General features: G+C 72.1%; 49 protein-coding genes, 1 tRNA gene and 1 pseudogene (1 of these 51 running past the window's edge). 9 read left to right on the forward strand and 42 right to left on the reverse strand.

Features of this window, described 5'->3' with window-relative positions; all coding sequences use genetic code 11:
- Together AB0J08_RS26620 and AB0J08_RS26625 are read left to right on the forward strand one after the other, a co-directional pair.
- Positions 1-274, forward strand: a pseudogene (locus tag AB0J08_RS26620) (hypothetical protein); the annotation flags it as partial.
- Position 275: 1 nt separating this feature from the next.
- Entirely contained in the window at positions 276-1043 is a 768-nt protein-coding gene (locus AB0J08_RS26625) for an ABC transporter permease subunit (protein WP_360639330.1), read from the forward strand.
- A gap of 28 nt (positions 1044-1071) precedes the next feature.
- On the opposite strand, the gene AB0J08_RS26630 is transcribed toward AB0J08_RS26625, so the two are convergent.
- Positions 1072-1395: an ATP/GTP-binding protein gene (locus AB0J08_RS26630; protein ID WP_360639333.1), complete on the reverse strand. Its 324-nt coding sequence runs from the start codon at positions 1393-1395 to the stop codon at positions 1072-1074.
- Positions 1396-1622: 227 nt separating this feature from the next.
- Between AB0J08_RS26630 and AB0J08_RS26635 the strand changes: the two genes are divergently transcribed.
- Positions 1623-2930, forward strand: coding sequence for an LLM class flavin-dependent oxidoreductase (locus AB0J08_RS26635; RefSeq protein ID WP_360639336.1), 1308 nt, complete (start codon positions 1623-1625; stop codon positions 2928-2930).
- 143 nt (positions 2931-3073) lie between these two features.
- Here the strand turns inward: AB0J08_RS26635 and AB0J08_RS26640 are convergent, their stop codons facing one another.
- Positions 3074-3466 (reverse strand): SCO5389 family protein, encoded by a 393-nt coding sequence (locus AB0J08_RS26640; protein ID WP_329489629.1) that lies wholly within the window; start codon positions 3464-3466, stop codon positions 3074-3076.
- A gap of 485 nt (positions 3467-3951) precedes the next feature.
- Between AB0J08_RS26640 and nucS the strand changes: the two genes are divergently transcribed.
- Positions 3952-4611 (forward strand): endonuclease NucS, encoded by a 660-nt coding sequence (nucS, locus tag AB0J08_RS26645; RefSeq protein WP_360639339.1) that lies wholly within the window; start codon positions 3952-3954, stop codon positions 4609-4611.
- Between the two features lie 18 nt (positions 4612-4629).
- On the opposite strand, the gene AB0J08_RS26650 is transcribed toward nucS, so the two are convergent.
- The 5 genes from AB0J08_RS26650 to AB0J08_RS26670 all read right to left on the reverse strand — a co-directional run bounded on the left by AB0J08_RS26650 (position 4630) and on the right by AB0J08_RS26670 (position 10905).
- On the reverse strand, positions 4630-6945 hold the full coding sequence (locus tag AB0J08_RS26650) for an ATP-binding protein (protein WP_360639342.1): 2316 nt from the start codon (positions 6943-6945) through the stop codon (positions 4630-4632).
- Between the two features lie 284 nt (positions 6946-7229).
- Positions 7230-7574 (reverse strand): STAS domain-containing protein, encoded by a 345-nt coding sequence (locus tag AB0J08_RS26655; protein WP_360639345.1) that lies wholly within the window; start codon positions 7572-7574, stop codon positions 7230-7232.
- Between the two features lie 366 nt (positions 7575-7940).
- On the reverse strand, positions 7941-8810 hold the full coding sequence (locus tag AB0J08_RS26660) for a 3-hydroxyacyl-CoA dehydrogenase family protein (protein ID WP_360639348.1): 870 nt from the start codon (positions 8808-8810) through the stop codon (positions 7941-7943).
- A 236-nt stretch (positions 8811-9046) separates the two neighbouring features.
- Positions 9047-9697 carry a response regulator transcription factor gene (locus AB0J08_RS26665; RefSeq protein ID WP_360639351.1) on the reverse strand — a complete coding sequence of 217 codons (651 nt, stop codon included), beginning with the start codon at positions 9695-9697 and terminating at the stop codon, positions 9047-9049.
- Positions 9694-10905: a histidine kinase gene (locus tag AB0J08_RS26670; protein WP_360639354.1), complete on the reverse strand. Its 1212-nt coding sequence runs from the start codon at positions 10903-10905 to the stop codon at positions 9694-9696. The genes AB0J08_RS26665 and AB0J08_RS26670 overlap by 4 nt, the downstream gene beginning before the upstream one ends.
- A 158-nt stretch (positions 10906-11063) precedes the next feature.
- Here AB0J08_RS26670 and AB0J08_RS26675 point away from each other — a divergent pair, with 158 nt between their 5' ends.
- A complete protein-coding gene (locus AB0J08_RS26675; protein WP_360639358.1) occupies positions 11064-11654 on the forward strand; it encodes a hypothetical protein in 591 nt (196 codons plus the stop codon).
- Between the two features lie 47 nt (positions 11655-11701).
- Here the strand turns inward: AB0J08_RS26675 and AB0J08_RS26680 are convergent, their stop codons facing one another.
- The 26 genes from AB0J08_RS26680 to AB0J08_RS26805 form a co-directional block, all read right to left on the reverse strand.
- Entirely contained in the window at positions 11702-12274 is a 573-nt protein-coding gene (locus tag AB0J08_RS26680) for a cob(I)yrinic acid a,c-diamide adenosyltransferase (RefSeq protein ID WP_360639361.1), read from the reverse strand.
- A gap of 22 nt (positions 12275-12296) precedes the next feature.
- The gene (locus AB0J08_RS26685) at positions 12297-12797 is read right to left on the reverse strand and encodes a DUF2550 domain-containing protein (RefSeq protein ID WP_360639364.1); all 501 of its coding nucleotides are present in this window, start codon (positions 12795-12797) and stop codon (positions 12297-12299) included.
- A 148-nt stretch (positions 12798-12945) separates the two neighbouring features.
- Positions 12946-13329 carry a F0F1 ATP synthase subunit epsilon gene (locus AB0J08_RS26690; RefSeq protein WP_360639367.1) on the reverse strand — a complete coding sequence of 128 codons (384 nt, stop codon included), beginning with the start codon at positions 13327-13329 and terminating at the stop codon, positions 12946-12948.
- Between the two features lie 183 nt (positions 13330-13512).
- Positions 13513-14958 carry a F0F1 ATP synthase subunit beta gene (gene atpD, locus AB0J08_RS26695; protein ID WP_360639370.1) on the reverse strand — a complete coding sequence of 482 codons (1446 nt, stop codon included), beginning with the start codon at positions 14956-14958 and terminating at the stop codon, positions 13513-13515.
- A gap of 2 nt (positions 14959-14960) precedes the next feature.
- Positions 14961-15875, reverse strand: a complete 915-nt coding sequence (locus tag AB0J08_RS26700; protein ID WP_360639373.1) for a F0F1 ATP synthase subunit gamma — start codon at positions 15873-15875, stop codon at positions 14961-14963.
- 32 nt (positions 15876-15907) lie between these two features.
- The gene (gene atpA, locus AB0J08_RS26705; RefSeq protein ID WP_360639376.1) at positions 15908-17482 is read right to left on the reverse strand and encodes a F0F1 ATP synthase subunit alpha; all 1575 of its coding nucleotides are present in this window, start codon (positions 17480-17482) and stop codon (positions 15908-15910) included.
- A gap of 151 nt (positions 17483-17633) precedes the next feature.
- Positions 17634-18449, reverse strand: a complete 816-nt coding sequence (locus AB0J08_RS26710) for a F0F1 ATP synthase subunit delta (RefSeq protein ID WP_360639379.1) — start codon at positions 18447-18449, stop codon at positions 17634-17636.
- Positions 18446-19006 (reverse strand): F0F1 ATP synthase subunit B, encoded by a 561-nt coding sequence (locus AB0J08_RS26715; protein WP_360639382.1) that lies wholly within the window; start codon positions 19004-19006, stop codon positions 18446-18448. Before AB0J08_RS26715 ends, AB0J08_RS26710 begins: the two co-directional genes overlap by 4 nt.
- A 34-nt stretch (positions 19007-19040) precedes the next feature.
- Positions 19041-19283 carry an ATP synthase F0 subunit C gene (gene atpE / locus AB0J08_RS26720; protein WP_030302757.1) on the reverse strand — a complete coding sequence of 81 codons (243 nt, stop codon included), beginning with the start codon at positions 19281-19283 and terminating at the stop codon, positions 19041-19043.
- A gap of 89 nt (positions 19284-19372) precedes the next feature.
- Positions 19373-20188, reverse strand: coding sequence for a F0F1 ATP synthase subunit A (atpB, locus tag AB0J08_RS26725; protein ID WP_360639385.1), 816 nt, complete (start codon positions 20186-20188; stop codon positions 19373-19375).
- A 285-nt stretch (positions 20189-20473) separates the two neighbouring features.
- Positions 20474-20917 carry a hypothetical protein gene (locus tag AB0J08_RS26730; protein ID WP_360639388.1) on the reverse strand — a complete coding sequence of 148 codons (444 nt, stop codon included), beginning with the start codon at positions 20915-20917 and terminating at the stop codon, positions 20474-20476.
- Between the two features lie 322 nt (positions 20918-21239).
- On the reverse strand, positions 21240-22583 hold the full coding sequence (locus AB0J08_RS26735) for an MraY family glycosyltransferase (RefSeq protein ID WP_360639391.1): 1344 nt from the start codon (positions 22581-22583) through the stop codon (positions 21240-21242).
- 132 nt (positions 22584-22715) lie between these two features.
- A complete protein-coding gene (locus AB0J08_RS26740) occupies positions 22716-24020 on the reverse strand; it encodes a serine hydroxymethyltransferase (RefSeq protein WP_360639394.1) in 1305 nt (434 codons plus the stop codon).
- 371 nt (positions 24021-24391) lie between these two features.
- Positions 24392-25030, reverse strand: coding sequence for a protein-tyrosine-phosphatase (locus AB0J08_RS26745; RefSeq protein ID WP_360639491.1), 639 nt, complete (start codon positions 25028-25030; stop codon positions 24392-24394).
- 29 nt (positions 25031-25059) lie between these two features.
- Positions 25060-25707, reverse strand: a complete 648-nt coding sequence (locus AB0J08_RS26750) for an L-threonylcarbamoyladenylate synthase (RefSeq protein ID WP_360639397.1) — start codon at positions 25705-25707, stop codon at positions 25060-25062.
- A 119-nt stretch (positions 25708-25826) separates the two neighbouring features.
- Positions 25827-26693, reverse strand: a complete 867-nt coding sequence (gene prmC, locus AB0J08_RS26755) for a peptide chain release factor N(5)-glutamine methyltransferase (RefSeq protein ID WP_329489609.1) — start codon at positions 26691-26693, stop codon at positions 25827-25829.
- Between the two features lie 60 nt (positions 26694-26753).
- Positions 26754-27830 (reverse strand): peptide chain release factor 1, encoded by a 1077-nt coding sequence (prfA, locus tag AB0J08_RS26760; RefSeq protein WP_360639400.1) that lies wholly within the window; start codon positions 27828-27830, stop codon positions 26754-26756.
- A gap of 127 nt (positions 27831-27957) precedes the next feature.
- On the reverse strand, positions 27958-28179 hold the full coding sequence (gene rpmE / locus AB0J08_RS26765; RefSeq protein ID WP_360639403.1) for a 50S ribosomal protein L31: 222 nt from the start codon (positions 28177-28179) through the stop codon (positions 27958-27960).
- A 196-nt stretch (positions 28180-28375) separates the two neighbouring features.
- A complete protein-coding gene (locus AB0J08_RS26770; protein ID WP_360639406.1) occupies positions 28376-29497 on the reverse strand; it encodes an LCP family protein in 1122 nt (373 codons plus the stop codon).
- A 126-nt stretch (positions 29498-29623) separates the two neighbouring features.
- Complete coding sequence (gene rho / locus AB0J08_RS26775; RefSeq protein ID WP_360639409.1) at positions 29624-31741, reverse strand: transcription termination factor Rho; 2118 nt, start codon at positions 31739-31741, stop codon at positions 29624-29626.
- Positions 31742-32346: 605 nt separating this feature from the next.
- On the reverse strand, positions 32347-33282 hold the full coding sequence (gene thrB, locus AB0J08_RS26780) for a homoserine kinase (RefSeq protein WP_360639412.1): 936 nt from the start codon (positions 33280-33282) through the stop codon (positions 32347-32349).
- Between the two features lie 338 nt (positions 33283-33620).
- Complete coding sequence (thrC, locus tag AB0J08_RS26785) at positions 33621-34742, reverse strand: threonine synthase (RefSeq protein ID WP_360639415.1); 1122 nt, start codon at positions 34740-34742, stop codon at positions 33621-33623.
- A gap of 8 nt (positions 34743-34750) precedes the next feature.
- The gene (locus AB0J08_RS26790) at positions 34751-36043 is read right to left on the reverse strand and encodes a homoserine dehydrogenase (protein WP_360639418.1); all 1293 of its coding nucleotides are present in this window, start codon (positions 36041-36043) and stop codon (positions 34751-34753) included.
- A 136-nt stretch (positions 36044-36179) separates the two neighbouring features.
- Positions 36180-37574 (reverse strand): diaminopimelate decarboxylase, encoded by a 1395-nt coding sequence (gene lysA, locus AB0J08_RS26795; protein ID WP_360639421.1) that lies wholly within the window; start codon positions 37572-37574, stop codon positions 36180-36182.
- Positions 37575-37661: 87 nt separating this feature from the next.
- A complete protein-coding gene (gene argS, locus AB0J08_RS26800; protein ID WP_360639424.1) occupies positions 37662-39317 on the reverse strand; it encodes an arginine--tRNA ligase in 1656 nt (551 codons plus the stop codon).
- A gap of 73 nt (positions 39318-39390) precedes the next feature.
- Positions 39391-39810 carry a response regulator gene (locus AB0J08_RS26805; RefSeq protein ID WP_360639494.1) on the reverse strand — a complete coding sequence of 140 codons (420 nt, stop codon included), beginning with the start codon at positions 39808-39810 and terminating at the stop codon, positions 39391-39393.
- A gap of 177 nt (positions 39811-39987) precedes the next feature.
- Between AB0J08_RS26805 and AB0J08_RS26810 the strand changes: the two genes are divergently transcribed.
- Positions 39988-40059, forward strand: a tRNA-Arg gene (locus tag AB0J08_RS26810).
- 156 nt (positions 40060-40215) lie between these two features.
- Here AB0J08_RS26810 and AB0J08_RS26815 read toward each other — a convergent pair.
- The 6 genes from AB0J08_RS26815 to AB0J08_RS26840 all read right to left on the reverse strand — a co-directional run bounded on the left by AB0J08_RS26815 (position 40216) and on the right by AB0J08_RS26840 (position 47689).
- The gene (locus AB0J08_RS26815; protein WP_360639427.1) at positions 40216-41085 is read right to left on the reverse strand and encodes a hypothetical protein; all 870 of its coding nucleotides are present in this window, start codon (positions 41083-41085) and stop codon (positions 40216-40218) included.
- Positions 41086-41169: 84 nt separating this feature from the next.
- Positions 41170-42192 carry a trypsin-like serine protease gene (locus AB0J08_RS26820; protein ID WP_360639431.1) on the reverse strand — a complete coding sequence of 341 codons (1023 nt, stop codon included), beginning with the start codon at positions 42190-42192 and terminating at the stop codon, positions 41170-41172.
- 159 nt (positions 42193-42351) lie between these two features.
- Positions 42352-43269: a carbohydrate kinase family protein gene (locus tag AB0J08_RS26825; protein ID WP_360639434.1), complete on the reverse strand. Its 918-nt coding sequence runs from the start codon at positions 43267-43269 to the stop codon at positions 42352-42354.
- A gap of 109 nt (positions 43270-43378) precedes the next feature.
- Entirely contained in the window at positions 43379-44929 is a 1551-nt protein-coding gene (locus AB0J08_RS26830) for an MFS transporter (RefSeq protein ID WP_360639437.1), read from the reverse strand.
- A 302-nt stretch (positions 44930-45231) separates the two neighbouring features.
- Positions 45232-46935, reverse strand: coding sequence for a DUF885 domain-containing protein (locus AB0J08_RS26835; RefSeq protein WP_360639440.1), 1704 nt, complete (start codon positions 46933-46935; stop codon positions 45232-45234).
- A 64-nt stretch (positions 46936-46999) separates the two neighbouring features.
- The gene (locus AB0J08_RS26840) at positions 47000-47689 is read right to left on the reverse strand and encodes a rhomboid-like protein (RefSeq protein WP_360639443.1); all 690 of its coding nucleotides are present in this window, start codon (positions 47687-47689) and stop codon (positions 47000-47002) included.
- Between the two features lie 188 nt (positions 47690-47877).
- On the opposite strand from AB0J08_RS26840, the gene AB0J08_RS26845 reads away from it, so the two are divergent.
- Positions 47878-48612: a helix-turn-helix domain-containing protein gene (locus AB0J08_RS26845; protein ID WP_360639446.1), complete on the forward strand. Its 735-nt coding sequence runs from the start codon at positions 47878-47880 to the stop codon at positions 48610-48612.
- Between the two features lie 93 nt (positions 48613-48705).
- Here AB0J08_RS26845 and AB0J08_RS26850 read toward each other — a convergent pair whose 3' ends face one another.
- On the reverse strand, positions 48706-49557 hold the full coding sequence (locus AB0J08_RS26850; protein ID WP_360639449.1) for a fumarylacetoacetate hydrolase family protein: 852 nt from the start codon (positions 49555-49557) through the stop codon (positions 48706-48708).
- A 406-nt stretch (positions 49558-49963) separates the two neighbouring features.
- Here AB0J08_RS26850 and AB0J08_RS26855 point away from each other — a divergent pair, with 406 nt between their 5' ends.
- Both AB0J08_RS26855 and AB0J08_RS26860 read left to right on the forward strand, forming a co-directional pair.
- Positions 49964-52639: a PKD domain-containing protein gene (locus AB0J08_RS26855; RefSeq protein WP_360639452.1), complete on the forward strand. Its 2676-nt coding sequence runs from the start codon at positions 49964-49966 to the stop codon at positions 52637-52639.
- Positions 52640-52731: 92 nt separating this feature from the next.
- Positions 52732-55374 (forward strand): PKD domain-containing protein, encoded by a 2643-nt coding sequence (locus AB0J08_RS26860; protein ID WP_360639455.1) that lies wholly within the window; start codon positions 52732-52734, stop codon positions 55372-55374.
- 100 nt (positions 55375-55474) lie between these two features.
- Here AB0J08_RS26860 and AB0J08_RS26865 read toward each other — a convergent pair whose 3' ends face one another.
- On the reverse strand, positions 55475-56692 hold the full coding sequence (locus AB0J08_RS26865; protein ID WP_360639458.1) for a serine/threonine-protein kinase: 1218 nt from the start codon (positions 56690-56692) through the stop codon (positions 55475-55477).
- A 93-nt stretch (positions 56693-56785) separates the two neighbouring features.
- Positions 56786-57671 carry the 3' portion of an ABC transporter substrate-binding protein gene (locus AB0J08_RS26870; protein ID WP_360639461.1) on the reverse strand. It continues 101 nt past the right edge of the window, so only the last 886 of its 987 coding nucleotides appear in the window; the start codon falls outside the window, past its right edge — the gene reads right to left on this strand; its stop codon occupies positions 56786-56788.

Below are 57671 nucleotides of genomic sequence, written 5' to 3' on the forward strand. Positions count from 1 at the left end.
AGCCCCAGGACCGGCCGGGCGTCGTCGAGCATGTATCCGATCCGCGCGGCCGGGTACTCCGGTGGCCGCCGCCCACGGGGTGGTGCTGCACGAGCTCAGCCCCCAGCAGGCCTCGCTGGAGGAGGCGTTCATGCAGATGACGGCCGACTCGGTGGAGTACCACGCCGGGAGCGGCGAGGGCCGCGACGCGGCCGGCGCACCCGGCACCTGGGGCGCGACCTGGCAGGGCGCCGCGGCGCAGCAGCCGGCGGCCGTACAGCAGAAGGAGAACTGAGATGGCGTCCTTCCCGGCGGTGCTGCGCTCCGAGTGGACGAAGATCCGAAGCGTCCGGTCGACGGTCTGGACACTCGCGCTGGCCTTCGTCGTCACCCTCGGCCTCGGCGCGCTGCTGTCCCTGCTCACCAACAACAACTTCGAGGAGTTCCGGGGGGACGCGGACAGCCCGTTCGACGCCACCGGGACGGCCTTCTCCGGCATCATCCTCGGCGAACTGGCCATCATCGTCTTCGGCGTGCTGGCGGTCGGCAACGAGTACAGCAGCGGGATGATCAGGGTCACCCTGGCGGCCGTCCCGCAGCGCGGGACCCTGCTCGCCGGCAAGGCGCTGGTGCTCGGCGCCCTGGCCTTCGCGGTCTCCCTGGTCACCGCGTTCATCACGTTCTTCGTCGGCCAGGCGCTGCTCGGCGACCACTCCACCAGCCTCGGCGAACCGCACGTGCTGCGCGCGGTGTTCGGCGCGGCGATGTACCTGACGCTGCTCTGCCTGTTCTCGGCCGGCGTCACCGCGATGCTGCACAACCAGACGCTGGCGCTGGGCGTGCTGGTGCCGTTCTTCTTCCTGCTCTCGCCGATCCTCTCGGCGGTGCCGAAGGTCAAGACGCTGGCGCACTACTTCCCCGACTACGCGGGCTCGCGGATGATGCTGGTCTACGAGCAGCACAACCAGCCGTACGGCCCGTGGGCCGGCTTCGCGATCTGTGTGGCCTGGACGGCGGCCGCGCTGGTCGGCGGCGCGCTGGTGCTGAAGAAGCGCGACGCCTGACCGGCTCGCCGACGCGGTCGCGGCGCCCTCAGTACCGGGGTGCGCCGCGGCCGCGCTGGACGTTGGAGGCCCGCCGGTCGCGGGCGCCCCAGCAGGCCCGGTGCCAGTGCCGGCGGTCGTCCACCCCGGCGCCGTGCATCGGCCAGGCCACCACGTGGCCGACACCCGGCGGGATCTCCTGGTCGCAGCCCGGGCAGCGGTAGTGGCGGCCGGCGGTGCCGGCCACCGTCTGCACCACCCAGTCGTCGCCCTGGTAGCTCTCGGTGCGGCGCAGGGCGCCGCCGAGCGGGGCGGCCGGCGCCGAGGCCTCGTGATCGGCTGCACTCTTGATCCGGTTGCGGCGGGGCGACACGTCTGGCTACCTCTCTACGGGGGCTCGGAGCCGTTCCAGATTACGGCCGGCACATACCCCCCGAAGCCACTATCACGGCACCGCCCGGCGCTTCGGTGTTTCCCGTGATATCCACCCGTTCTTCTGTGAAATTCGTGGTTCGGCGTGCCATTGGCACATGACATCGGTTACTCACAAGGGGACAGGCGGGGCCCGCAGACCCTGCGCGCACCCGAGGAGGCCCAAGGATGACCAAGACCAGCGCCCGCGCCGAGACCCGCCGACCCGTCGGAGTCCGGCCACCCTCAGTCGGCCCGGCACCGACGACCGCCGGCCCGGCCGGCGCCACCGGCACCCCCCTGCCGGCGCCCCAGCGTTCCGGCGCGCGCACCACGGACACCGCACCGGTCCGGGTCGGCGCCTTCCTGCTCTCGGCGCAGTTCCCCGGCCAGACCCACGGCGAGGCCCTGGACCGGACGGTCCGGGCCACCGTCGAGGCCGAGCGGGCGGGCCTGGACAGCGTCTGGCTGGCCGAGCACCACTTCGTCCCGTACGGGGTCTGCCCGAACGCCGCCACGCTCGCCGCGATGCTGCTCGGCCGCACCCGTCGGATCGGCGTCGGCACGGCGGTCAGCGTGCTCTCCACCGCCCACCCGGTGGCGCTCGGCGAACAGGCCGCGATGCTGCACCTCGTCTCCGGCGGACGGTTCACGCTCGGGGTGGGGCGCGGCGGCCCGTGGATCGACCTGGACGTCTTCGGCGGCGGCGTGGAGGCCTTCGAGCAGGGCTTCCCGGAGCGGCTCGACCTGCTGCTGCGCTGGCTGCGCGGCACCCGGGTGGGCGCGGACGGGCCGCAGTTCAGCTTCCCGGAGGTGGCCGTGGTGCCGCGCGCCACCGAACAACCCCGGCGGCCCGACCTCGGTACCTGGCTCGGCCTCGGCGACCAGTCCGGGCCGCTGCGTTTCCCCCGCCAACGGGTGGAGACGGACGGGCCCGGCGAGGAACTCACCGCCTCGGGACGCCCGGTGGCGGGCCCGCCGATGGTGGTGGCCTGCACCTCGCCCGGCGGGGTCCGGCTCGCCGCCGAACGCGGCCTGCCGATGCTGCTCGGCATGCACTCCGGCGACGACGACAAGCTGCGGATGCTGGAGCTCTACCGCACCGCGTGGCTGGCCGCCGGCCGGAGCGAGGAGCAGCTGCGCCGGATCGGCCGTCAGCACGTCGCGGCCGGGGTGGCGCAGGTCGACGACCGCACCTCGGCGGCCCGGGCCACGCTGCTGCGCGCGATGCCCGGCTGGTTCGAGTACGGGCTCGGCGCGCACCGCACCGTGGACGGCCGCGAGCGCAAGATGCGCGACCCGCACGCGTACACCGAACTCCTCTGCGACCTGCACGCGGTGGGCACGCCGAAGCAGTGCGCCGACCGACTGCTGGCCACCGCCGAGCGCACCGGCATCAGGCGCTTCGCGCTGCTCGCCGAGGGCAGCGGCGATCATGAGGCGACCCTGGAGAACATCGCCCGCCTCGGCTCCGAGGTGCTGCCGCAACTGGGCTGACGCCGACGGACCGGTCCGGACGGCGGACGCCACCGGGCCGCCCCACCCCGCCGAGGGGAGGGGCGGCCCGGTCGCGTGCCGGTGCCGCCGCGGCCGCACCGGTGCTCGCCGCGCCGTCGTGCCGACGCAGCCGGCCCGACCGATCAGCAGTCCCGGAGTTCCTCGGACTGGTTGAGCAACTGCTCCCGGACGGACGTGAAGCGATCGAACCGCGCCTCGTTGGAGTCCGACGGCAGGAACACCGCCACCCGGTGACAGTTCTGGAAGGCCAGCCGGACACCGAAGTGGCGCTGCAGAGCGCCCCGGATGGCATCGCTGGCCAGTGCCCGCAGAAGCTGGCCGCGGGCCTGCTCGCTGGGCGGCGGTACGTGGTTGTCTGCGAAGTCGGTGCCGTCGACCTTCGCCTGGGCGACCAGCGAGCTGATCAGCTCCCAGGCGTACGGCAGGGAGACGCGGACGCAGTCGACGAATTCCCGCTCGTCGACCTCGCCCCGCTCGGCCTTTTCCAGCAGGGCCGGTGAGACGTCGAGCGACATGGATTCTCCTCTCGCGGTCCACCCGCGCGGCGCCCGGGTGGTGATGCGTAGTCCAAGCTGAGGGTGAGGGTGGGCGAATCGCGTGTGATGTCCGGAACGCCGTCGGACGGCTGTTTCCGGCACCGTGCGAAGGCGTCGGCGCCTAGGCCGCGTCGAGGACGCGTCGGGGGCTCCGGCCGCTCACAACAGCGTGGCAGCCAATGGGGGGCGAGGCCGGGGATTCCTGTGGATTGCTCCGTGAATACGCGTCGCTGCACCAGATTGGCCGGATCCTGCTGGATCGTTCATCTGAAGTCTCCGTCCCCGTTGACAGCTCCGCTGCAAGCAAGCCGTCACACACCGTAGCTGCCCGTGGGAATGGGCGCCAGAGGGCCGTCAGGCATTCGCGGGATCGCCGAACCTCCATGTTCGCGGGGTTCGCGGATTCTTCACCCGGCCGTCGCGGAATCGCATCAACTGGCCCCGGTGGGCTAGCGTGGTCGACCGTGCGTCTCGTAATTGCCCGCTGCTCAGTCGACTATGCCGGTCGGCTCTCCGCCCATCTGCCCTCCGCCACCAGGCTCATCCTGGTCAAGGCCGACGGCAGCGTCAGCATCCACGCCGACGACCGTGCCTACAAGCCGCTCAACTGGATGTCCCCGCCGTGCACCCTCAAGGAGGCCGACGGGGCCTGGACAGTGATCAACAAGGCCGGCGAGAAGCTCATCATCACGCTGGAGGAGGTGCTGCACGACTCCTCCCACGAACTCGGGGTGGACCCCGGCCTGATCAAGGACGGCGTCGAAGCACACCTCCAGGAGCTGCTGGCCGACCGGATGGAGGTGCTCGGCGCCGGCTGGTCGCTCATCCGCCGCGAGTACCCGACGGCGATCGGCCCGGTCGACATCCTCTGCCGCGACTCCGACGGCACGACCGTCGCCGTCGAGATCAAGCGCCGCGGCGAGATCGACGGCGTCGAACAGCTCACCCGCTACCTGGAGCTGCTCAACCGGGACCCGCTGCTCGCCCCGGTGAAGGGCGTCTTCGCCGCGCAGGAGATCAAGCCCCAGGCCCGCGTCCTCGCCACGGACCGCGGCATCGGCTGCGTGGTGCTGGACTACGACGGGCTGCGCGGCATCGACGACGACAAGCTCAAGCTGTTCTGACCGCCGCGTCCTGATCCGTCAGGACGGCGTCACGGGCGCCGTCGGGCTCGGTGAGCCCGGCGTCGCGCTGCCCGAGGGGCTGACGCCGGGTTCCGACGGCGAGGCCGAGGTGGTGGTCGGCGCCGGGGCCGTCGGGGTGCTCCCGCCGGACTGGCCGCCGGCACTGCCACCGCCGCCCGGCGGCGGCTGCACGGGCGGCAGCACCGGGGACTCCGGCCGACCCGGGGAGGGCGGCTGCGAGGTCGTCGCCGTCGCGGTCGGCGACTTGCCGGCCTTCTTCGACGCCGACCCGGAGGCCGACGGCGAGCGTGACGGCCCGCTGCTGCTCTCCGACGCCTCCGGCTCCGCCGTGTCCTGCGCCGGCGGGGCCTCCGGGCTCTGCGTCCCGTCGGAGGGCGTGGCGGTGGGGCTCGGGCTCGGCCGGGGCGTCGGCAGACTCGCCGGCAGACCGGTGCCGTCGTCCGTGCTGCTGCGCGGGTCGCTGCCGCGGTGCTCGTCCGGGCCCGCGACGCTCAGCCCGACCGCCGTACCGAGCACGCCGAGCGCGAGGACGGCCGCCGAGGCGGCGATCACGGTGCGCCGGGTGCCGCCCGCCGTGCCGGGGGTGGTCTTGAACCGCCACGGCACCTGCGCGATCGCCCGGATGACAGGGCGCCGGACGGGCGGCGGAGCGGTCGACTCGGTGGCGGGCAGCTGTCGACCGTCGGCGCGCAGCAGATCGAGCATCCGGCGGGCACCGGCGGCCCCGCGCGGCTCGCCGAGGGCGGCCCGCAGGGTGAGCGCGGACTCCAGTTCGGCGACGGCGCGCCCGGGCTCGCGGACGCAGATCGCGTAGACGCCCAACTCGTGGTGGAACCAGGCCTCGTCGGCCCGGGAGCCGGTGTTGCGGGCGGCCTCCAGGCCGAGCAGCAGGGCGCGCTCCCAGGCGCCCCAGCGCAGCGCCAGGGCCAGCGCCGGCCCGGCCGCCCGGGCCAGCCGCAGGACGGCGGCGTGCCGGCCGGCGGTCCGGTCGGCCAGCAGCACCCCGATCACCACCTCCGCCTCGGCCGCGATCTGCTCCGTGGAGACCGAGCTGTGCCCGACCCACCAGGCGAAGTGCTGGGCGGCGCCGTCGATGCTGCCGCGGGCCGGCCAGTGCGGGGCGAGCAGGTCGAGCGCGCCCGCGGTGAGCCGGTGGTGACCGCCGATGGACACCGCCAGCCCGGCGTCGGCGAGTTCGTGCAGTGCGCTCTCACCCTGGCCGACGTCGATCAGCGCCGGCAGGTGCGGGGCGGTCGGGCACTCGCCGCCGAGCGCCACCGCGAGCCTCAGTACGGCCTGGGCGGGCTCGCTGAGGCCCTCGGCGAGCCGGACGGCGGGCGAGGCGCTCTCGGCCACGGACGGCAGCGGGACGGTCCCGCGCAGCTCGCTCTCGCGGACCGCCGGGTCGGGGTGCCGGTCAGGTTCCTCGACCGCGCCGAAGACGCCCAGCCGGTCCTCCTCGGCGGCGACCAGCGCGTCCACCGCGACGTCCCGCTGGCGCAGCAGCGCGGCGGCCTGGACGAAGCGCAGCGGCAGCCCCTCGGACTCGAACCAGAGGTCGACCGCCCAGGCCTTCTCGGCCGCGTCGAGGGGCCGGCCGGCCAGCCGGGCGGTGAGCGCGAGGCAGGCGGAGCGGGAGAGGCCGGCGACGAGGTGATCCCGCAGCCGGGAGTCGGCGGGCAGCGGCGGGCTGTCCGGGGCCACGGAGATCAGGAAGGCGCAGTCGGGGGCGGCGGCGAGCAGGTGCTCCAGCTTCGCGCCGACCGGTTCTACCTCGTCGACGACCACGATCGCGCCGACCCGGGCGAGGTGCTCGGCGAGTTGGCCCGGATCGGGGCGGAAGCCGGGGGCCTGGTGGGTGGCGGCGAAGAGGTCCTGGAGCAGGTCGTCGCCGGTGCGGCGGTGGCCGCAGAGCTGGACGACACCGCCGGGCGCGAGGTCGCCGGCCGCCTCGGCGACGGCGGACAGCAGCGCGCTGCGGCCCGAGCCGGCCTGGCCGACCAGGCGTATCGAACGCCCCTCGGCGAGCAGGCCGAGCAGGTGCGCGATGTCGGCCTCGCGGTCGAGCAGCGGCAGGTCGGCGGGGCCGGCGCCGAGGGCGAGCGGTCCGACCGCGCGGCCGGGGCCGCCGACCGGGCCGCGGGCGGGTTCGGTGCGCCCGATCCGGCGCGGGCGGGGCCGCCACTCGTCGGGGCAGGGCCGGACCTCGGAACCGTCCGGGGTGCCGACGGTCACCAGCAGGGCGCCGGAGACCAGCTCACCGCCCCGGGTGCGTACGGCTTCCTGCCGGAACTCACCGGATGGCTGTCCCACGATCTGCTCCGCCCCTGGTCGGCCGACGACTCGGTACGGCCGCTCCGGGTGGGGATACGCCCCTGCCTCCGGCCGGGGGGACCCCGCCCGGCCCGGAGGCAGGGAGGAGCCGGTCCTGTCCCCGGCGGCCGTCTTTCTGACGCCAGACTCTCGCACATCCGGCCCGTCGCGCGCAGGGCGGTCCCTTCCCGAAGGGGCACGGGGGGCCGACGCAGGGCGTACGGGGGCCGACGCAGGGCACGCGGGAGCCCGGCGAAAGGGGTGCGGGAGCCCGGCGGGAGGGCCTACAGCGCCGGGCCCAGCGCGGGCAGCGTCGCGCCGCGGGGCTCCGAGACAACGCCCTCGACGGCGAGGATCCGGTGCAGCCGGGTGGCCACCAGCAGCCGCTGGAGCTGCGCCGGGACGGACCGCAGCACCAGCCGGCGGCCGATCCGGCCGGCCCGGCGGTGGGTTCCCATGATCACGCCGAGGCCGGTGGCGTCCCAGAACTCCAGCCGGGCGAGGTCCAGCACGAGGTCGCCGCGGCCGCCGTCGATGGCCTGGTGCAGCCGGACCCGGGCGTCGGCGGCGGTGCGCACGTCGAGGCGGCCCTCGATGGCCAGCGCCGCGTGGTCGCCCGTGATGCGCATGGTCTCCTCCTCCGCCTGGCGGTCACTGGTACGGGTCGTTCCGCCCCGGCCGCGCGGGCCCGGGAGCGGGTGTCCATCCGGGCGGGCCTGAAGCCCCGCGCCCGGGTCCGGCCGCAGCGTCGTCGGCGTGGACCGGGTCCCCCTCATCTGACGGTGAACCAGGTCCGCAGGTTGCTGGTTCCGGCCAGATCTGAAGCAACTTCACTCGTCCGAGGGAATATACGCAGGAACTCCCCACACCTACGCTCGATTACCGCCCAAATCACCCGTCTGCGGTACCCGGCGTGAGGAAACTCACCTACCCCGGCACGGTGGGCCGTACGGTGCTGCGACCGCACGGCCCGGCCGGTCACCGGCCCCGGTGCGTCACTTGCCCGGGTGCGGGTAGAAGCCCTGGCCGCTCTTGCGGCCCAGGTCACCGGCGGTGACCATGCGCGCCATGATCTCCGGCGGGGCGAACTTCTCGTCCTGGGTCTCGGCGTAGATGTTCCGGGCGGCGTGCAGCAGGATGTCGACGCCGGTCATGTCGGCGGTCTCCAGCGGGCCCATCGGGTGGCCGAAACCGAGCCGACAGGCAGTGTCGATGTCCTCCGCGGTGGCGACACCCGACTCGTAGAGCTTGGCGGCCTCGACGACCAGCGCGCTGATCAGGCGGGTGGTGATGAAGCCGGCCACGTCGCGGTTGACCACCACGACCTCCTTGCCGACGCCCTCGGCGAAGGCGCGCGCGGTGGCGAGCGTCTCGTCGCTGGTCTTGTAGCCGCGCACCAGCTCGACCAGGCGCATCAGCGGCACCGGCGAGAAGAAGTGCATGCCGACGACCGACTCGGGGCGGCGGGTGACGGCCGCGATCCGGGTGATCGGAATGGCCGAGGTGTTGGAGGCCAGCACCGCACCGTCCTTGGCGATCTTGTCGAGCTCCTTGAAGACGCCTTCCTTGACGTCCAGCTGCTCGAAGACCGCCTCGACCACGATGTCGGCCTCGGCGACCGCGCCCAGGTCCGTCGTGGTGGTGATCCGGCCGAGCGCCGCCTCGGCGTCCTCGGCGGTCAGCCTGCCCTTGGCGACGAACTTCTCGTACGAGGCGCGAATTCCCGCGAGACCGCGCTGCAGCGCCTCCTCGGTGACGTCCCGCAGCACCACCGGGTGACCTGCCTGGGCGGAGACCTGGGCGATCCCGGCCCCCATCAGGCCGGCCCCGATCACGGCGATCTGCTTGCTGGACGCGTTGCTCATGGCTGGGTCTCCCGGATGCCGTCGCCGCCCTGTGGGCGGGCCCTGAAGGCGGCTCAGCGCAGGGGTCACCCGCTCATGAGCCGCGCCGCTCATGCGCCGGACTCTAATGCCCTTCCGCCCGCCGTGGTGTCATCCGGGAGTGTGATCTGCGACCGAGAGCCGCCGGCACCCGGGAGGCGGCGCCCACCCCCGAGGTGCCGCAGGCTCGGCACGGCCCGGGACCGGAGGGCCGCTGTTCAGATCGTCAGCCCGAGGTCCTGGGCCAGGATCGCCGCCTGCACCCGGCTGCGCAGCCGCAGCTTGGCGAGGATCCGGCTGACGTGCGTCTTGGTGGTCGCCTCGGCCATCTCCAGCCGCCCGGCGATCTCGCCGTTCGACAGCCCGGCCCCGATGCAGGCCAGCACCTCCCGCTCACGCGGGGTGAGCCCCGACACCGACTCCCGCGCCTCGGGCCCGACCGCGCGCCCGGGGCGGGCGAAGGTGTCGATCAGCCGCCGGGTCACCGAGGGCGCCAGCATGCCGTCCCCGCGCGCCACCGTGCGGATGCCCTGGACCAGGGTGTCCGCCTCCAGGTCCTTGAGCAGGAAGCCGGCCGCGCCGGCCCGCAGCGCGCCGTACACGTACTCGTCCAGGTCGAAGGTGGTCAGCACCAGGACCTGCGCCGCTCCGGCGGCCACCACCCGGGCGGTCGCCGAGACGCCGTCCAGCCGGGGCATCTGCACGTCCATCAGGACGACGTCGGGCCGCAGTTCCAGGGCCAGCCGCACCGCCTCCTCGCCGTCCGCGGCCTGCCCGACCACCTCCAGGTCCGGCTCGGCCCGCAGGATCATCACCAACGCCGCCCGGACGGCCGCCTGGTCCTCGGCCACCAGCACCCGAATCGTCATGCCTGCCGCTCCCCTTCCTCCGTCACCAGCTCCCGCGGCAGCACCGCGCGCACGCTCCAGCAGTCACCCTCCGGGCCGGCCTCGAAGCTGCCGCCGAGCAGCCCGGCCCGCTCCCCCATGCCCACCAGCCCGGCCCGGGCGCCGGGCAGTCCCCGGCCGGCGTCGGCGCGGTAGGGGCTGTCCACGGCGATGCTCAGTTCCCGCGGCCCGTAGTCCACCACCACCCGGACCCGGCCCGGGCCGGCGTGCTTCAGCGCGTTGGTGAGCGACTCCTGCACGATCCGGTACGCCGCCAGCTCGACCGGCACCGCCAGCTTCCCGCGCTCGCCGCGCTCCGCGAGGTCGAAGTCCAGCCCCACGTCCCGCCCGGCCGCCCGGGCCTTGGCCAGCAGCGCGTCCACCGCCCCCAGATCGGGCGCGGCGTAGGACTCGTCGGCCTCGCCGCCGCCGCTGTCGCGCAGCAGCCCGATCATGCGGCGCATTTCGGCCAATCCCTGCACACTGTTCTCCCGGATCACCCCCATCGCCGACACCAACGGGTCCTCCTCGGAGCGTCGCTGACGCCGGGCCACCGACTGGGCGCCGGTGGCGTGGATCGCGATGGCGGACAGGTGGTTGGCCACCACGTCGTGCAACTCCCGGGCCATTCGGGACCGTTCGGCGACCACTGCCTGGCGCCGGTCCATCTCGGAGAGCAGCGCGGTCTGCTCGGCACGCAGCCGCTGGGTCTCCGCCTCCTCCCGGTGCCTGCGCACCAGGTCCCCCGTCCAGACCGGCCCGAGGAAGATCAGTGAGGTGATCACCACCACGGCCAGCGCCGTGGGGGCGTCGCTGTACAGGAAGGACAGGCTGCTCAGGACGATCACCGAGCCGGCGCCGGTCAGGTGCAGGACGCGGGACATCCGCGGGCTGCCGTAGAGCACCGACGCGTAGAGCAGGTCGGTGTACATGATGGTGGTCGCGATCAGCGCACCGGTGAAGATGCTCACGGCGAAGACCACCCCGCCGATCGCCACCGTCAGGATCGGACGGGTGCGCCGGAACAGCTCCAGCCCGGCGGTGAGCAGCAGCGGTGGCAGCACCACCCAGCGCGGGACGCCCTCTGAGTGGTCGTAGACCTTGAAGGCGATCAGCACCAGCCCGCCGACCGACCCGGCGAGGGCGATCGCCCGGTCCTCCTGCCGCGGGGTGAGTGTGGGTCTGCGCACTCCCCCATCAGATCATCCCCGGCCGGGCCTCCGGCTCCGGTACGGGGAGGAGGAGCCGTACATCGAAAGGTGCAGAGCCGGCTCGGCTCCGGTGACGACGACCGGTGCGCCCCGACGGGCGAGGCTGGAGGCGCCGCCGATCGACCTGGGAGCACTCCATGATCGTCACTCTGATCGTCGCGGCCGAGGTCGCGTTCTGGATCCTCCTCGCGCTCGGCCTCGCCACCCGCTACCTGCTGCGGCTGCGCGCGGTGAGCACCGTCCTGCTGGTCGGCCTGCCGGTGGTGGACCTGACCCTGTTCGCCCTGATCGTGCTCGACCTGCGCGGCGGCGCCACCGCCGGGTGGACGCACGCGCTGGCGGCCGGTTACGCGGGCTTCTCCATCGGCTACGGGCCGTCCCTGGTCCGCTGGGCCGACCGGCACTTCCAGTACCGCTTCGCCGGCGGCCCCAAGCCCAAGGGCGCCCCCAAGTACGGCGCCGAGCGGACCGCCCACGAGTGGCGGATCTGCCGGCGCACCGTGGCCTCGGCCGCGATCACGCTGGGGCTGATCACCGCCCTCGTCCCGCTCTCCGACGGCGCCGCCCACGTCGCCACCTTCACCGGCTGGTACCTGCGGCTGGGCCTGACGGCCGGGATCAACGTGATCGTGGCCGGCTGCTACTCGCTCTGGCCCAAGGAGGCCCCGGCCGGCGCGATCGTCGAGGAGGGCCACGTGGTCGGCTGGAAGATCCCCCAGCAGCGGTAGCGGTCAGCCCACCGCCGGTCGCCCCGCCGACCGGCGGGGCGACCGGTTCAGCGGTTCTCGCCCGGCACCCAGAGCACGTCGCCGCGCTCCTTGTTGGCCGCCCGGGCCAGGATGAACAGCAGGTCGGAGAGCCGGTTGAGGTACTTGGCGGTCAGCGGGTTCACGGTGTCCCCGTGCTCCTCGATCGCCGCCCAGGTGGCCCGCTCGGCCCGCCGCACCACCGTGCAGGCGAGGTGCAGGTGCGCCGCCCCCACCGTGCCGCCGGGGAGGATGAAGCTGCGCAGCTTCTCCAGCGACTCCAGGTAGTGGTCGCAGTCCGCCTCCAGCTTGTCGATGTAGGACTGCAGCACCCGCAGCGGCGGGTACTTCGGGTCCTCCACCACCGGGGTGGCCAGGTCCGCACCGACGTCGAAGAGATCGTTCTGCACCCGGACGAGCACCGCGGCGACGTCCTCGGACAGGCCCCCGGCGGCGATCGCCACGCCGATCGCGGCGTTGGCCTCGTTGGTGTCGGCGTACGCGATCAGGCGCGGGTCGGTCTTGGTCGTGCGGCTCATGTCACCGAGCGCGGTGGTGCCGTCGTCGCCGGTACGGGTGTAGATGCGCGTCAGATTGACCATGCCGCCAGACTAGCGAGCCCGGTTAGGCGACGTTAACCCTCTGGCCGGGTGGGGCGGCTTCCAGCCAGGCGAGGAAGCCGGTCAGGGCGTCGTCGCTCATCGCCAGCTCCAGCGGGGCGCCGTTGTGCAGGCACCGGAGCACGACCGAGCCGGAGAGCAGCGCCAGCTCCTCCTGGCCCTCGGGGTAGCGCCGGCCCAGCACCTCGATCTCCCGGCGCGGAAGCACCTTGCGCGGGCGCGGGGCGTACGAGAAGACCCGGAACCACTCGATCGAGTCACCGCTGTAGCGGCCGATACCAAAAACCCACCCCTTGCCGTCGGTCTGCGGGACCGGGGCGGAGGTGGGTTTGCCGTTCTCGTCGAGGTCGGGCTCTGTCGAGGCGTCGGCGGGCATTTTGAGCCGGTAGCTGCAGTCGAACGTGCCGCCGACCCGCTGGATCACACGGCGCCGTACCGCGAACACCACCAGGCCGATCACACCCAGCGCAACGACCGCCGCGCACACCACAAGGGCGAGGACCATGCTCACCTACCTCCTCGCTACCCGCGTTCCCCGTATCGGTCGTATCAGGCGACCGCGTTGACCTACCAACTGAGACGACAGTCCCGGGGTCACGCTCACGCGTCCCCGGGACCGTCGGTCGACCCCGCTAAGCCAGGGTCCGGCGCACTCAGGCGTGGGCCTTGAGACCGCGCGCCGCGAACAGACGCACCTCGGCGCGTCGCTCGGCGTGCTCGTCCAGGTCCGACTTCGCCTGCTCCAGCGCACGCTCGGCGCGCGCGACATCGATCTCGTCCGCCAGCTCGGCGATCTCCGCGAGCAGAGACAGCTTGTTGTCGGCGAAGGAGATGAAGCCGCCGTGCACCGCGGCGATCACGGTGCCGCCGTCCACGGTGCGGATGGTGACCGGACCGGTCTCCAGCACGCTCAGCACCGGGGTGTGACCCGGCATGATGCCGGTGTCACCGGAGGCCGTACGGGCGACGACGATGGTGGCCGCACCGGACCACACCTTGCGGTCGGCTGCGACCAGCTCGACGTGCAGCTCAGCCAACGTGGGCTCCTAGGCTCATGCAACGCCCGATTACTCGGGAGTTTCGGTAAGAATAACGGGCCCGCGCCCCCGGCATGAAACCGGCGGCACGGATTTGACCGGAATCACAGCCGATGCGACGCGAGGGGTGGGTCCCAGGGCTGGGGCCCACCCCTCACAGTCACTCGCTGCTACCGGACGCGACTACTTCTTCGCGAGCTCGGCGGCGTTCTTCTCGAGGTCCTCGATGCCACCGCACATGAAGAAGGCCTGCTCGGGAACGGCGTCGTACTTGCCGTCCGCGATCGCGTTGAAGGCCTCGATGGTCTCCGACAGCGGCACGGTCGAACCCTCGACACCGGTGAACTGCTTCGCCACGTAGGTGTTCTGCGAGAGGAAGCGCTCGATGCGACGGGCCCGGTGGACCGTGATCTTGTCGTCCTCGGACAGCTCGTCGATACCGAGGATCGCGATGATGTCCTGCAGGTCCTTGTACTTCTGCAGGATCCCCTTGATACGGATGGCCGTGTCGTAGTGGGTCTGCGCGATGTACCGCGGGTCGAGGATGCGGGACGTGGAGTCCAGCGGGTCGACGGCCGGGTAGATGCCCTTCTCCGAGATCGGGCGCGACAGAACGGTCGTCGCGTCCAGGTGGGCGAAGGTGGTGGCCGGGGCCGGGTCGGTCAGGTCGTCCGCGGGGACGTAGATCGCCTGCATCGAGGTGATCGAGTGACCGCGGGTCGAGGTGATGCGCTCCTGGAGGAGGCCCATCTCGTCGGCCAGGTTCGGCTGGTAACCCACCGCGGAGGGCATCCGGCCGAGCAGGGTCGACACCTCGGAACCGGCCTGGGTGAACCGGAAGATGTTGTCGATGAAGAGGAGCACGTCCTGCTTCTCGACGTCACGGAAGTACTCCGCCATGGTCAGCGCGGAGAGCGCGACGCGCAGACGGGTGCCCGGCGGCTCGTCCATCTGGCCGAAGACCAGCGCGGTCTTGTCCAGAACGCCCGAGTCGACCATCTCGTGGATGAGGTCGTTGCCCTCACGGGTGCGCTCGCCGACGCCGGCGAAGACCGACACACCACCGAAGTTCTCGGCGACGCGGTAGATCATCTCCTGGATCAGAACGGTCTTGCCGACACCGGCACCACCGAACAGACCGATCTTGCCACCGGTGACGTACGGGGTGAGCAGGTCGATGACCTTGATGCCGGTCTCGAACATCTCGGTCTTGGACTCGAGGTCCTTGAACTCCGGCGCCTTGCGGTGGATCGGCCAGCGAACCTTGACCTCGGCCTCGAACTCGGCCTTGTCGACGTTCAGCACCTCACCGAGGGCGTTGAACACCTTGCCCTTGGTGATCTGGCCGACCGGCACCGAGATGGCGGAACCGGTGTCGGACACCTGCGCGCCACGGACCAGGCCGTCGGTCGGCTGCATCGAGATGCCGCGGACCATGCCGTCGCCGAGGTGCTGGGCGACCTCAAGGGTGAGGATCTTCTTGCCCGTGCCGTCGGGGTTCTCCACCTCGACGTGCAGGGCGTTGAACATGTTGGGAATCGCGTCGACGGGGAACTCCACGTCGACGACCGGGCCGATGACCCGCGCGACGCGGCCCGTCGCCGTGGTCGGCTCAACAGTGGTGGTCATTCTCATTCGCTCCCGCGGCTCGCGTCGGCGAGGGCGTTGGCACCGCCGACGATCTCGCTGATTTCCTGGGTGATCTCGGCCTGACGGGCCGAGTTGGCAAGCCGCGTGAGCGACTTGATGAGCTCTCCGGCGTTGTCCGTCGCGCTCTTCATCGCGCGCCGACGTGCGGCGTGCTCCGAAGCGGCGGACTGCAGCAACGCGTTGTAGATCCGGCTCTCGACGTACCGCGGCAGCAGCGCGTCGAGGACGCCCTCGGCCGACGGCTCGAAGTCGTACAGCGGGAAGATCTCGTGCGTGGCCTTCGACTCGTCGCTGAGCTCGACCTCGTCGAGCTTCAGCGGCAGCAGCCGGGCGTCCACCGCGGTCTGAGTCAGCATGGACTCGAACTTGGTCGACACCAGGTGCAGCTCGTCCACGCCACCGGTCTCGGCCGTGAAGGCCTCGATCAGATCGGCCGCGACGGCCTTGGCGTCACCGTAGGTCGGCTTGTCCGAGAAGCCCGTCCACGACTCCGCGACCGCGAGGTCACGGAAGTTGTAGTACGAGACGCCCTTACGGCCGACGATGTACGTCACCACGTCCTTGCCCTCGTTGCGCAGCTTCGCGCTGAGCGCGATCGCCTGCTTGATGGCGTTGGTCGAGTAGCCGCCCGCCAGGCCGCGGTCCGCCGTGATCATCAGGACGGCGGCACGCGAGGCGTTCGGGTTCTCGGTGGTGAGCGGGTGCTTGGCGTTGGACCGGGTGGCCACCGCCGTCACCGCCCGGGTGAGCTCATCGGCGTACGGAGTGGAGGCGGCCACCGCGCGCTGCGCCTTGACGATGCGCGACGCGGAGATCATCTCCATCGCCTTGGTGATCTTCTTCGTCGCGGTGACAGAGCGGATCCGGCGCTTGTAGACCCGAAGCTGTGCTCCCATGGGTCGTTACGTCCTTTCCCTCGTTACCGGACTCAGGCCTGCTCGGAGAGCAGCTTGCCGTCAGCCGTGGTGAAGCCCTGCTTGAAGGCGTCGATCGCCGTGGTCAGCGCGTCGATGGTGCCGTCCTCCAGCTTGGAGGTCTCGACGATGCCGGCCAGCAGGTTCTTGTGCTGAAGGCGCAGGTGGTCCAGGAACTCGCGCTCGAAGCGGCGGATCTCCGCGACCGGGACGTCGTCCAGCTTGCCGGTGGTGCCGGCCCAGATGGAGACGACCTGCTCCTCGACCGGGAACGGCTGGTACTGGCCCTGCTTGAGCAGCTCGACCATGCGCGCACCGCGCTCCAGCTGGGCCTTGGAGGCCGAGTCCAGGTCGGAACCGAAGGCGGCGAACGCCTCCAGCTCACGGTACTGGGCCAGGTCCAGGCGCAGGCGGCCGGCGACCGACTTCATGGCCTTGATCTGGGCCGAGCCACCGACGCGGGAGACCGAGATACCGACGTTCACGGCCGGGCGGATGCCGGCGTTGAACAGGTCGGACTCCAGGAAGCACTGGCCGTCGGTGATCGAGATGACGTTGGTCGGGATGTACGCCGAGACGTCGTTGGCCTTGGTCTCGATGATCGGCAGACCGGTCATCGAGCCGGCACCCAGCTCGTCGGAGAGCTTCGCGCAGCGCTCCAGCAGGCGGGAGTGCAGGTAGAAGACGTCACCCGGGTAGGCCTCGCGGCCCGGCGGACGACGGAGCAGCAGCGACACGGAGCGGTACGCCTCGGCCTGCTTCGACAGGTCGTCGAAGATGATGAGGACGTGCTTGCCGTCGTACATCCACTCCTGGCCGATGGCCGAACCGGTGTACGGGGCGAGGTACTTGAAGCCGGCCGGGTCGGAGGCGGGAGCAGCCACGATGGTGGTGTACTCCAGCGCGCCGGCCTCCTCCAGGGCACCGCGCACGGACGCGATGGTGGAGCCCTTCTGGCCCACGGCGACGTAGATGCAGCGGACCTGCTTCTTCGGGTCGCCCGAGCGCCAGTTGTCGCGCTGGTTGATGATCGTGTCGATCGCCACCGCGGTCTTGCCGGTCTGGCGGTCGCCGATGATCAGCTGACGCTGGCCGCGGCCGATCGGGGTCATCGCGTCGATGGCCTTGATACCGGTCTGCATCGGCTCGTGGACCGACTTGCGGACCATGACGCCGGGGGCCTGCAGCTCCAGGGCGCGACGCCCGGTGGAGGCGATGTCGCCCAGACCGTCGATCGCGTTGCCCAGCGGGTCCACGACGCGGCCGAGGTAGCCGTCGCCGACCGGCACGGAGAGGACCTCGCCGGTGCGACGCACCGTCTGGCCCTCCTCGATGCCGCCGAACTCACCGAGGATGACGACACCGATCTCACGGGTGTCGAGGTTCAGCGCGAGGCCGAGCGTGCCGTCCTCGAACTTCAGCAGCTCGTTCGCCATGACCGAGGGCAGACCCTCGACATGGGCGATGCCGTCCGCCGCGTCAGTGACCGTGCCGACCTCTTCACGCGAGGCGGCGTCCGGCTGGTACGACTGGACAAAGTCGGCCAGCGCGTCCCGGATTTCCTCCGGACGGATCGTAAGCTCCGCCATCAGGCTTCCCTGCTCTCCTAGTTTGCGATCCTCGGCCCGCCATTGAGGGCCGCAAGTATTCGACTCTCGGCCGGGTCTCTCGAACCGGCCGTACGATTTGCCGGCTCCGGTGGAGCCGGTTCCCGACCGAGGGTCGGATGTGCTTCGGTGCTCAGCCTTCGAGCGACTGGCGAGCGCCTTCGAGGCGGCTCGACACGGTGCCGTCGATGATCTCGTCGCCGATCTGGACCCGGACACCGCCGACGACCTCGGGGTCGACGTCGATGTTCAGGTGGACCCGGCGGCTGTACAGCCGGCCCAGAGCACCCTCCAGGCGCTCCTTCTGGCCGTCCGACAGCGGCACCGCGGTGGTGACCAGGGCCACCACGCGCCCGCGCCGTGCGGCGGCGAGCTTCGAGTAGGACTCCAGGCCCTGCTCAAGGCTACGGCCACGCGGGTTGTTCACCAGGGCGGTGACCAGCCGGACGGTGCCCGCGTTGGCGCGGCCGCCGAGCAGCTTCTTGATCAGCGCAGCCTTGGCGACGGCACCGGCCTTGGGCTCGGTCAGGCCGGCGCGCAGCTCCTGAGAGCCGCTCACCACCCGGCCGAACCGGAACAGCTCGTCCTCGACGTCGTCCAGGACACCGGCCTTGTCGGCGGCGATGACCTCGGCGTACGCGGCCAGCTCCTCGACCCCGTCGACCAGGTCACGCGAGCCCGACCAGCGGGAGCGGACCAGGCCGGAGACCAGGTCGAGGGTCTCGCCGGAGACCTGTCCGGTCAGCAGCGAGGAGACCAGCTGGGCCTTGTCCTGGCCCGACCGGGACGGGTCGGTCAGAACGCGGCGCAGCGACACCTCACGGTCCAGGAGGACCGTGACGGCGGTGAGCTCCTCGGCCACCTTGACCGCGTCCACCGAGGTGGAGTCGGTCAGGGCTTCGAGGTTCTGCCGCCCGGCGGCGAGGGCCTCGCGGCTTGCGCCGATCACTTGGCCGCACCCTGAGCAACGGTGGCCTTGGCCTCCAGCTCGTCCAGGAAGCGGTCAATCACGCCGCTCTGCCGGGCGTGGTCCTCAAGGGACTCACCCACGATGCGGGAGGCCAGCTGCGAAGCGAGCGACCCGACGTCCTGGCGCAGGGCGGCAGTCGCCTGCTTCTTGTCGGCTTCGATCTGGGCGTGACCGGCGGCGACGATGGCCTCGCGCTGACGCTGGCCCTCCTCGCGCATCTCGGCGAGCTGGGCAGCGCCCTGCTCACGGGACTGCTCGACGATGCGGGCAGCCTCGTGACGCGCCTCGGCGAGCTCGGCGCGGTACTGCTCAAGCAGGGCCTGGGCCTCAGCCTGAGCGGCCTCGGCGCGCTCCATACCGCCCTCGATCGCATCCCGGCGCTCCGACAGCACCTTCTCGATGCTGGGGAGGAGCTTCTTGCCGAGGATCCCGAAGACGATGAAGAAGCAGAGCAGGCCGATGATGATCTCGGGCCATGCGGGGAGGAGAGGATTCATGATCTCCTCCTCCTCCGCGAGGTGAGCCACGATGCTCATATCTGGACCTTCCTCGAAGGGTCTACAGCCGGGATTACTTGGGGCCCTGGCCGAAGACGAACGGCATGACGATGCCGATGAGGGCGAGCGCCTCGGTCAGCGCGAAGCCGATGAACATGTTGGAGCGGATCAGGCCGGCGGCCTCGGGCTGGCGGGCCATGGCCTGCACGCCGTTACCGAAGATCAGACCGACGCCGATGCCGGGGCCGATCGCGGCGAGGCCGTAACCGATGGAAGCGACGGAACCGTAGACGCCGACCTCAGCGAGCATGCTCATTGCAGTGTGTCCTTTGCGGGGATGGTGTACCGGTGGTGATTGGCCACCGGGCGTTCCGGGAGTGGTTCAGGAGGGCCGTGGCCCCTGGCTCAGTGCGCCTCTTCGAGGGCACCGGCGATGTAGCTGCTGGCCAGCATCACGAAGATGTAGGCCTGCAGGAACTGGACCAGCAGCTCGAAGGCGGTCAGGCCGACGGCGACGATGAACGAGGCCGAGCCGTAGAGCGCGCCCAGGGTCGGGCTGAGCAGGTACCAGGAGGCGATGGAGAACATCACGATCAGCAGGTGGCCGGCGAACATGTTCGCGAAGGCTCGGACCGCGAGCGTGAACGGACGCACGAAGATGTTCGAGAAGAACTCGATCGGCACCAGGATGAACATGACCCAGCCGGGAATGCCCGAGGGCCAGCAGAGGTTCTTCAGACCGCCGACGAAGCCGTGCTTCTTGAAGGTCAGCGTCATGTAGGTGACCCAGACGACGGCCGCGAGGCCGGCCGGGAACGCGATCGCCGCCGTCACCGGGAACTGGGCGAACGGGATGACCGACATGATGTTCATCAACCAGACGAAGAAGAACATCGAGACCAGCATCGGGACGTACTTCTCGCCCTTCTTGCCGATCGTCTCCAGCACGATGGACCGCTTGACGAAGTCGTAGCCGATCTCACCGACCAGCTGCAGCTTGCCGGGCACGAGGCGCGGCTTGGCGAAGGCGGCCCAGAAGAAGGCGACGACGAGCAGCGAGACGATGATCGACAGCAGCATCGGCTTGTTGAACTCGACGCTGCCGATCGAGAAGATCGGCTCGAACTGGAACTCGTTCAGGCCCGGGGCCGGGAAGCCGCAGCCAGCGTCCCCGAAGTGGCAACTGCCTGAGGCGAGCGAAGACGTGAGTTCAGCACTCACCACGGACTCCTTCGTCGTGACGCATGGTTACGGCAACCTCGGTGTGTCGGCGTGGCCTGCGGCCACGGTGCGGCACTGGAACTTGATGGGTTTCTCGCCGACCCCGCGCGGAAGTGCTCTGCACCACAGCGGGATCATCGAAGACTGCAAGGATCCGGGGGGCGATCCGTCCATCGTGCGGACAGACCTGGCCTCTTCCCGTACTCCGTTGTTGCGACGGACGATAGCAGCCCGTCAGGACGGTATAAACACCGCCCCCCTCGCTGGGGGGACAGTCAGGCCTCGTCACTGTTGACGTCCCGAGTCGGAAGGCTTGTCGCCCTTGTTTTCGGAGGCGTCGGTGTCGACGTAGAAGGTCTTGGCCTTGAGTGCGCCGCGGACCTGGAAGCCCGTCCAGATCAGGGCGCAACCGAGCAGCGTGAAGGCGAAGGCCTGTCGGTTGAAGAGTTCGGTGTTCTTGAAGACCGCGAGGACGATACCGACCAGCAGGATCTGAGTGGTGTAGACCAGGAGCCCGGCAGCCATCATGATCTGCGGGTTCGACCTGGTCAGCCGGTCGAGTGCGACCTGGCCGAAGCTGAAGAAGGCCATCACCAGCAGCGTTCCGAAGAGGGCACCGAGCGCTCCCTTGCCACCCGCGACGGCAAAGGAGATCGCCATGGCGATGATCCCGGCGACCGCAGTGGGGATCGCGGCGCCGCGGAGGATCCGCGCGTCGTTGGACGGCATGTCGGCAGCTCCGGCGGCATGTCGATGTGGCGGGGGGACGGGCACAGAACGTGGTGGGTGACACCGGACCAAGAGACCGCCGCGGACCGGCCGCTCTGCGGCGAGCCCGTCGAGGGAGACCGACCGGGGACGGAAGTCCTCCACCTGTCAGGTCTTTCGGCGTGTTCTCGGTACTCGTGAACGGTATCACAAACTATTTGATGAGAGCTTTACCATGATTGTGTGGCACCTGTCACACCGGCGGCCCAACAGTGCCCCCGTACGGGTGAACCACCTTGACGACGCGTCAGGCGCTTCCACCCGCCGCCGCCACCTGCCGGTACTACCGGCCGCGACCGCTGCCGTGACCCCGACCGCCGGCCGCCGACGAACCCCCCTTGGGCCCCAGACCGCCGAGCAGTTCCTTGTCCTTCGCGGACAGCTCGGCCATCGGCTCCGTGCTCGCGGCGGCCGCCGGGGCATCGCCCTCGGCGACCCGCGCGACGGCCCGGCCCGGGTTGCGGCGCCGGTAGCGCGGCGGCACGAAGGCCTGCACGGCCCGCGGCGCGCGGGGGCGGAAGCGCGGGGTGAGCAGCACCACCAGGCCGACCAGGCAGAGCCCGGCCAGCGTCAGCGCGACCGTACGGCCGGTGTTGGTGACCGAGAAGGCGACGGTGCCGAAGGCGATCAGCGCCGCCCAGAAGTACATGATCAGGACGGCCCGGCTGTGCGAGTGGCCGACCTGGAGCAGCCGGTGGTGCAGGTGCCGCTTGTCGGCGGCGAACGGCGACTGGCCGGCCCAGGTGCGGCGGACCACGGCGAGCAGCAGGTCGGCCAGCGGCAGCGCGATGACGGTCAGCGGCAGCAGCAGCGGGATGTAGATCGGCACCAGGGCGTGCACGGTGGCGGTCTGCGAACCGGTCTCGCTGGTGATGAGGTCCGGGTCGACGCGGCCGGTGATGGAGATCGCGGCGACGGCCAGCATCAGGCCGAGCATCATCGAGCCGGAGTCGCCCATGAAGATCCGGGCCGGGTGCACGTTGTGCACCAGGAAGCCCAGGCACATCCCGATCAGCAGCACGCTGAAGAGCACGGCGGGAGCCGCGTCGGTGATCGTGTAGCCGTACCAGAGCCGGTAGGAGTACAGGAAGAAGGCCATCGCGGCGATGCAGACCATGCCGCCGGCCAGGCCGTCCAGACCGTCGATGAAGTTCACCGCGTTGACCATGACGACGACCATGGTGACCGAGATGACCATGCCCTGGGTGGGGCTCACCGCGACCGCGCCGACGCCGGGCACCGGCAGGGTGATGACGGTGACGCCCTGCCAGACCATCACACCGGCGGCGATCATCTGGCCGCCGAGCTTGACCAGCGCGTCCACGCCCCACTTGTCGTCGAGCACGCCGAGCAGCCACATGATCCCGGCGCCGGAGAGCAGTGCGCGGATGTCGGTGCCCTGGGAGAACACCTTGCTGAGGTTGTCCAGCTGGGAGGCGACCAGGATGCCCGCGCAGAGGCCGCCGAACATGGCGATGCCGCCCAGCCGCGGCGTGGGCTCGCGGTGCACGTCACGGGCGCGGACCGGCGGCATCGCGCCGGCCGCGATCGCGAACTTCCGCACCGGGCCGGTCAGCAGGTAGGTGACGGCCGCCGTGCAGAACAGCACCAGCAGATACTCACGCACTACCGGCCTCCTGCGTCACTGTCCGACGGGTGGGTACCGAAGGTACTCCCGTGCCTGTCCGGGGTTCGAGGTGCGTCGCCACGGCACACACCTTATTGAGTCGGACGCCCGGCGCGTGCATCGCGGTTCGCCCTACCGGGTAGGAGAGTGCGATACCCCCCGGTCGGGGGCGGCGAAGGCCCGCGCCAGCTCGCGGACCCGGGCTCCGATCCGGACGTCCGTACCCTCGGCGAGCAGCCGTCCGATCAGCGCGGCGATCTCGGCCAGCTCGGCCTCCCCCATGCCCTGCGTGGTGACGGTACCGGTACCGAGCCGGATCCCGGAGGCCTCGGACGGCGGCGCGGGGTCGAACGGCAGTGCGCACTTGCCGAGCAGCAGCCCGGCGGCGGCGCAGCGGCGTTCGGCCTCGGCACCGCTCACGCCGAGCGGTCCGACGTCGGCCGTCACCAGATGGGTGTCGGTACCGCCGGTCAACGGGCGCATCCCGGCCTCGGCGAGCCCCGCCGCCAGCACGCGCGCCCCCGCCACCGTGCGGTGGGCGTAGGCGCGGTACTCGGGAGTGGCCGCCTCGGCGAAGGCGACGGCCTTGCCGGCCACCTCGTTCATCGCGGCGCCGCCCTGGCTGAACGGGAAGACCGCCCGGTCGATCCGCTCGGCCAGCTCGGCGGTGGAGAGCAGCAGGCCGCCGCGCGGGCCCCGGAGCAGCTTGTGGGTGGCGGCCACGGTGACGTCCGCGTACGGCACCGGGGAGGGCGCCACCCCCGCCGCGACCAGGCCGGTGGTCTGGGCGACGGAGGCGATCAGATAGGCGTCCACGTCCTCGGCGATCTCCCGGAAGGCCGCCCAGTCCGGGTGCCGGGGATGGGAGATCGAACCGGCCACGATGGCCTTCGGCCGGTGCTCGCGGGCGAGCTCGCGGACCTGGTCGAGATCGATCAGGCCGTCGTCCTGACGCACCCCGTAGCCGATGAAGTCGAACCAGCGCCCGGAGAAGTTGGCGCGTGAGCCGCAACTGAGATGGCCGCCGTGCTCCAGCGACATCGCCAGCACCACGTCACCGGGGCGCAGCAGCGCGGCGTACGTCGCCAGCATGGCCGAAGTGGCCGACCGGGGCTGGACGTTGGCGTGCGGGGCGGCGAACAGCTGGCGGGCCCGGTCAATCGCCAGCAGCTCGGCGGCGTCCGCCAGCGCGCAGCCGGTGTGGTGGCGCCGGCCGGGGTAGCCCTCGGCGTACTTGTCGATCAGCGGGCCGCCCAGCGCGGCCAGCACGGCCGGACTGGTGAGGTTCTCCCCCGCCAGCAGCTGGATCGTCTCGGCACGCCGCTCGGCCTCGGCGGCGAGCAGGTCGGCCAGCTGCGGGTCGGCCCGGCGCAGCGCTTCGGACGCCCACCGCCCCGTCGTCTCGGAGGAACCGGTCGCGGCATCGGTGACGGTCATGGCGGAACTCCCGGGCAGCGTCGGGCAGGTGCCTCCAGCGTAGGACCGGGCCCCGCGACCGGCCTGTCGACGCGGGCCCGATGCACCCGGCCGGACGCCGCAGGGCCCGACCGGTACCGCCGAGCGGGGCCCGCCGGCGAGCAGAGCCCGCACGAGGCCACCCCGGTGCCGAGAGGGACAAACAAGGACGCCACGCCCCACCCCGCCCGTAGTGACCCCCGCCCCGCACCGAACCCGCCCCGAGCCGAAGGGCCGCGCCGGTGCCGAAAGAGAGAAGCGAGGACGCCCCGAGGGACGAGGGGCGTTGGAGCGCCGACCGTCGGCACCGGATCAAGCGGCCCGGAGGCGAGCGGGCGACAGAGCAGCCAGCCTCAGCGCGCGGGTACTCCGGTGAGCGCGGTGACCACCGGGTCGACCGCGTGGAATATCTCCTCGCCGCAGTTGCGGAACATGCCGATCGGCGCGCCGTACGGGTCGTGGACCTCGTCCGACTCCGGGCTGGCGGCGAGCAGCCAGCCGCGCAGCGCGGCCGCGGCCCGGACCAGGGCGCGGGCCCGCTCTGTGACGTCCGCGCCGCGGCGCGGGTCGGGCAGGGTGCCCGGGTCTATCGTCCGGACCAGGCGGGTGAACTCCTTCAGGGTGAAGGTGCGCAGCCCCGCCTCGTGGCCCATCGAGATCACCTGGGCGCGGTGGTCCAGGGTCGCGGTGAGCACCAGGTCCGCCTCGACCACGTGCTCGTCGAGCAGCTCGCGGCCGGCGAAGCCGCCGCTGTCGGCGCCGTACTCGTCCAGCACCGTGGCGGCGTGGTCCTCCATCGGCGCGCCCTCGTGGCCCCAGGTGCCGGCGCTCTCCACCAGGATCCGCCCGGCCACCCGGGGGCTGAGCCGGGTGTCCAGCTCACGCCGGGTGAGCCGCTCGGCGATCGGCGAGCGGCAGATGTTCCCGGTACAGACGAACAGGATCCGGAAGTGGTCCAGCGGCCTGGGGCCCACGCTCAGGTAGGGCGATATGCCGGGCCCGGCATGGAGGGAGGCGGTCGTCAACTGCCGGCCTCCAGGTCGGGGACGACCTCCCTCAGCTGCTCGGCGCTGATCGCGCCGGCCCTCAGCAGGACCGGGACCTTGCCCGTGACGTCGACGATGGAGGAGGCGGTGGCGTGGTCGGCCCGGCCGCCGTCCAGGTAGACGGAGATGGCGTCGCCGAGCTGCTGCTGGGCCTCGTCGCAGGTGGCCGGGGACGGGCCGCCGGTCAGGTTCGCGCTGGAGACGGCGAGCGGGCCGGTGGCGTTCAGCAGCTCGATCGCGACCGGGTGCAGCGGCATCCGGACGGCGACCGTGCCGCGGGTCTCACCGAGGTCCCAGCGCAGCGAGGGCTGGTGCTTGGCGACCAGGGTGAGCCCGCCGGGCCAGAAGGCGTCGACGAGCTCCCAGGCCTGCTCGGAGAAGTCCGTGACGAGGCCGTGCAGGGTGGTCGGCGAGCCGACCAGGACGGGCGAGGGCATGTTGCGGCCCCGGCCCTTGGCGGCCAGCAGCGCGGCGACGGCCTGCGGCGAGAAGGCGTCGGCACCGACCCCGTACAGGGTGTCGGTGGGCAGCACGACGATTTCGCCGCGGCGGATGGCCGAGGCGGCCTCGCGCAGACCGGTGGCGCGGTCCCCGGCATCGGCACAGTCGTAGCGGCGGCTCATCGGTGCGGTCCCCTTCCGAGATGACTCATGTCGGCGTTCACAGCGCGGCCTCGCGCCCGGTGCGGCCGCACCGGGAGTTCACGACGAGACCCTTCGGGCTGTTGTGCGGCGCTCGATGCTCACAACGAGACCCTCCGGGCCGTCGTGAAGCGAGGCCTGTTGTTGAGGTCGCGGTGGTCGGCGGTGTCCGTCCAGCCGCCTTCCTCGTTGAAGATCCACGGCACCTGGCCGCCCTGCGTGTCGGCGTGCTCGATCACCACGGCACCGCCCGGGCGCAGCAGGCGGGCGGCGACCCGCTCGATGCCGCGGATGGTGTCCAGCCCGTCCTCGCCGGAGAACAGCGACATCTGCGGGTCGTGGTCGCGGGCCTCGGGGGCGACGTACTCCCACTCGGTGAGCGGGATGTACGGCGGGTTGGAGATCACCAGGTCGAAGCGGCCGTCCCAGGAGCGGTCGTCCTCGAAGGCCTTGGTGGCGTCGCCGGCGTGCAGGGTGACGCGGGCGCGGTCGGAGCTGGCCTCGATGTTGCGCCGGGTGTACCGCAGCGCGCCCTCGTCCAGCTCGAAGGCGTGCACGGTGGAGCGCGGCAGTTCCTGGGCGAGGGCGAGCGCGATGGCGCCCGAGCCGGAGCAGAGGTCGACCACCAGGGGCTCGGCGACGTCCATGTCGCGGACGGCGTCTATGGCCCACTCCACGACCGACTCGGTCTCCGGGCGGGGCACGAAGACCCCGGGGCCGACCGCCAGCTCCAGGTAGCGGAAGAACGCCCGGCCGGTGATGTGCTGCAGCGGCTCGCGCGCCTCGCGGCGGGAGACCGCCTCCCAGTAGCGGGCGTCGAAGTCCGCGTCCTTGACCGTGTGCAGCTGGCTGCGCTTCACGCTGTGGACGTGTGCGGCGAGCTCCTCCGCGTCGAAGCGCGGCGACGGCACGCCGGCCGCGGCCAACCGCTGGGTGGCCTGGGCCACCTCGGCAAGCAGCAGGTTCACGAACGACCTCTTGTTTCTGCGCTGCGGCTTCTCTGGTGCATTCGGACCCGGACGCCGGTCTCAGTTCTGCTGGGCCGCGGCGAGCTTGGCCGCGGCGTCCGTGTCCACGCAGGACTGGATCACCGCGTTCAGCTCGCCGTCCAGGACCTGGTCCAGGTTGTAGGACTTGAAGCCCGTGCGGTGGTCCGAGATGCGGTTCTCGGGGTAGTTGTACGTGCGGATCCGCTCGGAGCGGTCCACGGTGCGGACCTGGCTGCGACGCGCGTCCGAGGCCTCCCGCTCGGCCTCCTCCTGCGCGGCGGCCAGCAGCCGCGAACGCAGGATGCGCATCGCCTGCTCCTTGTTCTGCAGCTGGCTCTTCTCGTTCTGGCAGGACGCCACGATACCGGTCGGGAGGTGGGTGATCCGGACCGCGGAGTCGGTGGTGTTGACCGACTGGCCGCCGGGGCCGGACGAGCGGTAGACGTCGATCCGCAGGTCGTTGGCGACGATCTCGACCTCGACCTCCTCCGCCTCGGGGGTGACCAGCACGCCCGCCGCGGAGGTGTGGATGCGGCCCTGCGACTCGGTGGCCGGGACGCGCTGCACCCGGTGGACGCCGCCCTCGTACTTCAGCTTGGCCCAGACGCCCTGGCCGGGCTCGGTGCCGCCCCTGGTCTTCACGGCCACCGAGACGTCCTTGTAGCCGCCGAGGTCGGACTCGTTGGCGTCGATGATCTCGGTCTTCCAGCCGATCCGCTCGGCGAAGCGCAGGTACATCCGGAGCAGGTCGCCGGCGAACAGCGCCGACTCCTCGCCGCCCTCACCCGCCTTGATCTCCAGGATGACGTCCTTGTCGTCGTTGGGGTCGCGCGGGACGAGCAGCAGGCGCAGCTCCTCGGTCAGCTCCTCGCGGCGGGCCTCGGAGTCCTTCACCTCGGCGATGAACTCCGGCTCTTCGGCGGCGAGTTCGCGCGCGGCCTCGATGTCCTCGCCGGCCTGCCGCCAGGCGCGGTAGACCCGGGTGATCGGGGTCAGCTCGGCGTACCGCTTGGCGAGCTTGCGCGCGTTGGCCTGGTCGGCGTGGACGGACGGGTCGGCCAGCCTCGTTTCGAGGGCGGCGTGCTCGACGAGGAGCTCTTCGACTGCCTCGAACATGAAGGGGCCTTCTTCCCTGAGATCCGGTGGAGAGATGGCGCGGATGCGCCGTGGGACGCGAACGGCGCCGGTCTCCAGCGCCCCCGGAACGAGTACGGGGGCACCGAAAACCGGCGCCGAGGGAGCGCTAGGCCTTCGCGCTGTGCTGCTTGCCGAAGCGGGCCTCGAAGCGGGCCACGCGGCCACCGGTGTCGAGGATCTTCTGCTTGCCGGTGTAGAACGGGTGGCACTGCGAGCAGACCTCGGCGCGGATCTCGCCACTGGTCTCGGTCGAGCGGGTCGTGAACTCGCTGCCGCAGGTGCAGGTCACACGGGTGACCACGTACTCGGGGTGAACGTTGGGCTTCAAGGGGTTCTCCTAGTGTTCGGGAGGGCACCGGGTCGGCGGCTTGAATGCCGCACGTGAACCGGGACCGACGTACCAGTCTGCCAGGACCGGCCGCTTCTTCCCAAACCGGGTCGCGTTCCAGGATATTCCGGGCCTCCGGGGCAGACCCGCCGGGCCGGGCCGGGACGGTTCCCAGCGCCTCGGGGAGGGGCTCGCCTCAGCCGCCGGCCGTGGCCTTCGCCGAGGCCTTGGCGGTGGCCTTCGGAGGGGCCGTGGGGGCCGCCGGGGTCGTCTGGGCGGGGTTCTGCGGCTGCTCGGCCAGCACGGCCTGCGGGAGCGGCCGGTCGGCCTTCAGGGCCGCCCAGAGCTGGTCGGCCTGCGGCTGCCGGGCGACCACGCGGTTGGCGTCGCCGGGCGCCGTCACGACCGGCAGGGTGACCATCGTGAGCTGGTCCGGGCCGATTCCCTTGAGTTCCTCGGCCAGCCCCACCAGGGAGTTCACCGAGGCCAGTGCGGAGTCGGTGGTGATGCTGCGGGTCAGGGTGTCGCCGACCGACCAGAGCTTGACGGGGTTGGCGAACAGCCCGATCCCGCCGGCCTGTCCGAGCAGCGACCTGACCATCTGCTTCTGCAGCTCGATCCGGCCGAGGTCGCTGCCGTCGCCGACGCCGTGCCTGGTCCGGACGAAGGCCAGCGCCTGCTTCCCGTCGAGGTGGTGCTCACCGGCCGGGAGGTCCAGCCCGCTGTCCTTGTCCTGGATGGGGACGGTGGTGGTCACGGTGGCCCCGCCGATCGCGTCCACGACCCGGGCGAAGCCGGCGAAGTCGATCTCGATGTAGTGGTCCATCCGCAGGCCGGTGAGCTGCTCGGTGGTCTTGACCGCACACGCGGCGCCACCGGCCTCGTACGCGCTGTTGAACATCGCGCGCTTGGCTCCCGGGGCGGCCTTGCCGCTCCCGTCGGTGCAGTCGGGGCGGGTGACCAGGGTGTCCCGGGGTATGGAGACCACCTCGGCCCGTGTGTGGCCCTGGTCGACGTGCACCACCATCGCGGTGTCCGAGCGGGCGGTGTCAGCGGTGTCGCCGCCGGCCAGCGCGCCGTTCCCGCCGGCCCGCGAATCCGAGCCCAGCACCAGGATGTTGAACGAGCCGTCGGTGGCGGCCGGCGGCCGGGCCGTGCCCAGCCGGGCGTCGATGTCGACGCTCTTGATGTTGCCGTTGAGCTTGACGTAGGCGTAACCGGCCGCACCGGCGCCGAGGACGACGAGCGCGGCGAACGCGCACGCGGCCGCGCGCAGGGCCTTGCGGCGGCGGGTGAGAACCCTCTTGTGGTCGGCCATACGGTCCAGAGTAAATCGGACAACATGATCCAAAGGCCGCCAAATGTCCCAACTCTGGAACAAGCAGAGAACCCTGGCCCGCTCGCGCGGACCAGGGTTCTGTGCTCACGAGCCGCTCGGATGCGGTCAGTCGCCGGACCCGGGGGTCGTCTTGGCGATCTGCATCAGGAACTCGGCGTTGCTCTTGGTCTGCTTCATCTTGTCCAGCAGCAGCTCGATCGCCTGCTGCGAGTCGAGCGCGTGCAGCACCCGGCGGAGCTTCCAGACGATGGCCAACTCCTCGCTGCCCAGCAGGATCTCCTCCTTGCGGGTGCTGGAGGCGTCGACGTCGACGGCCGGGAAGATGCGCTTGTCCGAGAGCTTGCGGTCGAGCTTGAGCTCCATGTTGCCGGTGCCCTTGAACTCCTCGAAGATGACCTCGTCCATCCGCGAGCCGGTCTCGACCAGCGCGGTGGCCAGGATCGTCAGCGAGCCGCCGTTCTCGATGTTGCGCGCGGCACCGAAGAACTTCTTCGGCGGGTACAGCGCGGTCGAGTCGACACCACCGGACAGGATGCGGCCGGAGGCCGGCGCCGCCAGGTTGTAGGCGCGGCCCAGGCGGGTGATCGAGTCCAGCAGGATCACCACGTCGTGGCCCAGCTCCACCAGGCGCTTGGCGCGCTCGATGGCCAGCTCCGCGACAGTGGTGTGGTCCTCGGCCGGGCGGTCGAAGGTCGAGGAGATGACCTCGCCCTTCACCGACCGCTGCATGTCGGTGACCTCCTCCGGACGCTCGTCGACCAGGACGACCATCAGGTGGCACTCGGGGTTGTTGTGGGTGATCGCGTTGGCGACCGCCTGCAGCACCATCGTCTTACCGGTCTTCGGCGGCGCGACGATCAGACCGCGCTGGCCCTTGCCGATCGGCGACACCAGGTCGATGATCCGGGTGGTCAGCACGCCCGGGTCGGTCTCCAGGCGGAGCCGGTCCTGCGGGTAGAGCGGGGTCAGCTTGTTGAACTCCGGGCGGCCGCGGCCGCTCTCCGGGTCCATGCCGTTGACCGAGTCCAGCCGCACCATGGCGTTGAACTTCTCGCGGCGCTCGCCGTCGCGCGGCTGGCGCACCGCACCGGTGATGGCGTCACCCTTGCGCAGGCCGTTCTTGCGGACCTGGGCGAGCGAGACGTAGACGTCGTTCTGGCCCGGCAGGTAGCCGGAGGTGCGCACGAACGCGTAGTTGTCGAGGATGTCGAGGATGCCCGCGACCGGGATCAGCACATCGTCGTCGCCGACCTGCGGCTCGGCGGGGCCGACCTCGAAGCCCTCGCGGCGGCTGCCACGGCCCCGGCGGTCGCGGTAGCGGCCGCGGCGGCCGCGCCGGCCGTCGCCGAACTCGTCGTCGTCGTAGCCGCCCTGCTGCACCTGCGGCTGGGCCTGCTGGCCGCCGCCGCTCTGGCGGCTCGGCTGGCTGTCGCTCTGGCCGCCCTGCTGCTGCTGGCTCTGGCCGCCCTGGCCCTGGCCGCCCTGGCGGTCGGCACGGTCCCGGCGGTTGCGGCGGTCACGGCGCGACTCGCGGGAGTCGGCGTCCTGGCCGGCCTGGGCGTCGCCGCCCTCCGGGCGGCCCTCGCGCTCGCCGCCCTCGCGGCGGTCACGACGGTCCCGGCGGTCGCGGCGGGTCTCGGTGCGACCCTCCTCGCGGCCCTCGAAGCCACGGGTCTCGGCCGGGCGGGCCTCGGCCTGCTTGGCCTCGGTGGCGACCGCGGCGGGCGCCTCGGCGGCGACGGCGTCGGCGGTCGGCGCGCCGGCGGCCGAGGTGGCCCGGCGGCGGGTGCGCTCGGTACGGGCGGGCGCGGCGGTCTCGGCGGCGGCCTGGACCGGAATCTCGATCTGGGCCTGCTCGTCGGCGGCCGGGGCCTCGGCCGGGGCGGCCTTGGTCCGGCGGGCGGGCTTCTCCGCCGGCTCGGCGGTGCCGGCCTTGGCGGTGGAGCGCTTGGCGGCCGGAGCGGCGGCGGGGGCCGCACCGGCGGCGAGCAGCGGGTCCCCGCCGCTCTTCTCCTTGATGGCCTCGATCAGCTGGCTCTTGCGCAGGCGTCCCGTGCCGCTGATACCGAGCGTCGAGGCGAGCTTCTGCAGCTCGGCCAGGACGAGGCCGTCCAGGCCCGCGGCAGCGGTGCGACGGCGCCGGGCCGGGGCCGCGGGGGCGGCGGCTGCGTCCGACGCCTCGGCGTCCGGGCGCGCGCCCATCAGATCGGTGGTGTCGCTCACTAAGGGTCCTTCCCTGGAGCGGACGTCGGCCTGTCTGGCTCGGCGACCGGTTGTGCTGTCCTGACCAACGCTCGACTGCGTCGGTCCGAGGCGGTGATCCTCCGGATGGCGGGTAGCCAGTCGGAGGAGAGCTGCGAGGTGCGGTGCGTGAAGCACGGTGGTGCTGAGTGGCGCGGTGGGACGGTCGTGTGCCGACCCTCCCCCAGCCGGCCTTGGCCGGGTGGTACCCCCACGCTGCCTGCGAATCCCGGGCCCCCGTCGCGTGACGGTGGCCCGTGCTCCGCCCGTCCTCGCCTCAAGGTGGGAGGCTGCGGGGTGGGAGTCAGGTGCCGTCACGGCTTCGGGATGCGGCCGCAAGTCGCGCAGGCAGGCTGCGTACGCGCTGCGGTGGGCTCCCGGAGAATCGTCGCCCCGTATATCGCCGGGACTCCGCGTGAGCGGAGTGCTGGGATCGGGACGCGGCGCACCGAGCCCCGGAGGGCACCTGGTGCAGCAATGAGGTTAACACTACCGACCCCCTCAGACATTCCCCAGCCTTGCGCTTGCCAATCGTGTCCGGACGGTCCGGCCCCGGCACGGCCGGATCCGGGCCGCCGGACCGGCGCTCAGCCGTCGAGCGGGAGCACCGACGCCCCGGCCCGGTCGAGCTCCAGGCGGTGCGCGGCGAACACCGGACCGCCCTGACCTGCGTCGTCGGCGAAGGCCAGCACCTTGTCGGCGCCCGCCTCGTCGGTGAGCGCGAGCACGGTCGGGCCGGCCCCGGAGATCACCGCGGGGATGCCCTCCGCACGCAGCGCGCCCACCAGGGCGGCGCTGTCCGGCATCGCGGAGGCCCGGTAGTCCTGGTGCAGCCGGTCCTCGGTGGCGGCGAGCAGCAGCTCGGGGCGGCGGGTCAGGGCCTCGACCAGCAGGGCGGCGCGGCCCGCGTTGACGGCGGCGTCGGCCAGCGGGACGGTCCGGGGCAGCAGCCCGCGGGCGGTCTCGGTGAGCACCTCGGTCGCCGGGACGAAGACCACCGGGACGACCCGCTCGGACGGCTCCAGGGTGACGGCCTTGGCCGACTCCTCGTCCGTCCAGGCCACCGTGAAGTTGCCGCGCAGGCAGGCCGCGACGTTGTCGGGGTGGCCCTCCAGCTCGGAGGCGAGGGCCAGCAGCGCGTCGTCGTCCAGCGCGGACGGGCCGCCGATGGTGACGGCCCGGGCGGCCACGATGCCGGCCACGATCGCGGCGGACGAGGAGCCCAGGCCACGGCCGTGCGGTATCCGGTTGGCACAGACCACTTCGAGGCCGCGCGGCTGGCCGCCGAGCCGGTCGAAGGCGGCGCGCATCGCGCGTACCACCAGGTGGCGCTCGTCCCGGGCGAGCGTCTCGGCGCCCTCGCCGGCGATGTCGACGGAGAGCCCGGAGTCGGCGACCCGGACGACCACGTCGTCGTACAGACCCAGCGCGAGTCCGAAGGCGTCGAAGCCCGGGCCGAGGTTGGCGCTGGTCGCGGGAACCCGGACCCGGACGGCGGCGGCACGGAACGCAGGACCGGCCATGCGGTGGACTCTCCTGGGGAAATCGGGCGGCGCGAAGCGCGTCGGTGCGAGGGTGGGAGGGGGCCGCGGGCCCCGATCGGGGCGGGCGGTCACAGTCGTCGGCGCGACCCGTGGACGGGCCGGACCCGGGGCATGTGCCACACGGCCGAACCCAGAGTATCGAAGAGAGGTTCCACAGTGGTACACCCCGTGGGCCTTCGATCTGGTGTGTTGCCGGTTCTGGCCGGAATTCATGCCGGAATGGCACCGGAATGAGTGCCGGAATTGACACAAAAGAGTCAGCCGAGAACGAGTCCGGGCCGACCCCCGAAAGGGTCGGCCCGGGGGGCGGAATCCGGTCAGTCGAGCAGACCGAGGCGGTGGGCCGCGGCCTCGGCGTCGATCGGGACGACCTGCGGCTGAGGTGCGCCGGCCACCGCCCAGTCCGGGTCCTTGAGGCCGTTGCCGGTCACCGTGCAGACGATCCGCTGGCCCGGGTCGACCAGGCCGGCCTCCGCCTTGGCCAGCAGACCGGCCACCGAGGCGGCCGAGGCGGGCTCCACGAAGACACCCTCCTGCGCGGCCAACAGCCGGTAGGCGGAGAGGATCTGACGGTCCGTCACCTTGTCGATGAGACCGCCCGACTCGTCCCGCGCGGCGAGCGCGTAGTCCCAGGAGGCGGGGTTGCCGATCCGGATCGCGGTGGCGATGGTCTGCGGCTTGAGCACCGGCGCGCCGTCCACGATCGGGGCCGAGCCGGCGGCCTGGAAGCCCCACATCCGCGGCGTCCGGGTGGCCAACCCGTCGGTGGCGTACTCGCGGTAGCCCTTCCAGTACGCGGTGATGTTGCCCGCGTTGCCGACCGGGAGGACGTGGATGTCCGGCGCGTCGCCGAGCATGTCCACGATCTCGAAGGCGGCGGTCTTCTGACCCTCGATCCGCACCGGGTTCACCGAGTTGACCAGCGCCACCGGGTACTTCTCGGACAGTTCACGCGCAAGAGTGAGGCAGTCGTCGAAGTTCCCGTCCACCTGAAGGATCTTGGCGCCGTGGACCAGTGCCTGGCCCATCTTGCCGAGCGCGATCTTGCCCTGCGGCACCAGCACCGCCGACACCATCCCGGCGCGCACCGCGTAGGCGGCGGCGGAGGCCGAGGTGTTGCCGGTGGAGGCGCAGATGACGGCCTGGGCGCCGTCCTCCTTCGCCTTGGAGATGGCCATCGTCATGCCGCGGTCCTTGAAGGACCCGGTGGGGTTGGCGCCCTCGACCTTGAGGTAGACCTCACAGCCGGTGCGCTCGGAGAGCACCTGGGCGGGGACCAGCGGCGTGCCACCCTCAAGCAGGGTGACCACCGGCGTGGTGTCGCTGACCGGCAGGCGGTCGCGGTACTCCTCGATCAGCCCGCGCCACTGGTGGGTGTGCGCCGCCGCTCGCCCGCTCGCCGGCTGGCTCTCGGGGCGGCCCGCGATCACGTCGTTCATGGCTCTTCCTACTCCCCTTCGACCCGCATGATGCTGGCCACGTCCCGCACGCTGTCCAGCGCGCGGAGCTTGTCGACCGTCGCCGACAGCGCGGCGTCGGTGGCACGGTGGGTGACCACAACGAGCGAGGCGTCGCCGTCGCGGCCCTGCTGGCGCACGGTGTCGATGGAGACCCCGTGCTCGGCGAAGGTGGACGCCACCTGGGCGAGCACGCCCGCGCGGTCGTCCACGTCCAGGCTGACGTGGTACCGGGTGACGACCTCGTCCATCGGCTTGGCCGGCAGCCGGGTGTACACCGAGTCGCCGGGGCCGGTGGAGCCGGCGAGCTTGTTGCGGCAGACCGCGACGAGGTCGCCGAGGACCGCCGAGGCGGTCGGCGCGCCGCCCGCGCCCGGGCCGTAGAACATCAGCCGACCGGCCGCCTCGGCCTCCACGAACACCGCGTTGTACGCCTCGCGGACGGAGGCCAGCGGGTGCGAGAGCGGGATCATCGCCGGGTGGACCCGCGCGGTGACGGACGCGCCGTCCGCCGCCCGCTCGCAGATCGCGAGGAGCTTGACGACGCAGCCCATCTGCTTGGCGGAGGCGATGTCGGCGGCGGTCACCTCGGTCAGGCCCTCGCGGTAGACGTCCGCCGCGGTGACCTTGGTGTGGAAGGCGATGCCGGCCAGGATCGCGGCCTTGGCGGCTGCGTCGAAGCCCTCCACGTCGGCCGTCGGGTCCGCCTCGGCGTAGCCGAGCGCGGTGGCCTCCTCCAGAGCCTCCGAGTAGCCGGCGCCGGTGCTGTCCATCTTGTCGAGGATGAAGTTGGTGGTGCCGTTGACGATCCCGAGCACCCGGTTGACCTTGTCGCCGGCGAGGGACTCGCGCAGCGGGCGGATCAGCGGGATCGCGCCGGCCACCGCGGCCTCGTAGTAGAGGTCCACCCCGGCCTCGGCGGCCGCGGCGTGCAGCTCGGTGCCGTCCTTGGCGAGCAGCGCCTTGTTGGCGCTGACCACCGAGGCGCCGCCCCGGAACGCCGACAGGATGAGGTGTTTGGAGGGCTCGATACCGCCCACCACCTCGATGACCACATCGATGTCGCCCCGACTGACCAGGGCCTCGGCATCGGTGGTGATCAGGTGCTCGGGCACGCCCGGGCGCACCCGGCCGGCCCGCCGGACCGCGATGCCGGCGAGCTCGACCGGCGCGCCGATGCGCGCGGCGAGGTCGGCGGCGTCCGTCGTCATGATGCGCGCCACCTCGGAGCCCACCACACCACAGCCCAGCAACGCCACCTTCAGCGGCCGCGTACGCATCATCCGACTCCGCTCTGCATTCTTCGTGCTTCGGTTTCCGGCGGTATTTCGGGGATCCGCCGGATCTTCGGTCAGTACCAGTCTCCGGGACTTTCCGTACGGATCTACGGTCGTTCCATGATCTGAGACAAGAATTTCGTCATCCGATATCGAGACGCAGGAGATCCTCTTCCGTCTCGCGCCGGACGATCACCCGGGCCGAGCCGTCCTTGACCGCCAGCACGGGCGGCTTCAGGGCGTGGTTGTAGTTGCTCGCCATCGAACGGCAGTAGGCGCCGGTGGCGGGCACCGCGATCAGGTCACCGGCGGTCAGGTCGGCCGGCAGGAAGGCGTCCCGGACGACGATGTCGCCGGACTCGCAGTGCTTGCCGACCACCCGGACCAGCATCGGCTCGGCGTCGCTGTCGCGCGACACCAGGGCCACCGAGTACTCCGCGTCGTAGAGCGCGGTGCGGATGTTGTCGGACATGCCGCCGTCCACGCTGACATAGGTGCGCAGGCCCTCCAGCGGCTTGACGGTGCCCACCTCGTACAGCGTGAAGGCCGTCGGGCCGACGATCGCACGGCCGGGCTCGACCGAGAGCCGGGGGGCGCTCAGGTTCGCGGCGGCGCACTCGCGGCGGACGATGTCGGCCAGCGCGGCGGCGATCTCGGCCGGCTCGCGCGGGTCGTCCTCGCTGGTGTAGGCGATGCCGAGGCCGCCGCCGAGGTCGATCTCGGGCAGCTCGACGCCGTGTTCGTCGCGGATCTCGGCGAGCAGGCCGACCACCCGGCGGGCGGCGACCTCGAAGCCGGCCGTGTCGAAGATCTGCGAGCCGATGTGCGAGTGGATGCCGCGCAGCTCCAGGCTCGCGCCGTGGGCGAGGACCCGGCGGACCGCCTCGGCGGCCGCGCCGCCTCCCAGCGAGAGGCCGAACTTCTGGTCCTCGTGCGCGGTCGCGATGAACTCGTGGGTGTGCGCCTCGACGCCGACCGTGATCCGGATCAGCACCGGCTGGCGCACGCCCTGGCGGCCGGCGATCGCGGCCAGCCGCTCGATCTCCTCGTAGGAGTCCAGCACGATGTGCCCGACGCCGCTCTTCACCGCGTGTTCGAGCTCGTCCACGGTCTTGTTGTTGCCGTGCAGCGCGATCCGCTCCGGCGGCATCCCGGCGGCCAGCGCCACCGCCAGCTCGCCGACGCTGCACACGTCGAGGTTGAGGCCCTCCTCGTGCAGCCAGCGCACGATCGCCTTGGAGAGGAAGGCCTTGCCCGCGTAGTAGACGTCCGCGTCGGTGCCGAAGGCCTCGCGCCAGGCGCGGGCCCGGGTACGGAAGTCGTCCTCGTCCATGACGTACGCCGGAGTGCCGAACTCGGCGGCGAGCCGCTTGACGTCGAGGCCGCCGACGGTGACCACGCCGTCGGCGCCGCGGGCGACGTTCCTCGACCAGACCTTGGGGTCGAGCGCGTTCAGGTCGCTCGGCGGCGCCTGGTAGTGCCCCTCGGGCAGCACGTCGCCGTGACGGGGGCCTGCGGGGTGTGCGGAGCGACTCATCTCTGCTGACTTCCTAGACCTATGGCGAGGGGCGGCGACGGTCCTCGTTGACCGTCCGCCGCCCCCGCTGTGCGCTTGGGGGTGGTACTACATCCGCTCGGGCGCCGTCACGCCCAGGAGCGTGAGGCCGTTGGCGATCACCGTGCGCGTCGCGTCGGCGAGCCAGAGCCGGGCGTGCGTGAGGTCCGTGACCTCCTCGTCGCCCTTGGGCAGGATCTGGCAGTTGTCGTAGAACCGGTGGTAGTCGCGCGCGACGTCCTCCAGGTAGCGCGCGACGTGGTGCGGCTCGCGCAGCTCCCCGGCCTTGGCCAGCACCCGGGGGAACTCCCCGAGCTGGCCGAGCAGGTCGGACTCCCACTCGGTGGAGAGCAGCTCCGGTTTGAAGTCCGGCGCCTTGGTGATGCCGAGCTCGGCGGCCTTGCGCTGCACGGAGCTCATCCGGGCGTGCGCGTACTGGACGTAGAAGACCGGGTTCTCGTTGGTCTGGCTGGTCAGCACGTTGATGTCGAGCGTGATGGTGGAGTCGGTGGAGGAGCGCGCCAGGGTGTAGCGGGCGGCGTCCACGCCGATCCAGTCGACCACGTCGTCGATCGTGATGATGTTGCCGGCCCGCTTGGACATGCGGACCTCTTCGCCGTCGCGAAGCATCTTCACGAACTGGCCGATCTTGATCTCGATGTTGCGGTCCATGTCGTCGCCCGCGCAGGCCGCGATGGCCTTGAGGCGGTTGACGTAGCCGTGGTGGTCCGCGCCCAGCATGTACAGCGAGACCTCGGAGCCGCGGTCGCGCTTGGAGAGGTAGTAGGCGGCGTCGGCGGCGAAGTAGGTGGTCTCGCCGTCCGCCTTGATCAGGACGCGGTCCTTGTCGTCACCGAACTCGGTGGTGCGCAGCCAGATCGCGCCGTCCTGGTCGAAGACGTGGCCCTGCTCGCGCAGCCGCTCGATGGCCTTCTCGACGGCGCCGGAGTCGTGCAGCGACTTCTCCGAGAACCAGACGTCGAAGTGGGTGCCGAACTCCTCCATCGAGCGCTGGATCTCCGCCACCATGAGCTTGAGGCCCTCGGCGCGGAAGGCCTGCAGCTGCTCGTCCGCGGGCAGGTCGAGCACGCCCGGGACGCCGTCCACGATCGCCTTGGCGATGTCGACGATGTACTCGCCGACGTAGCCGTCGGCCGGGACGGGCTCCCCGTTCGCGGCGGCCTTCAGCGAGCCGGCGAACTTGGAGATCTGCACGCCGGCGTCGTTCAGGTAGTACTCGGTGGTGACGTCGGCGCCGGAGGCCCGCAGCACGCGCGCCAGCGAGTCGCCGACGGCGGCCCAGCGGACGCCGCCGATGTGGATCGGGCCGGTCGGGTTGGCGGAGACGAACTCCAGGTTGATCCGCAGGCCCTTGAGCGCCTCGTTGCGACCGTAGGCCTCGCCCGCCTCGACGATGCTGCGTGCCAGCTCGCCCTGGGTGGCGGCGTCGAGCTTGATGTTCAGGAAGCCCGGCCCGGCGATGTCGACCCCCGCGACCCCGGGCAGCTCTCGCAGTCGGGCGGCCACCAGGTCGGCCACGACTCGCGGCGGCTTGCCGGCCGGCTTCGCGAGCTGGAGGGCCACGTTGGTCGCGTAGTCGCCGTGGTCCCTGTTCTTGGGCCGCTCGACCGTCACGTGCTCGGGCACGGCGACGGCCAGCTCGCCCGCCTCGACGGCGGCGCTCACTGCGGCCTGGACTGCAAGGGAAAGCTCTGCGGGGGTCACGACGCCAAGCGTAGGCGAGACGGGGTACCCGCTCGCCACCCGGTTTGCCGGTTGAGACGCCCGTGCGCCGTGCTCAGCCGCGATCCGTGCGCTCTGTTCGCTCAGGGCGAAACCCGTCGGGCCTTGACGCCCGGGCCATCAGCCGCCACACCAGCGCCACCAGATCCGCCGGGTCGAAGGGCTTGCCCAGGTACCCGTCCACCCCGACCGCCTCCCCGAGATCCAGGTCGGCCGGTGTGCAGGCGCTGACGATCGCGATCGGCAGCCCGCTCGTCCCCGGCGCCGCCCGCAACCGGGCCGCCGTCCGCAGACCGTCCAGACGCGGCATCATGACGTCCAGCGTCACCACGTCCGGCCGCACCCGGCGGACCACCTCCAGGCACTCGGCGCCGTCGGCGGCGGTCACCACCTCGAAGCCTTCGAGCTCCAGGTTGACCCTGATCAGCTGGCGGATCACCTCGCTGTCGTCCACCACGAGGACCCGCCCGGACACTCCCGACACCTCACCGAGGGTATCGGCGCGCCCGCCGCCCCGTCCGGCCTTTCCCGACTTCCGCTCCCCGCCGCCGGGCCGTGCCCGGAACCCGTGCACGAAACCCGTGCACGGAGCACGCCCCGGGCCTGGTAATGTTCTCCACGTCGAAGCGAACGCGACGACAACACCAAGCAGGCCCCCGTAGCTCAGGGGATAGAGCACCGCCCTCCGGAGGCGGGTGCGCAGGTTCGAATCCTGCCGGGGGCACTTCGCGAGAAGTGCAAGACAGGCCCAGGTCAGTGGAGTTCATCCACGGATCTGGGCCTTCGTCATGTCGGCGGCGGGTCGGGTCGCGGGTCCGGGGCCGCCGCTCCTGACGGAACGGCGGCCCCGGACCCGCGGGTGGCTCGCGGTCGGCCGATGTCAGCCGGCGATCGGGGCGGCGAAGGTCTCGGCCGGCCCGAAGTCGGAGAAGGTCACCTTGTTGACCGCCGTGACGCCCTTCATCTCGATCTGCTGCTCGACGTAGACGGTGCGGCCCTTGGCGTCGATCCACTGGTCGAACCCGAAGCCGGTGGTGCCCTTCGCCTTCATCGACTTGTACGTCCGCGGGTCGATGGTGCTCAGCTGCTCGACGTCGATGCGGCCCGCGAGGTGGTAGGCGGCGACGCCGCCCCGCGTCTCCATCCCCTTGCGGGCGGCGGGACCGGAGGCCAGCAGCAGCTTGGCGTAGTCGGAGTAGTCGGTGGCCGCGTAGTCGGTGGTGCGCGGCATCTTGACCCACTCGTCGCCCGGCGTGGAGAGGTCGCGCATGTAACTGGCGTTCTCCGTCGTCAGGCTCTCGATCCACAGGACCGGCTCGGCCACACCGGGGGCGGTGGTGCGCATCTCCATGCGGCCGGTCCAGGCTGCGTTGAGGTTGTTGCGACCCTTCACGGTCGACAGCGTCACTCCGCCGCTCTCGGTCGTCATGGTCGTGGACACCGCGTACGGCGCCTTGTCGGCGCCGGCCAGGGCCTTCTCGGGGTCGAACGCACCGTCGGCGGGCGCGGCGGCCGCCGGCGAGGTGGCCGAGGTGGCCGAGGTGGCCGAGGTGGCCGAGGTGGCCGAGGTGGCCGCGGCGGTGGCCGACGGCGGGGTGGCCGCCACGGAGGCGGTCGGGGAGGAGGAGGCGGCGGCAGAGGTCGGAGCCGGCTGGGCGGCCGAACCGGTGTCGTCGTTGCACCCCGCCACGGTGACGAGGGCCAGGGCCGTCGCGGCGATCGTCAGGGCGGTGGTACGGGAAGTGGTCACGAGTGGGCTCTCCGGTGGGTTGGATCGTCGACGGAGAGCTTGTCACGTGGCGCGGCCCCGATCGAACCACCGACCGGACCTCGCTCACGAGGCCGATTCCACCGCCTCCGTGTAGAGCGCGGCGATGGTGTGGTCGAAGTAGGCGCTGTAGGAGGTGTCGGGGCCGTCGCCGCCCTCCTGGTAGCCGCCGATGGCACCGACCACACGGCCGGTGGTGGTGCTGATCCAGGGCCCCCCGCTGGTGCCGCCGGGGTAGCCGGGGCAGTCGACGACGCGCTGGTAGGTGCCCTGGCGGCCGGTGGTGTTGGTGCACAGGATCGGCGTCTCGGTGCCGCTCGGGTAGCCGTAGAGGCGGACGGTGGTACCGAAGGGCTCGTCGGTCCCGAGCCGGTTGGCGCCGACCACGTCCTCGATCCGGCGGCCGCCGTTGGCGGCGGTCTCCAGGATGGCGAAGTCCTCGTCCTGGTCGCCGTCCCGGGACCAGCCGGCGGTGGTGTGGATCGCGGTGACCCGCCAGGTGCCGTACGGCGCCGCGCCGTCGCGGTAGCCGGGTGCGAAGGTGACGCCCGCGGTGGCGCTCAGGCAGTGCGCGGCGGTGAGCAGCAGGTTGCGGGTCGTGCTGTGCAGCACGCTCGCGGTGCAGAAGTGGTCGCCGGCCGCGACCCCACCGCTGAACAGGGCGCCGATCGTGGCGGATTCGGGGGTGACCGGGGCCACCGCCGCGGTGCCGAGGGCGACCGAGGGCGTGGCGGCGGGGGTCGTCGCGACGACCGCGGCCGGGTCCGTGGGAGCGGTGGCGGCCGGGTCCGCGGTGGCGACGGCGGTGGCCGGGTCCGTGGGAGCGTCGGCGGCGGCCGGGGTGGGGGTGCCGGTGGCGGGGGCCGCCGCCCGGGCCACGGCGTCCGTCGGCGAGGGCCCGGCCGAGGGCACCGCGGACGACGCGGCGGCCGCCGGGGCGGTCACCGACGGGCTGCCGGCCGCCGTCGCCTCCGAGGTCACGACGTGCGTGCCCGCGACGACCGCCGCCACGGTGAGCGCCGAGAGCAGGGTGAGGAGAGTGGGGGCCAGAAAGCGGCGTCGGGACGGTCGGCGGCGGTGCTGGCCCATACCTGGTCGGCTCCTGACCTGAATGTCGGTGCGAGTACCGTCCGACTATGGCCCAGGGAGCTGGGAGGGCCGTAATACCCGGCTGGGAGCTGGATGAGAAAACCCGCCGCCGGAGCCCGCCGCCGGGGCCGGCCGCCCGGCTGCGCCGTCCCGAACCCGTCAGCCCGCCAGGACCGGGGCCAGGTCGCCCGGGGTGGCGAACGCGGTGTGCGTCCCCGCCGTGGTGCAGGCGAACGCCCCGGCCACCGAGCCCGCGCGGGCGCAGTCCACCGGCGGGCGGCCGCGGAACCAGGCGTAGAGGAACCCGGTGACGAAGGCGTCCCCGGCGCCGTTGGTGTCGACGACCGGGCGACCCGGGTCGACGGCGGGCAGGTGTCGGAGCGGGGCGTCCCGGGTGAGCAGGTAGCAGCCCTCGGCCCCCGCGGTGGCGACCACGACGGTGGCCCGGCCCTCGGCGAGGATCGCGCCCATCACCTCCGCGTGGCGGCCCCGGCAGCCGGCCACGGAGAGGAAGACCAGGTCGGAGCCGAGCGCGTAGTCCCGGTGGTGGGGGTTGCGGCCGTCCCAGTCGTGCAGGTCGGTGGAGCTGGTGCGGCCGAGCCGGTGCAGGTCCGGGTACATGTCGCGGTTGTGGCCGCTGATGGAGAGGTGGACGTGCCGGCTGCGCTCCACGTACGGCAGGTAGAACGCGCGCGGCAGGCGCAGGTCGGCGGGGTGGCGGCCGTCGAAGAAGGAGAAGCGGCGGCCGGCGGCGTCGACCAGGTTGACCGCGCGCGGGGTGCCGTGCGGTGAGACCAGGTGCGCGAACGGCAGCCCCTGGCGGGCGTACTCGGCGAGGATCAACTCGGCCTGCGGATCGTCCCCGAGGTAGTCGAGGAAGGCCGTGCGCAGGCCGAGGCGGTGGGCGCCGAGGGCGACGCCGTTGCCGGTGTGGGCGACGTAGTCGCGCACGGGCCCGACGTACTGCGAGTCAGCGTCCGGGACTTCCAACCGGTCGACCCGGACGACGGTGTCGACACCGGCCCCGCCGACGACGAGCAGATCGAACACGGGCCCGGACAGCTCGGACTCCGACACGGCGGCGCCTCCTTGACTCCCTGGTGGTGGCCAGGAGTCAAGCAGGCGCCGGAGGTTGACTGCAAGACCTTGCGGCAAGTTTCAGGACTCGGGGGTCGGGAGCCGGCGGTCAGGAGGCACGAGGCCTTCCGCTCGGCGTCCCCGCCCCCGCGCCCGTCTGCGCGCCCGCCTCGGCCGGCGCCGCCCCGGGTACGGCCTCCCCGGTGGCCTCGCCGGGCGCCGGACGGTGGTTGATCATCAGGAAGGCGATCAGTGCCGCCGTCAGCAGGATGCCCATCGCCACCCAGGTCGCGACCACGTACCCGTGCACGGCACCCTGGGCCTGCACCTGGGGATCGCCGGCGATCCGGGTGGCCAGATAGGTCGCGGTGGCACTGGCCGCGATCGTGTTCAGCAGCGCGGTACCGACGGAACCGCCCACCTGCTGGGCCGAGTTGATGGTGGCCGACGCGGCGCCGGCCTCGTTCGGGGCGACGCCCAGGGTGGCCAGGCTCATCGCCGGCATGAACACCAGGCCCATCCCGAAGCCGAGCAGCAGTTCGGCGGGCAGCACCATGCCGGCCCACGGGCTGTCCACCTTCATCTGGGTCAGCCAGGCCATGGCGGCCCCGGCCAGCAGCAGCCCGGGCCCGATCAGGTTGCGCGACGGCACCCTGGTCATCAGCCGGGCCGCGAAGCCGGTCGAACTGATCACGATGGCAGCCGTCATCGGCAGGAAGGAGACGCCGGACATCACCGGCGAGAAGTGCTTGATCACCTGCAGGTAGTAGGTGAGGAACAGGAACAAGCCGAACATCCCGACCATGGCCAGGCCGACCGAGAGCGCCGCGCCGCCGCGGTTGCGCTCGCCCACGATGTGCAACGGCAGCAACGCGTGCTCCGTACGCCGCTCCACCAGCACGAACACCGCCAGCAGGGCCACGCCGAGCGCCAGCGAGCCCAGCACCAGCCAGTCGACCCAACCCCGGCTCACCGCCTCGGACGTGCCGAAGACGATGGCGAGCAAGCCGCCGCAGCCCAGGAACGCGCCGGGCAGGTCGAGCTTGACCCGGCGGCCCTTGGCGACGTGGTCCGACGTGAGGATGGAGAAGGCGGCGAAGGCCGTCGCGATGGCGATCGGGGTGTTCACGAACAGGCACCAGCGCCAGTTCAGGTACTCGGTCAGCAGGCCGCCCAGGAGGAGGCCGATCGCGGCACCACCGCCGGCGATCGCACCGAAGATGCCGAACGCGGTACTGCGTTCCCGTGGATCGCTGAAGGTGGTGGAGAGCAGGCCCAGCGCCGACGGGGCGAGCAGTGCGCCGAAGGCGCCCTGGAGGGCGCGGGCCGCGAACAGCATGCTCGGGCCGGTGGCGGCGCCGCCGATCGCGGAGGCGAGGGCGAAGCCGAGCAGGCCGACGATGAAGACGCGTTTGCGGCCGAAGAGGTCGCCGAGCCGGCCGCCGAGGAGCAGCAGGCCACCGAAGGCCAGCGTGTAGGCGGTGATCACCCACTGCCGGTTGGCGTCGGAGATCCCGAGGTCCTTCTGGGCCGAGGGCAGGGCGATGTTCACGATGGTGATGTCGAGGACGATCATCAGCTGGGCGATGGCGATGACCGCCAATGCCCACCAGCGACGACTGTCCGCCGCCTTATGGCCGGTGGCAGGTTGAGCAGACACTGGGGGAGCCTTCCGCAGGGGTTCGGAGAGGTCACGCAGTCGCCTTCAAGCCAAACGCGCCGCGCGGCGAATGGCAAGGAAAAAGCTCATCAAATCGTACGAATTGGGACCAATGAACCATGACTCCGGGACCACGGGACCAGGACCGCCGGGTGTGCGGACGGCCCGGCGGAGCAGCCGGCAGGAGGACGCGCGGGCCCCCGGGTGTCCGTGCCACCCGGGGGCCCGCCACGACGCCGTCGACCGTCGACCGTCGACCTCGGCCGACTCAGGCACCGGCACCGGCACCGGCACCGGCACCGCTACAGCGCGGCCAGCTCCGCGACCAGGTCGTCCAGGCCCAGCGAGCCCTGCGAGAGCGCCGCCATGTGCCAGGCCTTGAGGTCGAACTCCTCGCCGCGCGCCTCGTGCGCCGCACGGGCCGCCGCCCGGCCGCGCAGCCAGGCCCGCTCGCCCAGCTTGTAGCCGATCGCCTGGCCGGGCATGCCCAGGTAGCGGACCAGCTCGCTGTCCAGGACCTCCGCCGACAGCCCGCAGTACCGGCCGAAGAACTCCCGGGCCGCGGCCGGCAGGACGGGCTCACCCGGCCGGTACGGGGAGTCGGCGGGGAAGTCCAGCCCGACGTGCATGCCGATGTCGACGATCACCCGCAGCGCGCGCATCATCTGGGCGTTGAGGTAACCGAGCCGGTGGCCCGGGTCGGTGAGGTAGCCCAGCTCGTCCATCAGACGCTCGGCGTACAGCGCCCAGCCCTCCACGTTGGCGCTCACCCCGCCGATGCTGACCTGGTAGGTGGAGAGCCGGTCGGCGACGAAGTTCCACTGCGCGAGCTGGAGGTGGTGGCCGGGAACGCCCTCGTGGTACCAGGTGGAGACGAGGTCCCAGACCGGGAAGCGCTCCCGGCCGATGGTCGGCAGCCAGGTCCGCCCCGGGCGGCTGAAGTCCAGCGAGGGCGAGGTGTAGTAGGGCGCGGCGGCGCTGCCGGCCGGGGCGATCATCGACTCGACCCGGGTGACCGGCTCGGCCAGGTCGAAGTGGGTGCCCTGGAGGTCGCGGATCGCGCCGTCCATCAGCCCCTGGAGGTACTCACGCGCGGGCTCGGCGCCCTGGACGGCCGGGCCCTCGGTCTCCAGCCACTTCATCGCCTCCATCGGGGTGGAGCCGGGGAGCACCTTCTCGGCCTCCGTCTCCATCTGAGCGAGCAGGCCGTGGAACTCCTGCCAGGCCCAGTCGTACGCCTCGTCCAGGTCGAGGTCGGCGCCCGTCCAGTAGCGCACCCAGCGGCCGTAGCGCTCGCGCCCGGTGGTGTCGGGGGTGTCGGCGGCGGCCGGGCCGTAGACGTCGCGCAGCCAGTCGCGCAGGCCGGCCACCGCGTCGGCGGCCGCCGCGGCGGGCCCGGCCAGGCCGGCGCGCAGGCCCTCGGGCGCCTGCCGGACGAACACGCCGAACCACCCGGCCTCGTCCCCCTCCAGCCAGTCGCCGAGCTGCTCGACCACGGTGGTCACCTGGCGGGGACCGGAGAGCAGGCCGCGCTCGACGCCCGCGGCGAGGGTCTCCCGGTACTGCTCCAGTGCGACCGGCACCCGGGCCAGCCGGCGGCCGATCACCTCCCACTGGTGCTCGGTGTCGGCGGGCATCAGGGTGAAGACCTCACGCACGTGGTGGACCGGCGAGCCCAGGTTGCGAACCGCGCGGAAGCCCTCCCCCGCGTCGTGGACGGCCAGCCCGGCGGTGAGCCGCTCACGCAGCAGCCGGGCGCAGCGGCGCTCGGCCTCGTCCTCCGCGGCTCCGTCCCGCTCCGCGTCCGAGAGCCGGGCGAGCGTGCGGCGGCCGAGCTCGGCGAGCGCCTCGTCACCGGCCGGGGAGAGGTCGGGAAGGCGGTCGTCGTCGAGGTTGAGCCCCAGGTACACCGCGGTCAGCGGGTCGAGCTCGGCCAGGGCCTGCACGTAGTCGTCGGCAATACGGCGCGGGGTGGTGCCGCCGGAGCTGATCAGTTCTTCAACCATCCGGACATCATTTCGCGGCCCGAGCCGATTGCAAGCCCCTACCCTGTGGCATGGACCGGCCATTTCAGGCACCCGCCCGGCGCTCCCGCCGGCGCCTGAGCAGCAGACCCGGGTCCCAGGTGGGCCGGCCGCGCGCGAACCGGAAGAAGCAGAGGCCGATCAGTACCGCGCTGAAGTGTCCGAGGTCCGTGAAGGTGTGCGAAGTGACCAGCGGCACCAGGTAGAAGAGCAGCACGCCGCCCCCGTACAGCAGGCGCCAGCGGCCGGCGAAGCGGTACGTCAGCACGGCGACCACCCCGGCCAGCGCGTACGAGACGCCGACGTCCACCGCGGCGGACAGGCTCTCCCGGAGGCGGCCGCTCAGGATGCCCCGGGCGACCACCCCCTCGCTGACGAGGGTGGCCAGCACGTGCGCGGTGGCGGCCACCGTGAACCAGCGCAGGGTGCCCAGCCAACGCTCGGCGTTGGCGTGGAAGAGGGTGAACAGCACGAAGTAGAGGAGGAAGCTCGACTGCTCCGCCCAGAGCGCGCTGGCCACCAGGACGTGCAGCGGGTCCTCGCGCAGGTTGTCCAGGTTGGTCGAGCGGGCGGTCAGGAACCAGTCCAGGTTCGCCGGGTCCATCCGCGCCACCACGAAGCTGGTGTCCGCCAGGAGCAGCAGCCACAGGTACGTCCCGGGCGCCGACCGGACCCACCGCAGGACCGCTCCCGGTACCCGGCGCGCGGCGGCCGTCCACTGCTCTGCCCGCGCCATCCGGTGGTCCTCCTCGAAGCGGCGGTGTCCGTCCCATCGTCGGCGGCCGGTCCGCCGGGATGCCGCTGACCCGCCGGTGGCCGACCGCTGACCCGCCGGTGGCCGGCCGGCCCGGCCACAAACATCCGTTCGGGAAGATCGGTGCAGGCAAGGATCCGATCGGACCGGCGCCCATTACGCTGACCGCCATGGAAGCCAGCCCAGTGCCCGTCCCGCCCTCCCCCGAGGCCCGTCCGCGGCGCAGCGGGTACCGGCGACTGCCGGTGCAGCAGCGGCGGGAGCAGCTGATCGCGGTGGCGCTGGAGCTGTTCGCCTCGCGGCCACCGGACGAGGTGAGCCTGGACGACGTGGCGGCCGCCGCCGGGGCCTCGCGGCCGCTGGTGTACCGGTACTTCGCGGGCGGCAAGCAGCAGTTGTACGAGGCCGCACTGCGCACCGCGGCGCAGGAACTCACCAGCCGGTTCACGGTGCCACTGGCCGGCACCCCGACCGAGCAGCTGGCCGCCGTACTGGAGAGCTACTTCGCCTTCGTGGCCGAGCACGACGCCGGGTACTCGGCCCTGCTGCGCGGCGGCTCGGTGGTGGAGACCCAGCGCACCTCGGCGATCGTGGACGACGTCCGGCGGGCGGCGCTCAAGCGGACCCTGCGTCACCTCGGCGTCCGCGAGGCCGGGCCGCGGCTGACGCTGCTGGTGCGCTCGTGGATCGCGGTGGTCGAGGGCGCCTCGCTGACCTGGCTGGACGAGGGCCGGGTCCTGCCGGTGGGTGAGCTGCGGGACTGGCTGGTGGACCAGTTCATGGCGATGGCCGCGGCGACGGCGCTGCACGATCCGCAGACGGCGCAGACCCTGACCACGCTGCTGGCGCTGGAGGGCCCGGACGCACCGCGGGCCGCGCGGCTGCGGGAGGCGCTCGGCGGCTGAGGCGCGGGCGCGCGTCGGGCGGGGCCCGCCAGGGGCTCCGAGGGCCCGACCCGACCCCCGTGCCCGGGGTCGGGGTGGGGCGCCGCCCGGGCGTCAGGCCTTGCCGAGCACCTGGCGCTGGCGGCCCAGCCCGTCGATCTCGATCTCCACGATGTCCCCGGGGGTCAGGAACGGGGTGCCCGGGCGACCCAGGGTGACGCCCGCCGGAGTGCCGGTGACGATCACGTCGCCCGGCTCCAGCACCATGAACTGGCTGACGTACCGGACGATCTCCAGTACCGGGAAGATCATCTGTGCGGTGGAGCCGTCCTGCCGCAGCTCGCCGTTGACCCACAGGCGCAGCGGCAGCCGCTGCGGGTCGGCGACCTCGTCGGCGGTGACCAGCCAGGGGCCGAGCGGGGTGAAGGTCTCCGCCGACTTGCCCTTGTCCCACTGGCCGCCGCGCTCGAACTGGAAGGCCCGCTCGGTGACGTCGTTGGCGATCGTGTAGCCGGCGATCACCTCCGCGGCCTCCCGGTGACCGGCCAGGTACCGGGCGGTGCGACCGATCACGATCGCCAGCTCGGCCTCGTAGTCGGTCTTCTCGCCGCCCCGGGGCACCAGCACCTCGTCGTACGGGCCGACCACGGTGTTGCCGGGCTTGAGGAAGATCACCGGCTCGTCCGGGATGGCCGCGCCGGCCTCGACGGCGTGGTCCCGGTAGTTGAGCCCGATCCCGACCACCTTGCCCGGCCGCACGACCGGAGCGCCGACCCGCTGCCCGGCGATGTCGGTCACCGGCAGCAGGCCGGCGGCCGCGTCGCGGGCCAGCGCGTCCGGGTCGAGCCCGGACAGGAACGCGCCGTCGATGTCCCGGGCCCGGCCGGAGAGGTCGTACGCGGTGCCGTCGTGGCCCAGCGCGACCGGACGCTCGGCGCCCGGTGGTCCGACACGGAGGAGCTTCATCTGAGCGTCACCACCACTTTCGTCTCAGCTCGCCGGTACGGCCGCACACACCGCACCGAACTCTTGTTGCGAGGTATATCAACGCCTGGCGCCTGCGAACCAGACGGTCCAGCTCGGCGAATTCCTCTCAATTCCCGCCACCCACGGCGGTGCCGAATCAGGGGCCCGCACGGTTGACAGCCCCCGGCACAGCGGGTGGCGCGGATCCGAGCCCGGAGCCCGGGCGACCGGACGATTCCGGACCGAGCCGGACATCCGGGACGGCCGGACCGGCACCCCTGGGAATCCTCTCGACGCACTGTCAGGTCGGCTGCCAGACTTTGATCAAATTCATACAACCTCACTGCCGCAGCCCGCACGCTCCGCACCGGCGCTGCCCCTTCACCGGAGAACACCCATCGTGCGCATGAAGCGCGCCCTCGGCCTGACGGCTGCCGCTGCCGCCGTCGTCCTCGGCGCCCCCCTGCCCGCTCTCGCCGAGCCGGCCACCACGCTGTACGTCAACAACTACCCGAGTGCCAACTGCTCCGACAGCGGCAGCGGTACCCAGGCCCAGCCCTACTGCACCCTCACCAGGGCCGCCCAGGTCGTCGAACCCGGCCAGACCGTCGAGGCCCGCGGCGACGCCTTCACCGAGGACTTCCACCCGGCCAGGTCCGGCACCGCCGACAAGCCGATCACGTTCGCCGGGATCTCCCACGGTGACAGCGCCTGGGCCGTCCCCCTGCTCGTCCCGAAGGACACCACGGCGCTCGCTCTCACGGGCGTCCACGACGTGGTGATCCGCGGGTTCTACCTGACCACCCCGCAGTCGGTGGTGGTGACGGACTCCAGCCGGGTGACGCTCGACCGGAACCTCCTCCACGACCGCGACCAGACGGGAACCCCGGCGCCGGCCGTCCGGGTGACCGGGCAGAGCGACCACGTCACGATCAGCCGCAACACCTTCCAACTCGCCGGCGGCGTGACCGTCGAGCCCGGCTCGCACGACGTCACGATCACCACCAACGAGTTCGGTGGCGGCTTCACCGGCATCTCGGCCACCGACTCGCCGGGCCTCGCGGTCACCAACAACACCATCGCCTCGGTCTGCGGCCCGAGCGTCGCCCTCAAGGGCGCCTCGACGGGCGGGTCGGTCCAGAACAACATCATCGACGGCTACAGCGCCGCACTGAGGTGGGCTCCCGACTGCTCCCGGATGCCGGGCGGCTGGGGCGACGCCACGATCGCCGTGGCCGCCGGCTCGACGGACGGGACCACGGTCGACTTCAACGTCGTCCACCCCCGTGAGACGGCCGCCGCGTACACCTGGGGCGATGCCCGCTACAGCTCCGCCGCGGAGTTCAACGCCGCCACCGGCCAGGGCGCGCGGGACACCGACCAGCAGATCGCCTTCGCGACCGCCGACGGCGTGCTCAACCTGACCGAAGCCGCCACCGCGGCGATCGACTCGGCCAACCCCGCCGCCCCGGGCGTCCTCCCCACCGACCTGACCGGCAGGCCGGCACTGGACGACCCGCTGGTGGCCGGCACCCCCGGCAGCAACGGCCGGGACCGCGGCGCGCGCGAACTCCAAGGCCTGCAGTGGGCGTCGCTCCAGGTCGGCGGCGCCGACTTCTACAGCCCGCAGGGAGCCGCGCCGCTGGCCGTCAAGGTCACCGCCACCGTGCTGAACAACTGGCCGACCGCGCTGACCTACACCTATGACTTCCATGACGGCACCGCGCCGGTGACCAGCACCGATCCGACGGTGCGGCACACCTACACCGCGGTCGGCCGCTACCTCCCGAGCGTGACCGTCCAGGACGCGCTCGGCGCCAGGGTCACCGGCACCGCGACGAACCAGGCCGTCGTCAACGAACCCGGGCCGCTGACCGTGTCGATCGGCGAGGTCAAGCAGACCCAGCGGCCGCTGGAGTACACCTTCCAGGTCGACGCCACCAGCCCCTGGCGGATCCAGCGCTACGAGATCGACCCGGGCGACGGCAGCAACACCACCTACTCGTCCATGTCGCACACGTACCCGCACCCGGGCAGCTACGACGTGACGGTCACCGCGACCGACGAGAGCGGCCGGAAGGCCAGCACCACCAAGACCGTCGACGTCGACTACACCGCGGCCATGAAGGACCTCGTCTACGGCGAGCGGGTGCGTGTCCTCACCGACACCCGCCCGACCGTCGAGGGCTTCGGTGACGCGGCGGCCAACTACACCAGCGGCGCCTGGCGCCGGTGGACCACCGTCCCCGCCTACGACAACCTCGTGTACCCCGGCACCAACATCCCGATGGCCTCGGCCTTCACCGCCAACGGCGACCTGCACGTCTTCCGCATGGTGGGCTGGGACCTGGCCAGCGCCGACTGGCGCGTCAGGGACTTCCAGTGGGGCAGCTGGCAGACGCTGGCCCCGCTCGACAACACCCGCCCGGTCGCCCAGCAGGTCACCGCGGCCGCGATCGGCAACAAGGTGCACGTGCTGGCCGTGTACAACGGACGCGTCTACCAGAACACCGCCGACTACGACAGCGGCACCTGGTCCGGCTGGGCCGACGTCAGCAGCGCGGCGGGGGTGGACACCCGCATCACCCGGATCGCCGCCGGTGCCACCGGCAACGTCCTGCACATCGCGATGGTGGACCAGCAGGGTCAGGTCCGGGCCGCCGAGGGCGACTACGACCGCGGCACCTGGTGGTCCGGCCCGCTGCCCGGCTGGCTCGGCAACCCGACCGGGGTCACCCAGCTCTCGGCGGCCACCGTCGGCAACACCTTCCACGTCCTGGCGCTCGCCGGCGGCAGCGTCTACCAGGCCGCCGCCGACTACTCGGCCGGAAGCTGGAGCGGCTGGTACAACCTCTCGGCCGTCGTCGGGCTCGCCGGCCACGTCACCCGGCTCGCCGCCGCCGGCACCAGCACGTCGCTGCAGCTGTACGCCGTCAGCGACGAGTTCAGCGGCAACCACGTCTACAACGCCACCGGCGACTTCGCCAGGGGCGTCTGGCGCCCGTGGGCGGAGGTCACCACCGCCGGAGCCGCCGGCACCCTGCCGAACCTCGCCAACCTGACCGCGGCGGGCGCCGGCTGACAGCCGCTCCGCCCCGACGGTGCCCGGTCCGGCCGCTCGGCCGGACCGGGCACCACCCGTCTCCTCCGTTCCCCCCACCTGGAGATCCCTCCGTGCTCCTTCGCCGTGCCCTCGGGCTGGCCGTCGTCTCGGCCGTCACAGTCCTGGGCCTTCCCGCGCCGGCCGCCATCGCCGCCGAGCCGCTCAGCACGCTCTACGTCGACAACCGGCCGCCGCAGTGCTCCGACACCGGATCCGGCGCCGCCGACCGCCCGTTCTGCTCCCTCGCCGCCGCCGTGAAGGTCGCGGAGCCCGGGCAGACCGTCCATGTCGCCCGGTACGGCGGCAACGAGGGGAACGTGGAGGTCACCCGCTCCGGCACCCCGGAGAAACCGATCGTCATCGAAGGCGACGATCCGGGCCTGCGCGAGGACCAGAGCTACCGGAGCCAGGTCGGGTTCGGCTCCCCCCTGTTCGCCCTGAAGGGCGTCCACGACGTGGTGATCAGGAACTTCACCCTGCACAGCTACAAGACCGCGTTCTCGGTCGCCGACTCCGGCAACGTCGTCATCGAGCACAACAACTTCCTCTACGGCGGCGACGGCGGCGACATCCACGTCTCGGGCGCGAGCCGGAACGTGACCGTCCGCGGCAACCGCTTCGAGAGCTCCACCGGCATCACGCTCGACCCCGGGGTCCGGGACACCGTCGTCGCCACCAACCTCTTCACCCTCGCGGACCGCAGCCCGGTCACGGCGACCGGCGTGACCGGGCTCGCCGTCACCAACAACACCGTCACGGCGCCCTGCGGACCGGCCGTGGCCGTGGCCGGCACCGCCACCGGCGTGTCCGTCCGGAACAACGTCCTGACCGCCGTCCCGGGCTCCTGGACGCCGGACTGCGCCCCGGGCGCCGAGCCACGGGGCGGCACGCAGATCTCCGTCGCCGCGGAGGCGGTCGCCGGGACGACCGTGGACTACAACACCGTCCACCCGGCGACCGGCGGCACCGCCTACGGGTGGGCGGGCGCCGCGTACCCCTCGCCGGCCGCCTTCACCGCCGCCACCGGCCAGGGGGCGCACGACCTCGACCTGAACCCCGTCTTCCTCAACTCCGCGGACTACGAGCTGACCGAGGCCGACACCGCCGCCTTCGACGACGCCGACCCGGACGCGCCCGGCGTCCAGCCCGTCGACCTGCTGGGCCAGGCCCCGGTGGACCACCCCGGCGCGCCGAACGCCGGACCGCGCGGCACGGTCCGCGACCGGGGCGCCTACGAGCGGACGGGCCTGCGCGACGCGGGCCTCACCGTCACCGGGACGGTCCACCCGAGCATCCAGGGTCCCGCTCCGTTCACCGTCAAGGTCACCGCGACGGCCGAGAACGAGTGGACCACCCGGCTCCGCTACTCCTTCGACTTCGGCGACGGCACCCCGCCCGTGGAGACCACCGAGCCGACCGCCACCCACGTCTACCAGCGCACCGGCGACTTCCTGCCGGTCCTCACGGTCCTGGACGAGCTCGGGGCGCAGCGCCCGACCACGGCCCGGCCGGACCCGGTCTCGGTCCGCCCGGACGCTCCGCTGACCCTCGACTTCACGACGGCGCAGGACCAGAACGCCACAGCCGGCCTGATCCGGTACTCGATCGCCACCCAGACGGCCCTCAGCCCCTGGGAGATCACCGCCCGCTCCGTCGACTGGGGTGACGGCACCCGGAACAACGAGTGGCGGCACGACTACGCGCGGCCGGGCAGCTACACCCTCACGGTGCAGGTGAGCGACGCCGGCGGCCGCACCCGGAGCACGAGCCACACCGTCGACGCCGACTACCCCCCTGCGATCAGGGCCAGGCTGTCCGGCGAGCGGGTCCAGCTGGTCGAGGGCTACGGCGGCGACCAGCTGTTCATGATGAACGCCGACTACACCCGGGGCGCCTGGACGCTCGGCAACCGGGGCCTCAGCAGCCAGGACGGCACGCGTCCGCCGCTCGCCGAGGCGTACACCGCGAACGACCAGGTCCATGTGCTCCGGGTCCAGGGCGGCCGGGTCCTGACCGCGGACCGCCGGCTGGTCGAGGACGACTGGAAGGGCTGGTACGACATCGAGGTGCCGGGAGCGGCCGGGCCGCTCGGTGCGGTCACCGCGGTGGCGGCCGCCTCGACCGGCGACCGGCTGCACGTGGTCGCGGTGGCCGACGGCCGCCTCTACGAGGCCGTGGCGGACTACGACACGGGCAGCTGGAGCCAGTGGGGCGACATCACCGGCGCCGCCGGCCTGGGCTCGGGAGTCCAGCAGGTGGCGGCGGCCTCGGTCGGCAACACCCTCCACCTGGCCGCGCTGGGCACCGACGGCCACGTCTACACGGCCGACGGAGACTACGACCGGGGCTCCTGGAGGTCCGACGACATCACCCGTCTCTTCGGGACGCCCGGCACCGTGACCCAGCTGGCCGCCGCGAGCACGGGCTCCCGGTTCCACGTCCTCGCCGTGAGTGGTGGCAGCGTCCACCAGATCACCGCCGACTACGCGGCCGGACGCTGGAGCTCCTGGGCCGACCTCTCGGCCGTCCTCGGCCACCGCGGTGACATCGAGCAGCTCGCCGCCGCGGCCACCGGGAACACGCTGCGGCTCTACGGCCTCGGCAAGACCTGGGGCACCGTCCTGGACGCGGCCGGCGACTACGACGCCGGGCAGTGGAGCGGCTGGAACGACACCCACCAGGGCACCCGGCTGCTGGCAGCGGCCGGTATCTGACCCCGTACGACCCACGACGGCCCGCCACCCGACCTCCGTCGGGTGGCGGGCCGTCGCCCGTCCGGTACCGCGCCGACGAGGCGCGGACCGCCGGGGCGCGTCAGGCTCGCTGCGGGCCGCCGGCGAGGAGCTGGTCCAGGGGGAGCGCCCGGGCGGGACCGGGGCCGGTCCCGTCACGCTCGCGCTCCCAGCGGTCCAGGTCGCGCAGGGCGTCGGCGTGCGCCTGCGGCTCGCCGATCAGGGCCGGGGCCAGCTCGCGCAGCAGTGCGGCGGCGGCCCCCGGGCTGCCGCCGCGGGCCAGCCAGAGGGCGAGGTCGTGGCAGGTGCGCAGGGTGCGGAGGTCGGCCGGGCCGAAGCTGCGGGCGAGCCGCGGGATCAGCTCGGTCAGCATCCGGACGGCTTCTTCGGGCCGGCCCTCGACGCCGTACTCCCAGGCCCGGTCAGCCCGCAGGCGCAGCGCCTCGGGCGGTTCGGGCGGCGTGGGCGCGGCGGCCTGGCCGACCGGGATGTCGCGCAGCCGGCGGCGCACCTCGGCGGCGTCGGCGGGCCGGTCGGCCGGGTTCTTGGCGAGCATCTGGCGGATCAGCGCGGCGAGCGCCGGGTAGGGGGTGCGCACCGGCGGCGGCGGGTCGTTCAGATGCTGGTACATCATGGTGACCGGCGAGCCGGCGTTGAACGGCCGCTGCCCGGTGCAGAGTTGGAAGAGCACCACACCGAGCGCGTAGAGGTCGGCCCGGCCGTCGATGGTGTCGCCGGCCCAGCACTCCGGTGCCAGGTAGGGCGGGGTGCCGATGACGACGCCGGTGGAGGTGAGCCCGCTGCCCGACTGGGTGAGGAGCCGGGCGATGCCGAAGTCCAGCACCTTGGCCTCGCCGCTCTCGGCGATCATGATGTTCTCGGGCTTGATGTCCCGGTGCACCACGCCCGAGCGGTGGGCGGCGTCCAGCGCCTTGCAGACCTGCCGGACCCACTTCAGCGCGAGCGCCGGGTCGGGCACGCCCTCCTTGATGACCGCGGACAGCGGGCGGCCGCGGACCAGTTCCATCACCAGGTAGTGGGTGGACCAGGCGCCCTCCTGGACCCGGCCGTAGTCGTGCAGCGTGACGATGTGCGGATTGGACAGGCTGCCGGCGGTCTTCGCCTCGCGGATGAAGCGGGCGACCGCCTCGTCGTCGCTCGCCTTCTCCTCGGAGAGGACCTTGACCGCGACCGGCCGCCCGATGTTGCTGTCGTAGGCCGCCCAGACCACGCCGAATCCGCCCTGGCCGAGCATCCGGTCCAGCCGGTAGCGGCCGTCCAGCACCTCCCCAGCCCTCATGTCTCCCCCAACCCCCGAGTACGCCGGATTCGAACCGCGTCCACCGTGACCGGGGCCACCATAGCGCTGGGGGAGGACATGGGGGTGAACGGACTACGGCTTGGGCTTGGGCAGGCCGGGCGGGTTGATCTCGGAGGTCTGGACGGCCTCGCCGTCGAGTCCCCACCGCTTCAGCGCCTGGCCGTAGGTGCCGTTCTTGATGATCTCGTTGATCGCGCCGTTCAGCGCCTGGACCAGCCCGCCGTCCTTCTTGGTGGTCGCCGCGATCTTCCCGAGGACGTCCGCGCCGCCACCGGAGTAGGTGCCCACCACCTCCGTCTCACCGGTCTGCACGGCGTGGAAGGCCAGGCTCGGATTGGGGCCGACATAGGCGTCGATCCGGCCGGAGGACAGGGCCAGGTAGTAGTCGGAGGAGCTCTGGAAGTACTTGATGTCGACCGGCTTGAGGCCGTTCTTGACGTTCTCCTCGTTCCAGCCGATCAGCAGCTTCTCCTGGTTGGTGCCGGAGGAGACGGCGATCGTCCTGCCCGCGACGTCCTTGGGGCCGGCGACCTTCCAGCCGGTGCCCTTCTTGGCCTCGAAGCCGAGGATGTCCAGCCGGTAGGTGGCGAAGTCGTACTTCTCCTTGCGGGCCTCGGTGACGGTGATGTTGGTCATGCCGACGTCGAACTTGCCGCTGTCCAGGCCGACGAAGACGTTCTCCCAGGAGACCGGGTTGAACTCCACCTTCAGGCCGAGGACGTTGCCGACCAGCAAGGCGAGGTCCGGCTCGACGCCGATGACGGTCTTGTCGTCGTTCGCGTAGAAGTCCAGTGGTGGCGTGGTACCCAGTGAGTTGGCGACCGTCAGCGTCCCTCTCTTTCTGATCTCCTCCGGAACCAGCGCCGCGATGGCGTCCACCTTGCCCGTCGTGATGCGGTTCTGATGGGGCGTCAGGTTCACCGTGGTGCCGTCCGGAGCGGTGCTGCCCTTGGCGGGA

Origin of the sequence: Kitasatospora sp. NPDC050463, assembly GCF_040655255.1 — a bacterium.
GTDB lineage: Bacteria > Actinomycetota > Actinomycetes > Streptomycetales > Streptomycetaceae > Kitasatospora.

What these genes read in the sequence shown, in the direction of transcription:
- AB0J08_RS26625 (WP_360639330.1), top strand. Translation starts at nt 276, where the DNA reads ATGGCGTCCTTCCCGGCGGTGCTGCGCTCCGAGTGGACGAAGATCCGA.
- AB0J08_RS26635 (WP_360639336.1), top strand. Translation starts at nt 1,623, where the DNA reads ATGACCAAGACCAGCGCCCGCGCCGAGACCCGCCGACCCGTCGGAGTC.
- AB0J08_RS26640 (WP_329489629.1), bottom strand. Translation starts at nt 3,466, where the DNA reads ATGTCGCTCGACGTCTCACCGGCCCTGCTGGAAAAGGCCGAGCGGGGC.
- AB0J08_RS26655 (WP_360639345.1), bottom strand. Translation starts at nt 7,574, where the DNA reads ATGCGCATCACGGGCGACCACGCGGCGCTGGCCATCGAGGGCCGCCTC.
- AB0J08_RS26660 (WP_360639348.1), bottom strand. Translation starts at nt 8,810, where the DNA reads ATGAGCAACGCGTCCAGCAAGCAGATCGCCGTGATCGGGGCCGGCCTG.
- AB0J08_RS26665 (WP_360639351.1), bottom strand. Translation starts at nt 9,697, where the DNA reads ATGACGATTCGGGTGCTGGTGGCCGAGGACCAGGCGGCCGTCCGGGCG.
- AB0J08_RS26675 (WP_360639358.1), top strand. Translation starts at nt 11,064, where the DNA reads ATGATCGTCACTCTGATCGTCGCGGCCGAGGTCGCGTTCTGGATCCTC.
- AB0J08_RS26680 (WP_360639361.1), bottom strand. Translation starts at nt 12,274, where the DNA reads ATGGTCAATCTGACGCGCATCTACACCCGTACCGGCGACGACGGCACC.
- AB0J08_RS26685 (WP_360639364.1), bottom strand. Translation starts at nt 12,797, where the DNA reads ATGGTCCTCGCCCTTGTGGTGTGCGCGGCGGTCGTTGCGCTGGGTGTG.
- atpD (WP_360639370.1), bottom strand. Translation starts at nt 14,958, where the DNA reads ATGACCACCACTGTTGAGCCGACCACGGCGACGGGCCGCGTCGCGCGG.
- AB0J08_RS26700 (WP_360639373.1), bottom strand. Translation starts at nt 15,875, where the DNA reads ATGGGAGCACAGCTTCGGGTCTACAAGCGCCGGATCCGCTCTGTCACC.
- atpA (WP_360639376.1), bottom strand. Translation starts at nt 17,482, where the DNA reads ATGGCGGAGCTTACGATCCGTCCGGAGGAAATCCGGGACGCGCTGGCC.
- AB0J08_RS26715 (WP_360639382.1), bottom strand. Translation starts at nt 19,006, where the DNA reads ATGAGCATCGTGGCTCACCTCGCGGAGGAGGAGGAGATCATGAATCCT.
- atpE (WP_030302757.1), bottom strand. Translation starts at nt 19,283, where the DNA reads ATGAGCATGCTCGCTGAGGTCGGCGTCTACGGTTCCGTCGCTTCCATC.
- AB0J08_RS26730 (WP_360639388.1), bottom strand. Translation starts at nt 20,917, where the DNA reads ATGCCGTCCAACGACGCGCGGATCCTCCGCGGCGCCGCGATCCCCACT.
- AB0J08_RS26740 (WP_360639394.1), bottom strand. Translation starts at nt 24,020, where the DNA reads ATGACCGTCACCGATGCCGCGACCGGTTCCTCCGAGACGACGGGGCGG.
- AB0J08_RS26750 (WP_360639397.1), bottom strand. Translation starts at nt 25,707, where the DNA reads ATGAGCCGCCGCTACGACTGTGCCGATGCCGGGGACCGCGCCACCGGT.
- prfA (WP_360639400.1), bottom strand. Translation starts at nt 27,830, where the DNA reads ATGTTCGAGGCAGTCGAAGAGCTCCTCGTCGAGCACGCCGCCCTCGAA.
- AB0J08_RS26770 (WP_360639406.1), bottom strand. Translation starts at nt 29,497, where the DNA reads ATGGCCGACCACAAGAGGGTTCTCACCCGCCGCCGCAAGGCCCTGCGC.
- thrB (WP_360639412.1), bottom strand. Translation starts at nt 33,282, where the DNA reads ATGGCCGGTCCTGCGTTCCGTGCCGCCGCCGTCCGGGTCCGGGTTCCC.
- thrC (WP_360639415.1), bottom strand. Translation starts at nt 34,742, where the DNA reads ATGAACGACGTGATCGCGGGCCGCCCCGAGAGCCAGCCGGCGAGCGGG.
- AB0J08_RS26790 (WP_360639418.1), bottom strand. Translation starts at nt 36,043, where the DNA reads ATGATGCGTACGCGGCCGCTGAAGGTGGCGTTGCTGGGCTGTGGTGTG.
- lysA (WP_360639421.1), bottom strand. Translation starts at nt 37,574, where the DNA reads ATGAGTCGCTCCGCACACCCCGCAGGCCCCCGTCACGGCGACGTGCTG.
- AB0J08_RS26820 (WP_360639431.1), bottom strand. Translation starts at nt 42,192, where the DNA reads ATGGGCCAGCACCGCCGCCGACCGTCCCGACGCCGCTTTCTGGCCCCC.
- AB0J08_RS26835 (WP_360639440.1), bottom strand. Translation starts at nt 46,935, where the DNA reads ATGGTTGAAGAACTGATCAGCTCCGGCGGCACCACCCCGCGCCGTATT.
- AB0J08_RS26840 (WP_360639443.1), bottom strand. Translation starts at nt 47,689, where the DNA reads ATGGCGCGGGCAGAGCAGTGGACGGCCGCCGCGCGCCGGGTACCGGGA.
- AB0J08_RS26845 (WP_360639446.1), top strand. Translation starts at nt 47,878, where the DNA reads ATGGAAGCCAGCCCAGTGCCCGTCCCGCCCTCCCCCGAGGCCCGTCCG.
- AB0J08_RS26850 (WP_360639449.1), bottom strand. Translation starts at nt 49,557, where the DNA reads ATGAAGCTCCTCCGTGTCGGACCACCGGGCGCCGAGCGTCCGGTCGCG.
- AB0J08_RS26855 (WP_360639452.1), top strand. Translation starts at nt 49,964, where the DNA reads ATGAAGCGCGCCCTCGGCCTGACGGCTGCCGCTGCCGCCGTCGTCCTC.
- AB0J08_RS26865 (WP_360639458.1), bottom strand. Translation starts at nt 56,692, where the DNA reads ATGAGGGCTGGGGAGGTGCTGGACGGCCGCTACCGGCTGGACCGGATG.